The organism is Shewanella sp. ECSMB14102, assembly GCF_000813075.1.
GTDB lineage: Bacteria > Pseudomonadota > Gammaproteobacteria > Enterobacterales > Shewanellaceae > Shewanella > Shewanella indica.
On the sequence record NZ_JWGX01000005.1, the window covers coordinates 1 to 57224 of the forward strand.

The following is a 57224-nucleotide window of genomic DNA, read 5'->3' on the forward strand; positions in this document are numbered from 1 at the left end:
AGGGAGCAACTCAAGGAGATGTGGTACTGCACAGATGAAGCCGAAGCCATGGCTCAATGGAACCTCTGGTGGCAACAAGTCAGAGAGAGCGGTATCAGGCCGTTACTCCAATTTGGCCAGCGTCTTAAGAACTATCTTCATGGCATAGTTGCTTCAGCGGTTCATCCGTTGCACACCTGCCGACTAGAAGGGATGAACAACAAAATCAAACTGCTGAAGCGAATGGGCTATGGCTACCGGGATACCGAATACTTCTTTCTGAAAGTCAGAGAGGCGTTCCCCGGAGATCCGCGATGAACCAAATTTGAGGCACAAAAAAACCTCGCATTGCGAGGTTTAAATGATTGGTACAGGTGAGAAGACTTGAACTTCCACGCCCGTGAGGGCACCAGCACCTGAAGCTGGCGTGTCTACCAATTCCACCACACCTGCACTGTTTTCATTTCGACTCTTTCATGTGTTAATTGGTACAGGTGAGAAGACTTGAACTTCCACGCCCGTGAGGGCACCAGCACCTGAAGCTGGCGTGTCTACCAATTCCACCACACCTGCACAGTTAGAGTCTAACGTACAGCTAACTATTATTGCAAAGTGGTACAGGTGAGAAGACTTGAACTTCCACGCCCGTGAGGGCACCAGCACCTGAAGCTGGCGTGTCTACCAATTCCACCACACCTGCACTGTACTGCCTTGCAATTTTCTCAGTCGCCTGAGCACCTTAAAGTTGAAGGTGGTGCCCGAACCCGGAATCGAACCAGGGACACGCGGATTTTCAATCCGCTGCTCTACCAACTGAGCTATTCGGGCGACGGCGTGCATTAAAAGACTTTTACGGTTTTGAGTCAACTCTTTTCTGAGAAATATTTCAAAATAACGCGTGTTTGAGCAAGTTTTACTCGAAAAGGCGCATATTGCTTAGCTTTTGAACGAAAGCCGCGTCATTGCTGGGCTAGGGGTAAATTAGACCAATCGAAAACTCAGGCTGTAAAGCCGGGATTTCGAGGTTTAAGGGCAGGCTGGTTTTATCTTCTTCTGGAAACAAAACGCCCCACGGTAAAGTAGGGCGTTAAGGGATTAATTCTTGAGGAGGTCGTTCCCCGGATAGTTGGCACGCATGACAGTGAGTACGTGCTGTTTTAATTGTTCCTGACCCAGCTCACCATAAGCGGTGGCCATGATCTCGAGCGCGCGCTCTGTCGATGGCGTGCCGGGATAGGTTTCCATCACCGACTGAGCCCTGATGGCGGCAGCGCTCCAGGCATTCATCTTCAGATAGTATTCGGCCACTTTAACCGAATACAGCGCCAGACGATTCTTCAGGTGCTGCATTCTTTTCTGGGCGTCGGCCGCATACTTGCTGTTGGGATAGGTCTTGAGCAGGCGCTCGAAGTCCTTGAAGGCATCGAGGGCAAACTGAGGATCCCTGTCGCTTCTGTCTATATTGAGCATGTCATGGAACAGGTAGTTGTCGGCCTGCATATTCACCAGTCCACGCATATAGTAGACATAGTCTATATCCGGGTGGGTAGGGTTGAGGCGGATAAATCTGTCGATGTTGGCGACTGCCGACGGGGTATCATCCAACTTATAGTAGGCATAAATCAGATCCAACTGAACCTGAGTTTTGTGTGGGCCAAAGGGGAAGCGGGAATCCAATGCCTCCAGTGAACGCACAGCCTTGGTATAGTTACCCAGCTCCATAGAGGTGCGGGCCTGGGAGTAGAGAACGTCCGGAGACTGTTTGCTGGTAATTAAGTCGTCTTCCGGTTTGCTGCTACAGGCCACAATGGCCAGCGAAAAAAAGGCTATGGCAGCGCCTTTGGCAATATTATGCATACTTGAATTCGATTCTTGAGTAAGTTGTAGTTAAGAATTTTTCCATTTCACGATAAAATGGCCGATTCCGAGTGTACCAGAAAGTACACAGTTTTTGACCCCATTAACTGGGGACGGTTCCTATGACGCAAGAGATTAATCTAAAAAGCGAGATATCAGCAACCCAAACAGGTCTGAGATTGGATCAGGCTTTGGCCGAGTTGTTCCCCGATTACTCCCGTACCAGGATCAAGGAATGGATCCTCGATGGCAAAGTGTCCGTTGATGGTACTGTGGTAAACAAGCCCAGAGAGAAGGTGTTGGAATCTCAGGAGATAGAGGTTCACGCCACTCTGGAAGAAGAGGTGCACGCCGAGGCTCAGGCTATCGATCTGAATATCGTCTATGAAGATGACCATATATTGGTGATCAACAAGCAGGCGGGTTTAGTGGTGCATCCCGGTGCCGGTAACAGTGACGGCACTTTGATGAATGCCCTGCTGCATCATTGCCCCGAGATAGAACATGTGCCAAGGGCCGGTATTGTCCATCGTCTCGATAAGGACACCACAGGCCTGATGGTGGTGGCCAAGACGGTTGAGGCCCAGACTCATCTGGTGGCGGCGCTGCAGGCGCGCGACATTACCCGAGAGTATGAAGCCATAGTGCTGGGCACCATGACAGCAGGTGGTACAGTGGATGAGCCTATCGGGCGTCACCCTACCAAGCGTACTCATATGGCGGTGCACCACAGCGGTAAGCCGGCGGTGACCCACTATCGTGTGGCGGAAAAATTCCGCGCCCACACCCGCTTGCGCTTGAGGCTGGAAAGTGGCCGGACTCACCAGATCCGGGTGCATATGGCTCATATAGGTCACGTGTTGGTGGGCGATCCTGTCTATGGCGGTCGTCCCAAACCACCCAAGGCCGCCAGTGAAGCCTTTTTCGAAGTGCTGAAAAACTTCAAGCGTCAGGCGCTGCATGCGGTACGACTGGAGTTGGTGCACCCCATCACCTGTGAGCTGATGAGTTGGCAAGCACCTATCCCCGAGGATATGGTCGAGCTGACCAAGGCGCTGCGTAAAGACACCGAAGAGCATCCGCCGGAGTATCTGTAACATGTACGGCTGTCACTGGCCGCTGCCGGCCAATGTCAGAATCGCCATGACTCAGCGTCATGGTGGTGTCAGCCTGCCGCCGTTCGACAGTCTGAATCTGGGGCTGCATGTGGGAGACATTTCCGCATCTGTGCAGGCCAACCGTGCTCTGCTGGTAAAGCGGCTGGTTCTGCCCAGCGAGCCGGCATGGCTGGAGCAGGTGCATGGCACAGAGGTGGTCGACCTGGCGCGTGACTCCCAAAGGATTGCCGATGGCAGCTATAGCGATAGCAAGGCGCATGTGGCTGTGGTGATGACCGCCGACTGCCTGCCCGTGCTTCTGTGTGACAGTGCAGGCACCCAGGTGGCGGCGCTGCACGCCGGCTGGCGTGGCCTGTGTAATGGCGTCATCGAAGCGGGAATTGCCCGTTTTCGCCCCGGCTCTGAGCTTATCGCCTGTCTTGGGCCGGCAATAGGCAAAACGGCCTTCGAAGTGGGCGGTGAAGTACGTGCCGCTTTTTGCAATAAAGACCCCGAGGCCGACAACTGCTTTGTGGCCAAGGGGGATAAGTTTCTCGGCGATCTGCAGGGGCTTGCCAGGCTCAGATTGCAGCAGGCGGGTGTCCGGCAGATATATGCCTTGGATGCCTGTACCTATAGCAACAAAGATTATTTTTCCTACCGTCGCGACGGCCGTACCGGCCGCATGGCCTCGCTGATTTGGCTCACTGATTGAGTGGTTATTTGATTCGTCTGACTTGAAATTGGTTAAAGCATCCTCATATTTAAGCTAACAAAGTAATACCTTATTTTGAGAGTTTCAGGAGGCTGTATGCGACTCGATCGTATGACCAATAAATTTCAGCTTGCTATCTCGGATGCCCAATCTCTGGCTCTTGGCCGTGACCATCAGTTCATAGAACCTGTCCATCTGATGATGGCTTTGTTAAATCAGGATGGCGGTTCAATTCATCCGCTGTTGACCCAAGCCGGTATTCAGGTCAGCACTCTGCGTTCCCTGGTAAGCCAGGAACTGGAGCGCTTGCCTCAGGTTGAAGGCACTGGCGGTGATGTCCAGTTATCCCAGGCGCTGATACGTTTGCTGAATCTGTGTGACAAGCTGGCACAGAAGCGCAAAGACAAATATATCTCCAGTGAGCTGTTTATTCTGGCGGCACTGGAAGGTAATGACACCCTAGCACAGTGCCTCAAGCAGGCCGGTGCGACCAAAGAGCTGATGGAGAAAACCATCGAAGCCGTGCGTGGCGGCCAGAAGGTAGACGATCCCAATGCTGAGGATCAGCGCCAGGCGCTAAAAAAATACACCATAGATCTGACCGAGCGTGCCGAGCAAGGCAAACTGGATCCAGTTATTGGCCGTGACGATGAAATTCGCCGCACAGTGCAGGTGTTGCAGCGTCGCAGCAAGAACAACCCTGTGCTTATTGGTGAGCCCGGTGTGGGTAAGACCGCCATTGTCGAGGGGCTGGCGCAGCGTATCGTCAACGGCGAGGTGCCCGAAGGCATCAAAAACAAACGGGTATTGTCGCTGGATCTCGGTGCTTTGGTGGCCGGTGCCAAATACCGTGGTGAGTTTGAAGAAAGACTCAAGGCTGTGCTCAACGAGCTGGCTCAGGAAGAGGGGCAGGTGATCCTCTTTATCGACGAGCTGCATACTATGGTGGGCGCGGGTAAATCCGATGGCGCCATGGATGCGGGTAATATGCTCAAGCCGGCACTGGCCCGCGGTGAGCTACACTGCGTCGGTGCCACAACTTTGGACGAGTATCGTCAGTATATTGAAAAGGATGCGGCACTGGAGCGGCGCTTCCAGAAAGTCCTGGTGGATGAGCCCAGCGTCGAGGATACCATCGCCATTTTGCGTGGCCTGAAAGAGCGCTACGAGCTGCATCACCATGTGGAAATTACCGATCCGGCGATTGTGGCGGCGGCGACTATGTCTCACCGTTATGTGTCTGATCGTAAGTTGCCGGACAAGGCCATCGACCTTATCGACGAAGCCGCTTCCAGCATCCGGATGCAGATAGACTCCAAGCCGGAGCCGCTGGATCGCCTCGAGCGCCGTATCATTCAGCTTAAGCTGGAAGAGCAGGCGTTGGCGAAGGAAAACGATGAGGCCAGTCGTAAGCGTCTTGAACATCTGCGCAGCGAGCTGGTGGAGGTGGAGCAGAAAGCGGCTGAACTCAACGAAATTTGGCACACAGAAAAAGCCGCACTGGCGGGCACTCAGCATATCAAGGCTGATCTGGAGCAAGCCAGACTGGATATGGAAGTGGCACGCCGCGCCGGTGATTTGACCCGGATGTCAGAGCTGCAATACGGCCGCATCCCAGAGCTGGAGAAACAGCTGGATCTGGCGTCTCAGGCCGAGATGCAGGATATGACCTTGCTGCGTAACAAGGTCACGGATGTTGAAATTGCCGAGGTACTTTCCAAGGCGACCGGGATCCCGGTTTCCAAGATGCTCGAAGGTGAGCGGGAAAAACTGCTGCATATGGAAGATGCATTGCATGAGCGGGTGATAGGCCAGGATGAGGCGGTCGATGCCGTGGCCAACGCCATTCGTCGTAGCCGCGCGGGTCTGGCCGATCCTAACCGGCCCATAGGCTCCTTCCTGTTCCTTGGCCCAACCGGGGTAGGTAAGACCGAGCTGTGTAAGTCGCTGGCCAAGTTCCTGTTCGACACAGAGAGCGCCATGGTGCGGATAGATATGTCCGAATTTATGGAGAAACACTCTGTCTCCAGGTTGGTTGGGGCGCCTCCGGGCTATGTGGGTTATGAGGAAGGGGGTTACCTTACCGAAGCGGTGCGCCGCCGTCCCTACTCGGTGATCTTGCTCGATGAGGTGGAAAAGGCACACCCGGATGTGTTCAACATACTGCTGCAGGTACTGGATGATGGCCGCCTGACCGATGGTCAGGGTCGTACGGTCGACTTCCGTAACGCCGTGGTGATTATGACCTCGAACCTGGGTTCCGACATTATCCAGGAGCAGTTCAGCCACCAGAGTTACGATGAGATGAAGGCTCAGGTGATGAATGTGGTGCAGCACCACTTCCGACCCGAGTTCCTCAACCGGATCGATGAAACCGTGGTATTCCACCCGCTGGAGAGCGAGCATATCAAGAGTATTGCCGCGATTCAGGTCGAATCGCTGCGCCAACGTTTGCTGGAGAAAGAGTTCGAGCTGGAGATCACAGATGCCGCGCTGAGCTTTATTGCCAGAGCCGGGTTCGACCCTGTGTATGGCGCAAGGCCGCTGAAGCGGGCACTGCAGCAAGAGGTGGAAAACCCACTGGCGCAAAAGCTGCTTAGAGGCGAGTTATTGCCAGGTCAACCGATCAAGGTGGACTATCGCGACGACAATTTGGTGTTTGAGCAGTAATCACACCATAAATAACACACCATAAATCAAAAGGAGCGCTTTGAGCGCTCCTTTTTTTTACTTGGGCTAAACGACAAATTTAACTGATGGACTTTAAATCGTCGTCTTTAGTCTATCAGTGACTGCGGGCTACGGCGATTTTAGCCAGGCTTACCAGCGCCAGCTTGTAGTCGGACTCTGGCAGTACCGAAAGGGCCGCTACGGCCTTATCGGCTTCTTCATAGGCCCTTTGCTGGGTATATTCCAGTGCGCCACAGGTGTTGAGTGCATTGATGATCTCTTCGATATGCTCAGTGCCATCACCTTGTTCAATCGCCTGGCGGATCATCTGTCGCTGTGGCTCTGTACCGTGGGCGATGGCGTAGATCAGCGGCAAAGTGGGTTTACCTTCGGCGAGGTCGTCACCTATGTTCTTGCCCAGTTCTTCTGCGTCCGCTGTGTAGTCCAGCAGGTCATCAGTCAACTGGAAGGCGGTGCCCAGGTATTTGCCGTAGTCGGCCAGCGCCGTTTCCATTTCGCTGTCGCAACCGGCCAGCACACCGGCCAGACGGGTTGCAGCTTCAAACAGTTTGGCGGTCTTGCAATAAATAACCCGCATATAGCTGGCTTCAGTGGTATCCGGATCGTTGCAGTTCATCAACTGCAGCACTTCACCCTCGGCCAGTACGTTGGTGGTGTTGGCCAGAACCTGCAGTACTTTCATCGACTCCAACTCTGTCATCATCTGGAAAGAGCGGGTATAAAGAAAGTCGCCGACCAGCACGCTGGCGCTGTTGCCAAACAGGGCATTGGCTGTCTCCCGTCCACGGCGCAGAGTGGATTCATCCACCACATCGTCGTGGAGCAGTGAAGCGGTATGAATAAACTCTATGATAGCGGCCAGCTTCAGGTGTGCTTCACCACTATAGTCGAGTGATCTTGCTGCCAGAATCGACAGTAACGGCCGCATACGTTTGCCGCCACCGTTGATGATGTAGAACCCCAATTGATTGATCAGGGCAACATCAGATTCGAGTTGTTTGTAGATCAGTTGATTGACGGCTTGCATGTCGGCGTCAGCCAGCTGACGGATAGCAGTTAAATCCATAGTAGACTCTAGGTATGAAGGAACGCCGAATCGGCAGCTCCCGATAAGCTTAAGTATTGTAATAGACCGAAGTTTACCTAAAATTAATGAACAAGACAGTAGCAGAGGGAGCAATGTGCGAGTTAATCCGGTCTTTTTTTCTTGAGCTTCAATTAGGGCTTGCCTGTAAGGGATTATTCGCGTAAACTCCGCGCCCATTGTCATTAAAGTTTTTGTAGCACCCAGCCTCATAGAGATGAGCCGGCGTGTTAAGAATTTCGGAGTAAAATAGCTATGTACGCTGTTTTTCAAAGTGGTGGTAAGCAACACCGTGTTGCTGAAGGCCATACTGTTCGTTTGGAAAAAATTGAAGTTGCCACTGGTGAAACTATCGAATTCGATCAAGTTCTGCTGATCGCTGATGGTGAAAACGTCCAGGTGGGTACCCCTCTGGTAGCAGGCGGTAAAGTTGTGGCTACAGTTGTTAGCCATGGCCGTGGTGAAAAGGTAACTATCCAAAAGTTCAACCGTCGTAAGCACCACGAGAAGAAAATGGGCCACCGTCAGTGGTTCACTGAAGTTAAAATCACTGCTATCAACGCTTAATAGGAGTCTGACTCATGGCACACAAAAAAGCTGGCGGTTCTACTCGTAACGGCCGCGATTCAGAAAGCAAACGTCTTGGTGTAAAGCGCTTCGGCGGCGAATCAGTTCTGGCTGGTAACATCATTGTTCGTCAACGTGGTACTAAGTTCCACGCAGGTGTTAACGTAGGTATCGGTCGTGACCATACTCTGTTTGCCCTGACTGACGGCAAAGTTAAGTTTGAAGTTAAAGGTCCTAACAACCGTAAGTTCGTTAGCATCGAAGATTAATCTTCAAACCAGAATTGCTTTGAGCCCCGCCATTGGTGGGGCTTTTGTTTTGGGCGAGAGCCATAGTTTCTGTTTTTTGGCGCCTTGCAGGGTTAGGCAGTATAATTGCCTCATTCCGTGGTGCCAGGAGTATGTATGAAGTTTGTCGATGAGGCAGTGATCAGAGTTGAAGCTGGAGATGGTGGCAGTGGCTGCGTCAGCTTCAGACGTGAAAAGTACGTGCCGGATGGTGGTCCAGACGGTGGCGATGGTGGCGACGGCGGCAGCGTTTATCTGCAAGCGGATGAAAACCTCAACACCCTGATTGACTACCGTTTTGAGCGTTTCCATATGGCTGAGCGCGGTGAAAACGGCCGAGGCCGCGACTGTACCGGTAAAGGTGGTCAGGACTTGGTGCTTAAGGTGCCAGTGGGAACCCGGGCGGTTGATGAAGAAACCGATGAGGTGCTCGGTGATCTGACCCAGCATGGTCAGAAGCTGTTGGTGGCCAAAGGTGGTTTCCACGGTCTTGGTAATACTCGTTTCAAGAGCAGTGTTAACCGCGCCCCCAGACAAAAGACCTTGGGGACTCCCGGTGAAGTGCGCAGCTTGCGCCTTGAGCTGATGCTACTGGCGGATGTGGGTTTGCTTGGCATGCCAAATGCCGGTAAGTCGACCTTTATTCGGGCGGTTTCCCGCGCGACACCGAAAGTAGCCGATTATCCCTTTACCACCCTGGTGCCTAATCTCGGTGTGGTAAATCCTCGCCCAGGGCAGAGCTTTGTGGTGGCGGATATTCCAGGGTTGATTGAAGGTGCTGCCGAAGGTGCCGGTTTAGGTATTCGCTTCCTCAAACACCTTGAGCGTTGTCGTGTATTGCTGCATATCCTGGATATTGAGCCTATTGATGGTTCAAGTCCTGCAGAAGCGGCCAAGGCGATTGTCGCTGAGCTTGAGAAATACTCGCCCAAGCTGGCTTCCAAGCCACGTTGGCTGGTGTTCAACAAGACAGATCTGCTGCTGGAAGAAGAGCTTCAGGAAAGAGTCGACAGTATAGTCAAGGAGATGGGCTGGGAAGGGGATGTTTACACCATCTCGGCTTATACCCGTGAAGGCACCAAGGAACTGGCTGAAAAGCTCTATGACTTTATCAGTAGTCTACCGGCGGAAGAGCAACAGCAAGATCCTGACGCCGGTGTCGAGTTCAAGTGGGATAACTACCACCAGGATAGCCTGGAAGACCTCAACGAAGACTATGATGATGAGTTCGACGATGACTTCGACGACGATGATTACGATGTTGAGGTTATTTACCAAAGATAATATCTGAGCGAGTCTGAACACCTGTGTACGCTGATACCCAAAACGATATCACCCGGCAGGTTGTCCGGGTTGCTCAGCTATTGCTGGCCTATGGCGCTGAATCTGAACTGGTTGAAGAGATCAGTCAGCGTCTTGGCCGGGCACTTGGCTTGGCCAGTGTCGAGCTATCCATCTCATCCAATTCACTGGTGCTCACCAGCTTGGTTTCCGGTCGTTGTATTACCACTACCCGGCGCATTCGCGAGCACGGCATCAATATGACAGTGGTGTGCGAGCTGCAGCGTATTTGCCTGCTGGCCGAAAAAGGCCTCTATGGCCCCAATGAAGTCCGCAAACGCCTTGCCAGACTGCAACCCAAAACCTATCCCAAGTGGCTGCTTATCCCAATGATAGGTCTTTCCTGCGGCAGTTTTTGTCATCTTTTCGGTGGCGATCTGGCCGCATGCTTTATCACCTTCTTTGCCTCTGTGATCGGCATGTTTGTGCGCCTGGCTATGGCGCAACGTCACTTCAATGTGTTGGTGAATTTTGCCGTGACCGCCTTTGTCACCAGCTTGGTGGCTCAACTGGGGTATCTCTATCCTGTGACCCAAACCCCTGAGCTGACGATGGCGGCCTCTGTGCTGATGCTGGTTCCCGGCTTTCCGATGATCAACTCGATATCGGATATGGTTAAAGGCCATATGAATGTAGGGATCTCCCGCTGGGGGCAGGCGACCCTGATGACAGTTTCCTCAGTGATAGGTATTACCATCGCTATGCAGCTTGGGGGTATCTTCCTGTGATGGACACTCTGTTGTTACTGCTGAATGACGCCTTTTTCTCGGCGATTCCCGCCATGGGCTTTGCCATGCTGTTTAATGTTCCCAGGCGTTATCTGCTTTATTGTGCCCTGGCCGGGGCCATAGGCCACAGCTCTCGGACCTTGATGTTGCAGTTTGGCTTGCCGATAGAGTGGGCCACCTTTGCCGCTGCCGGCATCATAGGCATGGTAACCATCGCCTTTGCCAAGCGTCATCTGGCACCGCCGCTGTTGTATGCCGTGGCGGCAATTATCCCTATGATCCCGGGTTCCTATGCCTACAACACTGTGATTGCCTTGGTGCAATTGACCGCTCAGTCACAACTCAGTACCGAGCTATGGGAGCAGGTGGTTACCAATGGCCTGAAAACCGTGTTCATTCTCGGGGCTTTATCTGTCGGTCTGGCCATGCCCAGCCTGCTGTATTTCCGTACCCGCCCGGTAATTTAATCCAATAATAACAAGGAGCGTATATGCGCATCGCCATGATTGCCGCCATGGCCCATGACAGAGTCATAGGCAAAGATAACCAAATGCCCTGGCACCTGCCGGAAGATCTGCGCCATTTTAAGCAGATGACCCTGGGAAAGCCGGTGGTGATGGGACGTAAGACCTTTGAATCTATAGGTCGTCCTCTGCCCGGACGCCACAACATAGTGATCAGCCGCCAGAGCGATTATGCACCGGAAGGTGTGACCCGGGTTTCTTCCTTTAAAGAGGCTGTGGAAGCGGCAGGAAACTGCGAAGAACTGGTGGTGATAGGTGGTGGTCAGCTCTACCGGGAAATCCTGCCTCAGGCCGATAAGCTGTATCTGACAGAGATAGACTTGCAAGTGGAAGGGGACACTCGCTTTCCTGAATGGAACGATGGCAGCTGGCAGCAAGTTTACGAGGAAAGTGGTCGCGGTGTAAATGGATTGGGTTTTCGCTTTATTAATATGATTAGAAAATGTTAAATTTGAGCAGACTTTTGAACCCTGAAACGTGAGTGGCACCGGCCACGAAGCGATCCTTATGCCCAAGAGTCCCCGGCAGACAAGTCTGCCGGGGACTCTTGGCTTTAATAACAATTACAAAAAGGAGTGTCAGATGCGTCTGTTGCCCGTGGCCATTGCTGCACTGATTGCTGTATCTTCAGTGTCATCCCCTTCAACTGCTAAAGCCGAAGATCTGTTGGCTGCCAGTATCTGTGATTACGTCAAGTCCAACGACAAAAATCGCCTGCGTAAGAAATTGAAAGAAAATCGAGTGAAGCTGCGTAATATCTATTCAGGACTTTCCTGTGACGGCGAAAGCCTGCTGCGCACTGCCTATCACAGCAACGCCGAAGATACCGGCGAGTTTATCGCCAAGCGCTTGTCAAAAACCGAATTGGAAGTGGTGGAAGCTGACGGCAAGACCATAGTCGACTGGGCCGACGCCAATGGTTTTGGCGCCAGCATTATTACCCTGGCCATTAAAGAGCGCTTAGGCAGCTGAATCCGCTAAAGTGTCAACAACATAGGGATTTCGCAGGCGCTGTGGCCGGTATTGCCAAGGGGCTTGGGTAAGGTGGTAAAGCCCAGGCTGGCGTAGAGGCCGAGCGCTTGTGGCAACAGTTGGGTAGTTTCCAGATAGCAGGCCTTATATCCCTGCTGGCGGGCAAAGCTGAGACATTGCAGTGCCAAACGGCGGGAGAGCCCCAGGCCTCGTAGTGCGGGCATAAAGTACATTTTCTGCAACTCACACACGCCATCTTCGCCGGGTAAGGGGGCGATACCGGCACCGCCGAGCAGTTGCTGCTGTTTTTCAATTATCCAATATTGGCTTCCTGGCTGAGTATATTGGCGACTCAGGTGATCCAGGGTCGGGTCGGCTACACTATAACCCTTATCGGGTGTCAGGCCATATTCGGCCGATACTGCGCGTATCACGGCGGCTAACTCGGCATCGTCTGCCGCCTGCAGTGGCCGGATTATTACCCCTTGTTGACTCTTGGCCTTGGTAATCGCCTTATTGTAGCAGCGCAGGCTGGCTTCTAGTTGGGTCACCTCGCTTGGTGCCAGCTGGGCAAGAATGTCAGCAAATTGGTTATCCTGTTGGTTATCCAATTGTTGCAGCATCCTATGCCCGGCCGGAGTCAGGCTGACCTGCAGACAGCGATTGTCCCTGGGATTAGCCTTGGTTTGCACGAGTTGTTTCTTGACCAGATGACTGACGGCACGACTGGCATTGGATTTATCGATATTGAGCAGGTTTCCCAGCTCCTTGATACTGAGATCTTGCTGTCCCAGCTCCAGCAGTGTGTGTGCCTGCACCGGGGTCAGTGGCAGTTGCCCACAGGCGCCGGACAACATACCCAGTTGCCGTACCAAGTGACGTGACAGTTGTCTGAGTACAGGACTGACCTGGGCCAGTTCATCCTGAGATGGTTCCTGGTGAGAGCTCGGCTCTTTAACATCAGGCTTGGATGAGCCCAAACTTAACGGTTTTGTACTGAGGGACATCTAAGGAATTACCTCGCAAATGATAAAATGGTTGCGTAAAGCAACTAATTCTGAATTCAACTTAGCTCAGTCTGTATCTATTTGCAACAGCTGGGTTTGGTCATCGTCTCGCATTTACACAGGTCGCTTGGGAAAGATTGAAGTGGGGCGGTCAACAACACCGCCGTTATTAATAACAGCGGTTGCTGGTATCAGTAAAGCTCCGGGTAACGCAGTGGCGCCGATGCGAGCAGCAAGGCCGAGCGATAAATACTCTCGCGAGTAGCATGCCCCTGGGTCAAGAGCCCTATGGCGCCACCTGCCTGTTTGACATTGATGGTATTGAACAGCGAATCCATCACATCTCCCAGTTCTTCACCGGCCTTGAGCGCGGCATAAACCTTGGGCGGCAGGGGCAGGTGAGCACTGCGGCCGACGCAGAGGCGTTCTTTGGTGGCTATAACCACATAGGCAAAGGTGGCTGGCCCCTGGGGGAAATCATCCACCCCACCTTCCATTGCCAGATAGTAATCGGCATCTGCATTCGCCTTGCACCATTCCACCCTGTTGATGGCTCCCTGGCGGGTATCGGCATCTGTCATGGGTTGCTCCGCGACACCGGATGGCGCCTTCATGGCGTGGCAGTGGATCTCGGCGTCGGGATGCAGGGCGCGAACCGCATTCTCGGCGGCTTTGATTTTCACCGGGTTGGTAGAACCCACCACTATCTGCAACTGTTTTTGTTTCATATTTGTTTGTTTGATAGATCTTTAATGTAGACGGGTGTTTGAATCATTGTTTAAATGGTCGGAGGTGCGACCTTGAATTGGGCGTCATTGTGACGCGCCATAAATCACAACGCAAGGTGCACCGAGGGACACGACATAGGCGCCACGACAAACCCGCATGACTTTGGGGAGTTGTATTGTTCAAGGGGCTGGGCCTTGTCGGATAAATGGCATTAAAAAAGAGATAATTATAATGAAATTCAACAAACTCATGTACGCCATGGGGCTGGCAGGCACCCTGGTACTCGTTGGCTGTTCGGATGACGATAATGATCATAACCCGCCTCCGGTCGACAACACACTGCAGGCATTTGCACCGGATGGTAAGCTCTCGGTCAGCTTGCGTCGCACCAGTTTCGGTGTACCTCATATTCAAGCTGACAATTTGGAAAGCCTGGGATTCGGTAACGGCTATGTGCAGGCGCAGGACAATCTGTGCATCCTGGCCGATGGTTTTGTTAAGGCCAACTCAGAGCGTTCCATGTATTTCGGCCCCCATGCCAGCCTGGACTTCACCACAGGGATCCCGGCCCGGGAAGACAATGGCAATCTGATCTCCGACTTTGCCTACAAGGCGCTCAAGGTCAGAGCTCAAGCCGAGGCCAAATGGCCAGAATTCAGTGAAAACTCCCGGGCACTGATCAGCGGGTTTGTCGCCGGCTACAACCGGTATTTGAGCGATGTGGCCGAAGGCAAGCAACAGGCCGAGCCCTTCTGTGCCGGGCAACCCTGGGTCAAGCCTATTGAAGCTGAAGATGTGGTGACCTACCTGTTTTCAATCGCCCTGTTACCGGGGGCGGCCAACTTCCTGGATCTGATCTTTTACGCCAATCCGGGTGATGGTGATGAATATCTGCCGCGAATAGTCGGCCCGGCTCCGGCCTCTGCCGCCCAGACAGCTTTTGTCAATGACATCAACAGCAAGCTGATTGCCAGAGCCGCCAATATTTCAACCCCGGAGACCAACCCGGGTGAACTGGGCTCCAACGGTTGGGGCCTTGGCAAAGACAAGACAGAAAACGGCAAGGGCATGGTGCTGGGGAACCCGCACTTCCCGCATACGGGTAACCTGAGATTCTGGCAGTCCCATGCCACCATTCCCGGACACCTGGATGTGATGGGCGGCTCGCTGGTCGGCATGCCGGGCCCAATCAATATTGGTTTCAACAAAGATCTCGCCTGGACTCATACCTTCTCCACCGCCGAACATTTTGTGGTCTATAACCTGGAGCTGGTTTCCGGCGACCGGATGCAGTATCTGTTTGACGGTGAGCCTATGCCTATCAGCAAGGAAACCGTGCAGGTGCTGGTCAATGCCGGTCCGGCGGGTATGCTGGTAGCCGAAAAAAATATCTATACCACTCCCAAAGGACCTATAGTCGAAGCGCCTGCGACCCAGGCACCTTTTGGCTGGGATGATGGTCAGGCCTTTATGTTGCAGGATGCCAACATGGCGACCCTGGATCCCGTGGATCACTGGCTGGCGATGAATATGGCTGCCAACAAACAGGAGTTTGTGCAGGCATTTAAAGACTATGACGGCATGATCTTCAATAACACCATGTATGCCGACAGGGAAGGCAACGCCTTCTATATCGATGACTCTACCGTGCCGGGATTATCCGAGGCGGCTGTGGTATTGCTGAAGACTTCCCCTGAGATCAAGGCGGCCAAGGCGCAGGCGGGCTTTACCATATTGCCGGGCAATACCTCACTGTTCGCTTTCGCTGGCCCCACGCCTTTCGAGCGGGCACCCAAGTTGGAACGCACAGATTTTGTGCAAAACTCCAATAACTCCTTCTGGTCTACCAACCCGGCCGAGCCGCTGGAGTATTTTTCTCCCATGTATGGCCCGGAGCGTGGTCAACTGAGCATGAGAACCCGCATGGGACTCAAGCTGCTTGGTGATGCCGCCGGTAGTGATGGTAAGTTCAACCTGGATGAATTGGAGGCGGCAGTGCTCAACAACCGCAGCTATCTGGCCGAAATGGTTTTGGATGATCTGATTGCCCAGTGTGAAGCCAAGGGCAGTGAACCTGTAATGGTCGGTACCCTTGCCAAGGATATCAGCGCTGCCTGCGCGGCGCTCAAGGCCTGGAATGGTCATCAGGACAACGACAGTAAAGGCGGCGCTTTGCTTCGGGAGTTCGCCCATCTGTTCAATGACAAAACCATGTTGACCCAAGGCTTTGATTATCTGCAGCCGGCGACCACTCCCACAGGGCTGAGTTCTGACGGTTCGGCGCTCACCGCGCTGGCGCATGCCGCGCTCAACCTGGAAGCGGCCGGTTTTGCCGTCGATGCGCCTCTTGGCAGTGTGCAGTTTGTCGAGCGTTCATTGCCGGATGGCAGCGCCAGTGGCGTGCGTTTGCCCTGGCCCGGTAGTCATCATGCCGAGGGTGGTTTCAACGTATTTTCCACCAGAACCAGTGGTGACGACACTCTGATCCCACAGCACTCTTACGCTCCGGCAACCGATGTACTGAGCGGCAAAGCGCTGGATTCAGGTCTGAGCGCCAAAGGCTATCAGATTCGTTATGGCTCCAGTTGGATGATGGCGGTGAGCTTTACCGATGAGGGCCCGGAGGCGAGAGGGATACTGACCTACTCAGAGACCAGCAATATTCTGCGTCCCGAATTTGCCGATCAGACCGCGCTCTACTCCAGTGAGAAACGTTTCCGCCCCTTGCTGTTCAAAGAAGCGGATATTGATGCGGCAACCGTATCCAAGATAGAACTGACGCTCGAGCGTTAAGCACTATTCATTCTGCTTCAATGCCGCTCATCTCGATGAGCGGCATTTTTTTGCCTGCTGCCGGTTTGTTAATAAAATTACAATTTAGATGGTGATCGCTGTCGGGTTTTAATTCGGCCTTGCTGAGTTATGTCATATTTTTCTCACGAACGTGCTGGTGATCTCTGTTGTCTTTTTTCTCCGCAAACTTGATGCTTTACCGGCTGGCATTCAAGGTAGCACCTTTGTTTCCGCGGCTTTGCAGGGTGGAATTAATTTGTTGCCTAATTGAAATTTTATTACAGCAAAAGGCAGATCTGGATCCCAGTTATGACTCAGAGCCCAAATTCAGTGCCGTGAATGGCGGTTCAGATCAATTTCTTTGCCGGGCGATTGGCTATGCTTGCCGCCAATTTCAGCCGAAGTTAAGGTAATCCTTATGCAACAAGAGATCACAGGTACGCAGGTTCAAGACGCTGTACTGCCCCCCACGGCCCCGGAAAAGGGACAAGTGTCTGGCTCACTATCCTGGACGGCCCAGGACACTACTTGGATGTTGAGTCTGTTTGGCACTGCAGTGGGTGCCGGGATCCTGTTTTTGCCTATGAATGCCGGTCTCGGTGGTTTTTGGCCGCTGTTGTTGCTGACCATCTTGATAGGTCCCATGACCTATCTGTCTCACCGGGGCTTGTCTCGCTTTGTCTGTGCCTCGAAGATTGAAGGCAGTGATATCACTCAAGTGGTCGAGGAGTACTTCGGTGTTGGTGCCGGTCGCGCCATTACCTGGCTCTATTTTTTGGCCATCTATCCGATAGTGTTGATCTATGGCGTGAGTATCACCAATACGGTTGACAGTTTTATGGTGCATCAATTGGGGATGGCATCTTTACCGCGTTGGCTACTGTCCGGGGCTTTGATTGCCGGTATGATGGCTGTGATGGTAGCCGGTGAGCGGTTGATGCTCAAAGTGACCCAGTTCCTGGTCTATCCTCTGGTCGGCATCTTGCTGTTTATGTCGCTCTATCTCATTCCCGATTGGAAGATGGATGCTTTGATGCAGGTTCCATCGGCCGGAGAGTTTCTCGGTATTGTTTGGGTCACCATCCCTGTGTTGATCTTCTCTTTTAACCATTCTCCGGCTATTTCCCAGTTTGCGGTATCGCTAAAGCGGGAACATGGCGCCAATGCGGCCAAGAAGGCCGATATGATCTTGCGTAATACCGCCATGATGCTGCTGGGGTTTGTGATGTTGTTTGTGTTTTCCTGTGTTCTGGCCATGAGTCCGGCACAACTGGCACAAGCCAAGGCATCCAACCTGCCGATTTTGTCTTACCTGGCCAATATCCATGACAGTGCATTTATCAGTTATGTGGGGCCGGTTGTTGCGTTTGTGGCCATAGTATCCTCTTTCTTCGGCCACTATCTGGGAGCCACTGAAGGATTGAAGGGAATTGCCTCCAAACAGTTGCCGTTTGTTCGAGAGCGTTGCAGCGACAAGGGGCTGAATCGCGGTATTCAGCTGTTTATGTTCCTGACCGTTTGGGGCGCGGCGATTGCCAATCCCAGTATCCTGACGATGATTGAAGCTCTGGGCGGCCCAGTGATTGCGGCCATTCTCTATCTGATGCCTATGTATGCCGTTTACAAAGTACCGGCACTCAAGGCCTATCGCGGTCGCTTGAGCAACATCTTTGTGATAGTGGCCGGTTTGATGTCCATGACCGCCATTTTTTACTCCTTCTTCCAAGGCTAAGTTACTGGGGGGAGCATGTTCAGTACCTTTGATATTTTCAAGATAGGTGTGGGTCCTTCCAGTTCCCATACCGTAGGCCCTATGAAGGCGGCGCGGGATTTTGTCGAGCAGCTGCATCTTGACGGACGTTTGAGTCGCCTGACCCGGGTAAGTGTCGATGTCTATGGTTCACTGTCGCTGACCGGCAAGGGCCACCATACAGATATCGCCATCATCATGGGGTTGGCGGGCAATAGTCCGGAGACTGTGGACATAGATGCGATTCCGACATTTATCCAACAGGTGCAGGCCTGTGGTGAACTCGTGCTCGGACACGGGCACAAGGTGGCCTTTCCGGCCGATGTCGTAAAGTTTCACAGTGAGGCCCTGCCGCTGCATGAAAATGCCATGCGGCTCACCGCCTGGGCCGGTGAGCTGGTATTGAGCAGCAAGACCTACTATTCCATCGGCGGTGGTTTTGTGGTGGAAGAGGCCGACTTTGGCAAACAAGTTGTAAGTGAGCGGAGCTTACCTTATCCCTTTACCAATGCTGAAGAGTTGCTGGCGCTGTGCCGTGAACATGGCATGAGTATCAGTGCCTTGATGCTGGCCAATGAAAAGGCGTTGGCTCCGGAGGAGCGCATCTACCGTGGTCTTGGCAATATCTGGCACACAATGAAGCAAGCCATCGACAAGGGATGTCATACCGAAGGGATTCTGGCCGGGCCATTGAGAGTGCCAAGGCGGGCACCGGCACTGTTGCGGCAATTGCAAACCGGGGAGCGCCTTTCCAGCGATCCTATGGTCATAGTCGATTGGGTGAACCTGTTTGCCCTGGCGGTCAGTGAAGAAAATGCGGCCGGTGGCCGGGTAGTGACTTCGCCGACCAATGGTGCGGCCGGGATTATTCCAGCCGTGATGGCTTACTTCGACAAATTTATTCGTCCTTTGGGGCAGAAAGAGTACAGTCGCTTTTTGCTGACGGCCGCGGCCATAGGTGGACTTTACAAACGCAATGCCTCTATCTCGGGCGCCGAAGTAGGGTGTCAGGGGGAGGTCGGGGTTGCCTGCTCCATGGCGGCGGCCGGTTTGGCCGAGCTGATGGGGGCCAGCCCGGCCCAGGTGTGTATGGCGGCCGAAATCGGCATGGAGCACAATCTGGGGCTTACTTGCGATCCTGTCGCAGGGCAGGTTCAGGTGCCCTGTATTGAGCGTAACGCCATTGCCGCCGTGAAGGCGGTTAACTCGGCCCGAATGGCACTGCGCAGGAACTGTGAGCCCAGAGTCAGCCTGGATAAGGTGATAGCCACCATGTATGAAACCGGCAAGGATATGAGCGCCAAGTACCGGGAAACCAGCCAGGGTGGCCTGGCTATTAAGGTCACCAGTTTCTGCGCCTGAACTCAGGCGGGCTTTTCTTCATACATCAAGTAATGGCTCTGACTCATGCCCAGTGATTGGTATGTTTGCTGGGCGCGGGTGTTTTCCTGCTCCACATAGAGCCTGAAGCTTGCGGCGCCGCCTTGGTGCTCTGCCAGTGCCTTGACCTCCTGATACAGGGCGCGATATATGCCTTTGCGTCTGTGTTCAGGTTTGATATAGACACTCTGGATCCAGAAGTAGTCGGCGGCGCGCCAGTCGCTCCATTCATAGGTAACCATCAAGGAGCCTGCAATCTCTCCATCTATCTCCGCCACCAGATAAAAACCTTTGGCGGGGTTTTCCAATAGAGTGCTGACGCCGCGGCTCAGGGTGTCGCTGTTCAGTGACAGTCCTTCGGTTTCCTGTGCCATCGCCTGGTTGAAGGCCACCAGGGCCTCGGCGTCTCTTGGGGTACCTTTTCTTATAAGCATAATTATTCCTTTGAGTTCTGTTTGCTTTTGCGCCCGTAGGATTTGCGTGTGCGGGGCACAATTTATCAGCAGTTAGGTGCAGGCGCAAAGGGGACTGGATCAAAAGTGTCACTTCAAGTTTTACCCGGATTATCCAGCCTCAGCTCATGGTAACTCCACCCAGGAGCCGGGCAGCGTGATACAGATCATCCTTGCGACAGGGGCATTGTGCTAAACTCGCGCACCGGCCTTGATGTCTGATCTTGGCCATCTGCCAAGGAAATGGCCCCTCTCTTTTTCAAATATCAAGGTTTACACATGTCAAAACACGAACCTTCACGCATCGGCCGTCTGTGGTCACGCTGGTCGGGGCTGCCTTTGTGGCTGAAGATACTGATAGGTATGGTTCTGGGGATGAGTACAGGACTGATGCTGGGTAAAGACGCCATCTATCTCAAGCCGATAGGGACTTTGTTCGTCAACACTATCAAGATGCTGATAGTGCCATTGGTGTTCTGCTCGCTGATAGTGGGGGTGACCTCAATGCAGGATACCGCCAAGATGGGGCGGATAGGTTTTAAATCCTTTGCTTTCTATCTGGGTACCACTTCCATTGCCATCAGTTTGGGGTTGATTGTCGGTTCTGTCATACGTCCGGGATCCGGCTTGAGCATGACACCTGAAATCGGTACCGAAAAGGTTGCCCAGGCTCCCTCTTTGATGGAAACCCTGATTAACATAGTACCTACCAATCCAGTATCGGCTTTGGCCGAAGGGCAGATACTGCAGGTGATCGTATTCGCCGTGGCACTGGGGATCGCCCTGGTATTGATAGGGGAACATGGTAAGCCTGCGATTCGGGTATTCGAGAGCCTGGCAGAAGCTATGTACAAGCTGACCGATATGGTGATGAGTCTGGCGCCTTATGGGGTGTTTGGCTTGATGGCTTGGGTGGCTGGTGAATACGGTATGGAGATGTTGTTGCCGCTCATTAAGGTGATTGTTGCCGTTTATATCGGCTGTTTCCTGCATATTGTCGGTTTCTACAGCTTGGTCTTGAGTGTCTTTGCCCGTCTCAATCCATTGCATTTCTTTAAGGGGATAAGCAATGCGATGGCCGTCGCCTTCACCACGTCAAGCTCGGCGGGGAGCTTGCCGGCCAGTATGAAGTGTGCCAGTGAGTACCTGGGGGTGAACAAGAAGATTTCCAGTTTTGTGCTGCCGCTGGGTACCACTATCAACATGGATGGCACCGCACTCTACCAAGGGGTGACCGCGCTGTTTGTGGCTCAGGCCTTTGGCATAGACCTCACCTGGGTGGACTACATCACCATTATTCTGACTGCGACGCTGGCTTCTATAGGTACTGCGGGGGTGCCCGGCGCCGGTTTGGTGATGTTGACGCTGGTGCTGACCACAGTAGGTTTGCCGCTGGAAGGGGTGGCGATTATTGCCGGTATCGACCGTATTCTGGATATGGCCCGCACTGTGGTTAACGTCTCCGGTGACTTGGTGGCTACCACAGTGATTGCCAAGTCGGAAAATGAACTGGATATTGAACACTACAATGCCGATATGCAGCAGAGTGCTCTGATAGCTGAACAGAATGCCGTTGACACTATAGAGCATGGCCGTAATTGATATGAGTTACATAAATGAAAAAACCGCCTGAAGGCGGTTTTTTTATGACTGAAGGGAAAAATCAGAGGCTGCTGAGTTGCAGCAGAACCTGGCCGTCAACACCCTTGAGCAAGAGCTTGCCATTGCTCATTTCACCTTGGGTCACCTGAGGCATGGCCTGCATTACCAGTTGTTCTTGGGCCATCAGTGCATCGACACAAGCTTTCATTGTACTGCCGGCGGGTGAGAGCTTTAACTTCAGGCCTTCCTGGGAATAGGTGCCGAAGAAGTTATTGCAGCTGTTGTTACCGGACAATTTGCCGTCCTTGGTAAAAACCAGCTGGGCGGGACTGTAATCTATAGTCGGTTGTCCCATAATGCTTTCTACTTGCCAGCTGCCTTCCAGTGGCAGAAACTGACCTTGGGTATCCGGGGTGGTTTGGCAGGCAGCCAGACCAAATAGCAGTGCAGCAGCTACGAGAGTTTTCTTAATCATGGTCATTTTTCCATTAGTCTATAAAGCCTTTATAGTGTGACAAGAATAACGCGGATTAAAAAGGGGGAGAAGGGTGATATCCAATGCTAACTCAGTGATAGGCCTTCTAAAGTTGTTACATTGGATCGGAGTGTTAATGCTGCTTGTCGGTGTTGGGCTTTATATGTTGACTACTATGGCGCTTGAGGTCAGCGGAATGTTGATTATTGCCTCGCTGATAGGCTTGGGGTTGGTATTTATGTCGCCATATCCTGTGGTTATCTTTATCCAATGGGCCAAGGCACAGGATCAAAAAACGCAATAAACGCTTAAGTTCAAAATTAGCATGAACGGCCATGGCGCAAGCGGTTTTCCCGGATTAACTTGAGGCCTTGTATTGCAGTAGATCTTGCTTTGCCAGTTCCAACATAGGTGAAAGTTCGAAGTGGGAGTCAGGTGCAAAGAAGCTTTTCCCAACCAGCAGTTGTAGGCCGCAATCGCTGCGACTAACTCGTTTTTTTAAGCGGCTGGTGAGAATATCCAAATGCGCTTGGTTGTCTACAAATGCCAGGATAATGAATTGGCTCTTATTCAACCTGGTGCAGATATCTGCTTCACGCATGTTCTCCAGTATCACCCTTGCCAGCATTTTCAGGGCCTTATCTTGTTGCAGCCCGGCAATACGGTTTGAGTTAAGTTCCTTGCCTTCCAACAGTAAAAGTCCGGCATGGGAGCCCAAACGGCGACTAAGACTCAGCTGCCTTGATGCCAGCAGATTAAAGCCCCTGGGATTGAGCATACCTGTGAGTTCATCTTGTAAAGACAGAGACGCCATCTGTTCCATCAGTTGCAACTGTCCAAGCTCACTCTTGAGTAGCTCAAGCATAGGCTCGAGCAAAGACTGCAACTGCTCTATCGCTACCTTGGGTTTGCCATTTAGGATCAGTAATTCGCCAAACAGCTTGCCATCGGACCAATGAAGTGGGTACTTGATGGTCTCGGCCGGGTGAGCTGCAAAGTGTTGCAGTATAGAGGCAATATCTTCAAATTCAGTTGGGATTTCAGCCACCGAACTGTGGCTCAGGACCTGCAGCTTGGTGTCTGGCATATGCTGTAGTAACAGCACAGTTTGGGCGTGAAATATTTCTCTGACAGTGGCTAAACGGTTTTGCCAATGGCTAAGCTTCAAAGGGTCGTTGGGGTGGTCTCTTAAGCTGCTGGTTTTTTCCGTCAGTTGCGCATGCATATAGTTATCGTATTTTTGATGGCAGGGATTGCCTCAGGATACCTAACCGTTTGCGTTAATAAAATGCAAATAATCAGTTATTGGATCTGAGTCTTTTTAATGCTTGTTCTGTGCTTTGAATCAAGGCTTTTCTGCTTCTTTCTTCTGTTTGGATGACTTGAGCCCTGCTCTGGCACTTTCCAGCATGGGGGCCAACTTGGCTGCTGAGTCCGGGCTGAAAAAGCAACTGCTGGAGTCCAACTGCAATGGAGCCGAAAACTGGTTCATCTGCCGCTCAAGGCGCTTGATGATATGTTCCAGATCCCGCTCCAGATCGACAAACACCAGCAGGACATATTGGCTGTCGTTGTAGTGGGCGGCAATATCCGCGGTTCTTATGGTACTGAGGATCAGGTTACCGAGTTCCTTATGATGACGTGCCAGCGTTTCGGCATCCATATTCGCCCCGGGTATCAACTCGAAAAAAATAATGCCTGAATGAGCACCGAAGCGGCGACCGAGATTGAGCTGTCTTGGCGCCATCATAATGAAACCATAACGGTTGAGTATGCCTGTTTCCCGGTCTCGCATGGATAGCGATTCGATTCTATGGCTTTGGCATAGGAGCGCCAAGTCTTGCTGCAGCAGAATTTGAAACGGTTCCAGCATATAAGGGCTTATGTGTTGCTGCTCGTTGGCATGGGCATTGATGACACACAGGCAACCGAACACCGAGCCATCGGGCCAGAGCACGGGCCGGGATAGAATCCCAAGGACATTGCTGAACTCTTTTGGATTGTCATTATAGGTGGAGCGGGTGAGATCCAGATTAACGCCCTCGGGTGGGCTATCGACCATACGCAGGAATACACTTTCGTCTGCAGAGAATACCTTACCGGGTGGGAACCTGTGGCTGGCATCGGCGGCGCTGACAATGACTTCAAATCCCTGTTCTGTCTTTTGCAGCACAAAGACTTTGTCGGCCTGGTAGTAACGTTTCATTAGCTCACATTGATGCATCCAGCGAATAAGGTTGAGTCTGTGGCTTTCATTTTCCAATAGGCTCTTGCCTGGGTCTATGGTATCCGGGAGCATGTCTCTTCCTGAGTGATGTGGCTTAAGTTCAACTTTAAGTGTGGAAGCAGTATAGGAATTTCGCAAATCGAGTGCGGCTTAAACCTGCTTTGGCTATAATGCGGCTTCTTTTCTTGCTGAGTCTTTTTAATGCCGCAAACCATGCAATACCGCCAGGCCGAGGCGGCCGATATTGAGACGATTGCCAGTCTGGAGCAGCGCTTCGGCCAGGATGAATTGAGTGCCAGAGAGCGCACTCAAGGCATGCAAGGGCAGGGCTTTTCTGCCAAGGAGCTTGAACCTCTGGTGGCTTCCGGCCTGGTGTGGTTGGCGTTGGACGCGACTAAGGTAGCCGGTTATCTGATAACCGGCAGTTGGGATAAACTCAAGCATTCGCCTTTGTGTCAGGCCCTCTGTCGGCAACTGGCCCAGAATCGCTTTGACCTGGAATTGAATTGGCAGCAGACTTTGCATTACGGTCCGGTTTGGGTGCATCCTGATTATCGTGGCAAGGGCGTGTTTGATAAGCTTTATGGCGCCGCCAGAGCCAACATCAGTGCGCCTTGGCTGGCACTGATCGCCGAGGATAACGAGGCGTCTATACGTGCCCATAGCCGGGATGGCCGCATGCGCACCCTGGATTTTGTCACCCTTTGTGGCCGGGATTTCTATCTGCTGCTGGGTTAACAGGCGCTTTGACGCGGGAGAGTAAGATGCAAAACACGCCAGAAACCCTACTGCAATCCTGTGAGTCGCTAAGGCTTTCTGCCTGGGATAATGTCAGATACCTGGTGTCTGTTTTGGCGCTGCAGGGTCAGCAGGCAAAGGCTTTTGAAGCCAAAATCGATGGCAAGCCGCATTATCTGCTGCAAGCCTTGGGCGTCTGTTTCGACTGTGGGCGCAGCAATAGCTATCAGGTGCAGATCCGCCAGTTGACTGATACCGAATTCACTCCAATGAAAGTGTTGGATATCACGCCGCTATCGGCCGAGCAGTTGGGTTACCTCTGTATGGAAACGGCCCATTTCGATCACTGCTACTGAGATATCGCCCGATAAATAGATATAAAAAAACCGCCCTGAGGCGGTTTTTCTGCAAGCTGAGTCTATTACAGACCTGCGTCGGTACGCAGGGCTTCAGCCTTGTTGGTTTGCTCCCATGGGAACTCGTCACGGCCGAAGTGACCGTAAGCGGCGGTGCCTTGATAGATGGGGCGCGCCAGATCCAGCATCTCGGTCAGGCCGTATGGACGCAGATCGAAGTGCTGACGTACCAACTGGATAAGCAATTCTTGCGAGACTTTGCCTGTGCCGAAGGTTTCCACACTGATGGAGGTCGGTTCGGCCACACCAATGGCGTAAGACACCTGGATTTCACAGCGGTCAGCCAGACCGGCAGCCACTATGTTTTTGGCAACGTAACGGGCAGCGTAAGCGGCGCTACGGTCAACCTTGGATGGGTCTTTACCTGAGAAGGCACCACCACCGTGACGGGCCATGCCGCCATAGGTATCAACGATGATCTTGCGACCGGTCAAACCACAGTCACCCATAGGGCCACCGATAACAAAACGGCCGGTTGGGTTGATGAAGTACTTGGTGTCCTTGTTCAGCCACTGGGCAGGCAATACTGGCTTGATGATGGTTTCCATCACGCCTTCCACCAGATCCGCCTGGCTGACGCTTTCGCAATGCTGGGTAGAAAGTACCACGGCATCGATACCGACAATCTTGTTGTCTTCGTAGGCGAAAGTCACCTGAGACTTGGCATCGGGACGCAACCAAGGCAGAGCGCCGCTCTTGCGGACTTCTGACTGGCGCTTAACCAACTGGTGAGCGTAGGTGATAGGAGCTGGCATCAGCACGTCGGTCTCATTGCTGGCGTAACCAAACATCAGACCCTGGTCACCGGCACCCTGTTCTTTGGGATCGGCACGGTCTACACCCTGGTTGATATCGGGGGACTGCTTGCCGATGGCGTTCAGTACCGCACAGCTGTCGGCATCAAAACCCATATCCGAGTGGGTATAACCTATTTCGCGAACGGTTTTACGGGTCAGTTCTTCAATATCGACCCAGGCTGAGGTGGTGACTTCACCGGCCACCAGTACCATACCTGTCTTGACCAGGGTTTCACAGGCTACACGGGCCTTGGGATCCTGAGCCAGAATCGCGTCGAGTACCGCATCAGAAATCTGATCGGCGATTTTATCTGGATGTCCTTCTGAGACTGACTCAGAGGTAAACAAGTGTTTTGCCATAATTCGGAAAATCTCGTCTGTGGAATTCAAACGTGTAGAAGCATCTACATCTAGACGGCCATTTTAGTGGAATTCGACTTGGATGACACCCCTTGTCGCAAATATTTGTGCGCCATGGCGCAGGAATCGGCTCAAATGACTAAGAGCTTTTTCCACTGTTTTCAGCTATTTTGCTGAAATGTATCAGATTCATCTGTATCTGGGTGAGGAGTTTTCCTATGGCGCTTTAACCCAGGTAGCCGCATTGAAAGCGAACAGCGGACAGGCAAGTTGACAGCTTTGTGAGCGGCAAGCTTCGCAAATGAGGCGCAAATGTAAACACAAAGCAAAGCCTGGGCTGCTTTTGGCGTTGTGAGTGGGTGAATTTTATTTGCGTCCTTCTGCCCGGTAGGGGAAAATATGGCTCCAATTTGCCCAAGACCTCTAAGATCAAGCAGGAGAGAGCATGTCTTCCCGTAAAGAACTCGCTAACGCTATCCGTGTTTTAAGTATGGACGCTGTCCAAAAGGCCAATTCCGGCCACCCCGGTGCTCCCATGGGGATGGCTGATATCGCCGAAGTCCTGTGGCGGGATCACCTCAAGCACAACCCTGTGAACCCTCAATGGGCCGACCGCGACCGCTTTGTGTTGTCAAACGGCCATGGTTCCATGCTGCATTACTCACTGCTGCATCTGGCGGGTTATGATCTGGGCATTGAAGATCTCAAGCAGTTCCGTCAACTGCACTCACGCACTCCGGGCCATCCTGAATATGGTTATGCTCCCGGCATCGAAACCACCACAGGGCCTTTGGGCCAAGGCATTACCAATGCTGTAGGTATGGCGATTGCGGAAAAGGCTCTGGCGGCTCAGTTTAACCGTGACGGTCACGATATTGTCGATCATCACACTTATGTCTTCATGGGTGACGGTTGCCTGATGGAAGGTATCTCCCATGAGGCCTGCTCACTGGCCGGTACCCTGGGTCTTGGCAAACTGATCGCCTTCTGGGATGACAACGGTATCTCCATCGATGGTCATGTTGAAGGCTGGTTCAGCGATGATACTCCCAAGCGCTTTGAAGCCTATGGCTGGCACGTGGTTGCCGGTGTCGATGGTCACGACCCACAAGCTATTAACGCCGCCATTGAAGCCGCCAAGGCTGATCCGCGTCCATCGCTGATCTGCTGCAAGACCGTAATAGGTTACGGTTCTCCCAACAAGTCCGGTTCTCATGATTGCCACGGTGCGCCGCTGGGTGATGCTGAAATTGCCGCCACCCGTGAATTCCTGGGCTGGAAGCATGAGCCATTCGTGATCCCATCTGAAATCTATGCTGCCTGGGATGCCAAGGAAGCCGGTAAGGCCGCCGAAAGCAGCTGGAACGACAAGTTCGCTGCCTATGAAGCCGCTCACCCCGCGCTGGCCGCCGAGCTCAAGCGTCGCCTCAACGGTGAACTGCCTGCCAACTTTGACGCCGATGCCAAAGCCTACATAGAGCAGCTGCAGGCCAATCCTGCCAATATCGCTTCCCGTAAGGCCTCGCAAAATGCACTGGAAGCCTTCGGTAAAATGTTGCCTGAATTCTTAGGGGGCAGTGCCGACCTGGCGCCTTCCAACCTGACCATGTACTCAGGTTCCAAGCCTATTTCGGCCGAAGATGCCAGCGGCAACTACCTGCACTATGGTGTGCGTGAGTTTGGTATGACCGCCATCATCAACGGTATTGCCCTGCACGGTGGGTTTGTACCTTACGGTGCCACCTTCCTGATGTTTATGGAATATGCCCGTAACGCCATGCGGATGGCCGCGCTGATGAAGGTGCAGAATATTCAAGTCTATACCCACGACTCCATTGGGCTGGGTGAAGACGGCCCGACTCACCAGCCGGTTGAGCAGATTGCCTCTTTGCGTATGACTCCCAACATGAGCACCTGGCGCCCATGTGACCAGGTAGAATCTGCTATCGCCTGGAAATACGCCATTGAGCGCAAAGACGGCCCAACTTCGCTGATCTTCTCGCGTCAGAACCTGACCCAGATGCCACGCAGCGCCGAGCAACTGAATGATGTGGCCAAGGGCGGTTATGTGCTGGTGGATTGCGAAGGCGCGCCTGAGCTGATCATCATTGCCACCGGCAGCGAAGTCGAGTTGGCGGTTAAGGCCCAGGTTGAGCTGGCCGCTACTGGCGCCAAGGTGCGCGTGGTTTCCATGCCATCTACCGACGTATTTGACCAGCAAACCGCGGCTTATAAAGAAGCTGTACTGCCAGCCAATGTCACAAAACGACTGGCCGTGGAAGCGGGCATAGCCGATTACTGGTATAAATATGTCGGCCTGAACGGTCGCATTATTGGCATGACCAGCTTCGGTGAGTCGGCGCCTGCCAATCAGTTGTTTGAGATGTTCGGTTTCACTGTCGATAAAGTGGTTGAAGCCGGTAAGGCTCTGCTCGCCTGAGCCGCGCCTGCCTGATTGGAAATGACTGTGCGGCAACCAGGCAATGGAATGCCGCACAGGAAGTGCAACGGCCTGTCGGGAAGTCAGGCCGTTACCCAATCAGCATCCCTCATTAGAGGAACAGGATCTCCATGATCAGAGTCGCAATCAATGGTTATGGCCGCATCGGCCGTTCAATTCTCCGTGCCTTATACGAATCGGGTAAAAGGCAGCAAATTCAGATCGTTGCTATCAATGAACTGGCTAAGCCCGAGGCCATAGTCCACCTCACCAACTATGACACCACCCATGGTCGCTTCCATAGCCGCGCGAGCCTTGCCGATGGCATGATGCAACTGGGGGATGACAGCATTACCCTGTTGGCCGAGCCGGAGGCGGACAAACTGCCCTGGGGCGAGCTGGATATCGACTTGGTGTTCGAAGCTACCGGCGCCCTCTCTGATAGACAGAGCTGTGAGGCTCATATCCAGGCCGGTGCCCGCCAGGTATTGATAAGTCACCCCTCTTCGGCGGATGTTGACGCCACCATAGTCTATGGTGTCAACCAGGAACTGTTGGCCGCCGAACACACAGTGGTGTCCAACGCATCCTGTACCACCAACTGTATTGTCCCTGTCATCGATGTGCTGGACCGGCACTTTGGGGTCAAGAGCGGTGCCATTACCACTATCCACTCGGCGATGAATGATCAACAGGTGATAGATGCCTATCACGACGATCTGCGCCGTACCCGCGCCGCCGGGCAATCAATTATTCCGGTAGATACCAAGCTTGCCCGCGGCATAGAGCGTATCCTGCCGCAGATGAAGGATAAGTTTGAGGCTATCTCTGTGCGGGTGCCCACTATTAATGTTACCGCTATAGATGTGTCTGTGACCCTCAACGACAGAGTGGATATTGCCAAGGTAAACCAAGTGTTGGAGCAGGCGACCCACGGCCGGCTCGAGGGGATTCTGGGCTATACTGATGAGCCTCTGGTATCATGCGATTTTAATCATGATCCGCGCTCCAGCGTGGTCGATGGTACCCAGACCCGGGTCAGTGATGGCCAACTGGTGAAGCTGTTGCTTTGGTGCGACAACGAATGGGGTTTTGCCAACCGTATGTTGGATACGGCACTGGCGATGATCAAGGCCCGCAGCGCCTGAGAGACTGCGACAGATTATTTCAGGGGGCAGGGAAGCTGCCGCCCTTAGTGAAACAGATTTGTTTTTGATTAAGAAGGAAGCGTAAAAATGGCAATTATCAAGATGTCAGAGCTGGATCTTCAGGGCAAGCGTGTGCTGATCCGTGAAGATCTCAACGTGCCGGTGGTCGATGGTGTCGTCACCAGCGACGCGCGTCTGCGGGCGTCACTGCCCACCATCAAACTGGCACTGGAAAAAGGGGCTGCCGTGATGGTGATGTCCCACCTGGGACGACCAACCGAAGGCGAATATAATGAGGAGTTTTCCCTCAAGCCTGTGGTTGACTATCTGGCCAAGGCGCTGGATTGCCCGGTGCGCCTGGAAAAAGACTATCTTGAAGGCGTCGAAGTTGCCCAAGGCGAAGTCGTGGTGTTTGAAAACGTCCGCTTCAACAAGGGTGAGAAGAAAAACGACGAGGCGCTTTCCAAGCAGCTGGCGGCCCTGTGTGATGTCTATGTGATGGATGCCTTCGGTACTGCTCACCGCGCCCAGGCCTCGACTCACGGAGTCGGCATGTTTGCCCCGATAGCCTGCGCCGGCCCATTGTTGGCAGCCGAGCTGGATGCCCTGGGTAAGGCGATGGATAACCCGGCACGTCCCTTGGTGGCGATTGTCGGAGGCTCCAAGGTGTCAACCAAGCTGACAGTGCTTGAGTCTCTATCCGGCATAGTGGATCAACTGGTGGTGGGTGGTGGTATCGCCAACACCTTTATAGCCGCCGCCGGCCATCCTGTGGGCAAGTCACTCTATGAAGCCGACCTTATCGATGAAGCCAAGCGCCTGGTGGCCAATGCCCAGAGCCGTGGCGGCGATATCCCTGTGCCTACCGATGTAGTGGTTGGCAAGGAGTTCAGCCCTGCAGCCGTGGCTACCTTGAAGCCAGTGGCCGAGGTTGCCGACGATGAGATGATTTTTGATATAGGCCCGGACAGCGCCGAAGCCTTGGCAGCTATCCTGCAAAAAGCCGGTACTATAGTCTGGAACGGCCCGGTAGGGGTGTTTGAGTTTGACCAGTTCGGCGAAGGCACCAAGCGTATCGCCCAGGCGATCGCCGAGTCACCGGCCTTCTCCATCGCTGGTGGCGGTGATACTCTTGCCGCCGTGGATAAATACGGTATCGCCGACAAGGTGTCATACATCTCTACCGGCGGCGGCGCCTTCCTCGAGTTCCTCGAAGGTAAAGAGTTACCGGCAGTGGCTATGCTCAAGGCCCGCGGTAACTAAGCAAAGTCAAAAGAATTATAAAGAAACCGCTCCCGGCTTTGCCGGGAGCATCAAGTTAAATCCAAGCGATAGCGACCTCGGTGAAGTAATTCACCCTATTATTGGAGTAAAAAAATGGCCCTTATTTCCCTACGCCAACTGCTGGACCACGCCGCCGAACATGGATACGGCGTCCCGGCGTTCAACGTCAACAACCTGGAGCAGATGCGTGCTATCATGCAGGCCGCCGAAGCCACTGATAGCCCTGTGATCGTGCAGGCTTCAGCCGGTGCCCGTAAGTATGCCCGTCCTCAGTTCCTCAAATATCTGATGGCGGCCGCCCTCGAGCAGTATCCGGATATCCCTGTGTGTATTCACCAGGATCACGGTACCCACCCTGACGTGTGTCAGCGTTCCATCCAGCTCGGCATGAGCTCTGTGATGATGGACGGTTCCTTGATGTCTGACGGCAAGACTCCTGCCTCTTATGAGTACAACGTCGATGTCACCCGCAAGACAGTGGCGTTCGCCCATGCCTGTGGTGTTTCTGTTGAAGGTGAAATCGGTTGTCTGGGTAGCCTGGAAACCGGTATGGCCGGTGAAGAAGACGGTATCGGCGCCGAAGGCACCCTGAGCCATGAGCAGATGTTGACCAGCCCGGAAGAGGCTGCCCGCTTCGTGGCCGACACTCACGTGGATGCCCTGGCCATCGCCATAGGTACCAGCCACGGTGCTTACAAGTTCAGCCGCAAGCCTACCGGCGATGTGCTGCGTATCGACCGCATCAAAGAGATCCACGCCCGTATCCCCAACACTCACCTGGTCATGCACGGTTCTTCTTCTGTACCTCAGGAGTGGCTGCAGATCATCAACCAGTATGGTGGCGCGATCCCTGAAACTTACGGCGTGCCGCTGGAAGAGATTGTTGAAGGCATCAAGCACGGTGTACGTAAGGTTAACATCGATACAGATTTGCGTCTGGCATCAACCGGTGCGGTACGTAAGTTCCTGGCCGAAAACCCAACTGAGTTTGATCCACGCAAATTCCTTAAGGCCTCTATGGAAGCTATGGCCGACATCTGTACCGTGCGCTACGAAGCCTTCGGTTGTGCCGGTATGGGCTCCAAGATCAAGCCACTGTCACTGCAGGCCATGTACAAGCGTTATCAGACCGGCGAACTGGACCCACAGATCAATCTGTAATCCCGTTCTCTGTATTGAAAGCCCGCATTCGCGGGCTTTTTTACTTTTAGCTTCCAGAGTGTAAATCCGAGGTGGGCGCTAGTTGTTGCGCCTTGGCTGTTACGACACACTTGGGTGATAGGGCTGAGGTTGGCGGAGTGTTTTCCGGATGGCTCTTGAGTCATCACAACGCCTTTTTGATAAGCTTGGCTAGGCTGGCTATCGATTGCTCCAATTTTGGCCCGCCAGGCAGTGAGGCATTGATGCGAAAACAGTGGCTGAACTCCCGGTGCGCCGAGAACATCTGTCCCGGCGCCAGGCTTATTCCTTGCCAGAGTGCCTGGCGATAAAGCTCTGTGGTGTCCCGCCCCTCGGGTAACTCTACCCAGAGAAAATAGCCGCCATCGCCATAATGCACTCTGACACTGTCGGGTAAGCGGCTCTTCAATGCCTGCCAGGTGGCAAACTTTCGCTGCTCCAGGGTGCGCCTCAATTGTCGCAGGTGGGTCTCATAACTGCGGGTCGACAGGTAATGGGCCAGTGCCAATTGCACCGGGGTGCTGGTGGCCAGGGTGCTCATCAGTTGCAGTTTTTGAATACTGAGCGCCATCTTGCCGGCGGCTACCCAACCGACGCGAAAACCGCCCACCAGAGACTTGGAGAAGGAGCCGCAGTGCAGGGTTCTATTGTCCGGGTCGAAGGCCTTGGCCGGCAGGGGCTTCTCCTTGCCAAAATAGAGTTCACTGTAGACATCGTCTTCAATCAAAAAGCAGTCGTGTTCCTGCAAGAGTTTCAGCAAACGACGCTTCTTGTCATCGCTCATACTGCAGCCAAGGGGATTTTGAAAGTTGGTCATCAACCAGCAGGCCTTGACCCTGTGAGTTTGCAGCGCCTGGGCCAGAGACTGTAGATCTATTCCTTCCTGGGGATGGGTGCGAATGGCGAGCGCCTTGAGGCCGAGGCGCTCCAGCGACTGCAGCGCGCCGTAAAAGGCGGGGTTTTCTATCACCACCCAATCCCCGGGACGGGTAACCGCCTGCAGGCTCAGGTTCAATGCCTCCAGTGCCCCCGCGGTGATCACTATTTCATCCGGCGAGATGCTCATTCCCTGCGCCGCGTAGCGCTGGGCTATGATATGCCTGAGCGCCGGGTTCCCGGGTGGCAGATTGTCCAGAGCGCTGGCGGAATCCAGGGTCCTGGCGCTTGAAATCAAGGCCCGGTTCAACTGTTTGTGGGGCGACAGCCCGGGGTCCGGGTAGGCGGAGCCAAACCCCGTGATCCCCGGATCGCGACTGGCCTGCAACACCTCAAAGATAAAGGCGTTGATATCCACCGACTCGGCGCGGGTCACAGCACTGGACTGATGCAGACCTTGAGGCTTGGGGGCAGCCACTTTCGGGGCGACAAAGTAACCTGAGCGGGGGCGGGAGATTATCCAACCCTGGCTCTCCAACACCTGATAGGCATGCATCACTGTCATCAAACTCATCTGGCTCTGCTGAGTCTGCTCCCTGAGTGAAGGTAAGCGGTCACCCACCTGCCAGACACCGCTCTGTATCTGCTGCCTCAATTGCTGGATCAGGGTTTCATATTTGGCCATGGTTTACTCTGCTTTATTGCCCGTGTCCAGCATAACAATTATTCAATCTGTTATATATAAAATCGTATTTTCTGTATCTATTATAGTTTTGTCTCAGTCCTTAAGATGCCTGCCAGGTTTATTGACCCTTTGAGGTGGTTCATGTTTGGACTGGATGCACTCGAAATGGCACGCATACAGTTTGCCTTCACGGTTTCTTTTCACATTATCTTCCCGGCCATCACCATTGGCCTGGCAAGTTATCTCGCGGTACTGGAAGGGCTTTGGCTCAAAAAGCGTAATCCGCTATACAAGCAGTTGTATCATTTTTGGTCCAAGGTATTTGCGGTCAACTTTGGTATGGGGGTGGTTTCCGGCTTGGTGATGGCTTACCAGTTCGGCACCAACTGGAGCGGTTTTTCCGAGTTTGCCGGCAGTATTACCGGCCCTCTTTTGACCTATGAAGTGTTGACCGCCTTCTTCCTAGAAGCCGGATTTTTGGGGGTGATGCTGTTTGGCTGGAAGAAAGTCGGCGATCAGCTGCACTTCTTTTCCACCTGCATGGTTGCCCTCGGCACCCTAATGTCCATGTTCTGGATCTTGGCCTCCAACAGTTGGATGCACACGCCCCAGGGCTTTGTCATTGAAGTCGGTCAAGTAGTACCGACAGACTGGTTGGCGGTTATCTTCAACCCTTCCTTTATTCCGCGTCTTTCGCATATGGCGGTGGCCGCCTTTATCTGCTGCGCCTTGATGGTGGCGGCATCGGGCGCCTGGCACTTGCTTAAAGGCAACGACAACCCGGCGGTGCGCAAGATGTTCTCCATGGCGCTGTGGATGATCCTCGCCTGTGCACCTTTGCAGGCCTTGCTTGGGGATATTCACGGGCTCAATACCCTGGAGCATCAACCGGCTAAAGTCGCCGCCATGGAAGGCCACTGGGACAACAGCTCGGGTGAGCCGACACCGCTTATCCTGTTTGGCTGGCCCAATATGGAGACAGAAACCACTGACTATGCCCTCAAGATCCCGGCGCTGGCCAGTTTGATCTTGATGCACGACAGCCAGGCCCAGGTGCCGGCGCTGAAGGAATTTGCCGTGGAAGACAGGCCCAATGTCCCTATCGTCTTTTGGTCATTTCGGGTCATGGTCGGACTGGGCATGTTGATGCTGCTGCTCGGTGTCGTCAGCCTTTGGCTAAGACACAGTGGTGGCCTGTACCAGCGCCGCTGGTTTCTGCGCTTCAGTCTGTTCATGGGACCATCGGGACTCATAGCGCTGTTGGCCGGTTGGATAACCACGGAAGTGGGGCGGCAACCCTGGATCATTCATGGGGTAATGCGCACCCAGGATGCGGTCTCCGCCCATGGCGAGCTGCATATGAGCCTGAGCCTGCTGGGGTTCTTTGTAGTCTACAGCCTGGTGTTTGGTTTGGGGTATCTCTATCTGCTCAATCTTATCCGTCAGGGGCCCAAGGTCGAGGAAGCCTTATCCGAAAGCCCGGCGTTGGTCGGGCGAATTTCACAGTTTCACAGCGACGAGCTGCATTAAGGAGAGCTGAGTATGGGTATCGATCTGGCTGTTATCTGGTTTGTGATTATTATTTTCGCCACCTTGATGTACATAGTCATGGATGGTTTCGACCTGGGAGTGGGGATACTGCTGCCCTTGGTTGAAGACAGGGATGACAAAGATATCATGGTGAACTCAGTGGCGCCCGTGTGGGACGGCAATGAAACCTGGCTGGTATTGGGCGGGGCCGCATTGTTCGGTGCCTTTCCGCTGGCTTATGCGGTGATTATCGATGCCTTGGCGATTCCGCTGACCTTTATGCTGGTGGCGCTTATCTTTCGAGGCTTGGCGTTTGAGTTTCGCTTCAAGGCATTTGAAGGCCACAGAAAAGCCTGGGACAGGGCGTTTGCCATCGGCTCTGTGGCTGCGACCTTCTTTCAGGGGGTGGTGCTGGGGGCTGTGATATCCGGTTTCCCCGTCATAGATCGCAGCTTTGCCGGCTCGCAGCTCGACTGGCTGGCGCCTTTCCCGCTTTTATGCGGTGTCGGCCTGGTGGTCGCTTACGGGCTCCTTGGCAGCAGTTGGCTGATCATGAAGACCCAGGGGCATCTGCAGCAACAGATGTTTCTGCTGAGCCGCTCTTTGCTCATAGGCTTGTTGGTGGCCATAGTGCTGGTCAGTATCTGGACGCCTTTGGCACATCCCCAAATCGCCGAGCGTTGGTTTTCACTGCCGAACCTTATTTTCCTCTCACCCGTGCCTTTGTTGACGGCGCTGCTGGGATGGAATCTGTACCTGGGGCTGCAAAGGCAAGATACTTACCAACCCTTTGTGATGACGCTGCTGTTGGTGTTACTGGGGTTCTGCGGTCTTGGGATCAGCATCTGGCCCTACATTATTCCACCGGGAATCAGCATTTGGCAGGCCTCGTCACCGCCCCAGAGCCAAGGTTTTATGCTGGTGGGGGCCCTGTTCATTATCCCGATTATTTTGGTCTATACCTGCTGGACCTATTATGTGTTCCGCGGCAAGGTGAGCGCCGATGATGCCTATCATTAATGCTTTGAGGGGCCGGGCCATCCGGCTGTTGGCCCCCGCTAAGGCTTGGCTCGATAGCCGTCCAGGCTGCTGGATGCTGCTGCTTTGGTGCTTGAGTGTTCTTTCTTTGCTGAGTGTCTCTTCGCTATTGCGACTACTGATGTCTGCGGCCGGGTTGCGGGCATGATTGGGGGCCATTGTTATCAAGATAGTGTACGCAATCAGGTTTTTCGGCTGAAAAATGCGAGCTGTTTCGTATTTTTCGCTGTAGATGTTAAGATGGCGCCCGTTTTTTTAGGGATTGCTTTGAACGGAGATGCACAAGAATGAAAAAACTGCTTAGCGCTGCAGCCATTCTGCTGGTCGCACCATTTGCTCACGCAGGGGCCGACTTTGTCGAAGGTGATAAAACATTTGCCGGTGAGGCGGAGTTGGGTGCTACCCTGACCACAGGTAACACTGATACCTCTTCGGTGAAGGGTCGCCTGGCGATGAAACACGAACTGGGTAACTGGGAAAACCAGTATCTGCTCGAAGGTCTGTATAAGGAAGATTCTGAAGAAGTTACCGCCAAGCGTTACTTTGGTGGCGTTCAGGGCAACTACCGTCTGGATGAGCGCAGTTATCTGTTTGCCAACACCAGTTACGAAGCCGATCCCTTTACAGGTTATGATTATAAATTCAACAGCGCAGCCGGTTACGGCTACCGGGTTTTCCAGGGCAGCAAGAGTTTCCTGGATGCCGAGATAGGTCCTGGTTACCAGTATCAGCGTCTGGACAGTGAGCAGCGGGCTATTCTGGGTTACAACTCAGATGCCAGCTGGGTGGCTCACGGAGTGATTAACTATGAGCTTGAGATCAGCAAGACCTCCAAATTCCGCCAGATGTTTGTTGCTGACTATGGTGACAAGCTCGACGCGCGTTCCGAGACTTCGTTGACCGCTAATATCATAGGTGCATTGGCGATGAAGTTCGCCGTGGTCGTGCGTTATAACAGCGATCCGCTGGATGACAAAAAGAGCACAGATACCGAAACCAACATGACACTGCTGTACTCCTTCTAAAAAGTCGTGATATAAAAAAGTGTGAACCAGATAAAAGCGCCTGCGGGCGCTTTTGTGATCTATGGTGTTTTTTTGCCAGTCCTTGGTAACCTTTCTTCAGTTGTCTGCCGCTTAAGGCTTGGGCTTGCTCACTTAAATTACAGAAATTTGCGTTTTATCAAGATTTGATTTCCTGTCTCTGTGCTAGGTTTTAGTTAATTTCCTACCGAGAGATCATTGAAATGAAGTTGATGCGTTTGCATGGGGGCTGCGCAGCCTTAGGAGGAATTTTGTCCGGACTGTTTTCGCCTGCGGTCCTGGCTAGCACGGAAGCCGTAAATAATCTGAACCTGACCGACTCAACTGTGGGGTATCTGGCACTGACTCTATTTACCATCGCCTATTTGCTGGTGATGGGGGAGGAGAAACTGCACCTGAGGAAGTCCAAGCCTGTATTGGTCGCCGCCGGTCTTATCTGGGGCATGATAGGTTATATCTATACCCAAAACGGTATGTCGGAAGTGGCCGAGGCAGCTTTTAAGCATAACCTGCTCGAATATGCCGAATTGTTGCTGTTTTTGCTGGTAGCAATGACCTATATCAACGCGATGGAAGAGCGGCGGTTGTTTGATGCTTTACGTTGTTGGATGGTCGGCAAGGGCTTCAGTTTATACCAGATATTTTGGCTTACCGGCTTATTGGCCTTCTTTATCTCACCTATCGCCGATAACCTGACCACGGCATTATTGATGTGCGCCGTGGTAATGAAAATGGGCGCCGATAATCGCCGTTTTATCACCCTGTCCTGTATCAACATAGTGGTGGCGGCCAACGCCGGTGGTGCCTTCAGTCCCTTTGGGGATATCACCACTTTGATGGTGTGGCAAAAGGGCATGGTGCACTTTTCCGAGTTCTTTAAGCTGTTCCTGCCATCACTGGTGAACTTCCTGGTGCCGGCGCTGATCATGAGCCTGTTTATTTCCAGGGAAAAATCCGATGCCCTGGTTGAAAAAGTTTATACCAAGACAGGCGCCAAGCGGATAGTACTGCTGTTCCTGTTTACTATTTCTATGGCTGTTTGTGCTCATTCATTGTTGGGGCTGCCACCTGTGATGGGCATGATGACAGGCCTTGGACTACTGCAGTGCTTTGGCTTCTACCTGAGGAAGAATTTCCCCAAAGCATTGGCAAGGGCGCAGGAGAAGGCGCGCCTGATGCAGGATGAAAAGCGTCTGGAGCAACTGGGTAACGTGGTGCCTTTCGATGTCTTCAGCCGTATTGCCAGAGCCGAATGGGATACTTTGCTGTTCTTCTATGGCGTGGTGCTCTGTGTCGGCGGCTTGGGCTTTATGGGCTATCTGAGTATGGTGTCTCACGCCATGTACACCCAGTGGGATCCCACTTATGCCAATATCGCCATTGGGGTGTTGTCTTCCATCATAGACAACATTCCTGTGATGTTTGCCGTACTGACCATGAATCCGGATATGGCTCTGGGGCAATGGTTGCTGGTAACCCTGACTGCCGGAGTCGGGGGCAGTTTGCTGTCTATCGGCAGTGCTGCAGGGGTCGCTCTGATGGGGCAAGCGAGGGGCATTTATACTTTTGGGGCTCACCTCAAGTGGACGCCTGTTATCGCCCTAGGTTATATCGCCAGTATTCTGATACATCTCTGGCTTAACAGTTCTACATTTTAGAAAAGCATGTATCATATTGTTAATTAACAAAGTTTTAATCGTGAGAAAAGTCTGAGAGAAGGTTCACGCTTTTCTTAAAAGCCTGAAAACACCCATGCAGATCACTCTGGATGGGTGTTTTTTTTCCTTATACTGCCGCCATTCATTTGCTGCTGAGCAATGCCATGCAGATAGGTTGCTGTTGGTTTGATGCCGATACCGGCACGCTCAAACATACTGGGTCCGGTAAGATTTGGGTCTTGTCTGAAATAGAGCAATGTGTGTTGAGTGTTTTGTTGAGCCATCAGGGCAAGGTGGTTTCCAGAATGCAATTGCTGCAGGAGGCGGGCATTCCCGTCAACCAAGAGCATTTATTGGAACAAGCGGTGGCCCGTATCCGCCAATACCTGGGGCCTGATTACTGTGGCCTGTTGGAGCCCATCGACCGGCAAGGTTTTTTACTGCACAGCAAAACTCGAAAAAGTAAACCAATCTCTCTGTTTTTAAAGGGAAAGGCACCCTGGTATCATTTTTTTTGGATGTTACTGCTGAGTGGGTTGGTATTGTTTTTTCTATCGTCCAGAGTCGGACCGCTGCGCTATCTGGAAACGCCGGATGAAGTGATAAAACTCGCGCACCCTTCGGGCAATACTACCTTCCTGCGTCTCTATGGCGAACCCAAGGCATTGGCGACATTGAAAGATCTGACTCAGAACATTGAAGGCTGGCTGGCTCCTTGCCCTGATAGCTGGCGTACGATTTCCATTTCCCTCAGTGATGACAGTAAGGTATTGAGTATGGTGCTCAAGGGAGAAAGTGACCAAGGGGAGTACTTTAAAGCTTACAAGTTGACCATGTCTCAGATGAATGATTGTGCCCCCGAGCATACTTGGTTGAAGGAGGCGTTGCGCTGTGACTGAATCGACTCTGCCGTGGCGCTTACGCCAAAACCGGAGCTGGATATTGCTGTTGTTACTGCTGTTATTTGTTGTGGGTATCCTGGCGGTTGACACCTTGATTTCCAAGTATCTAAACCCAAGCTTTAATTGTGAAGCGAGTTTAATTAACCCCGGCAAAGCCGGGGGACCAAGGGGAGGGGAGAAACTCAGGCTTGGGATAACCACAGAAAATGGGCAGACCAGACTGAAGGTCAGCTATCGCTATGATAATGAGCCGTGGGCGGGTATTGAGCTGGCAGGTACTATAGAAGGCGTTGAGCTTGGTTCACTAAGCTATATGATGAGTCTGGAACCCTATCAGGATAAACTGCTATTAGGTGAAGAAGAACTCCCTCCATACTTGATGGCAATGCGGGAGGCTATCAATAAGGCTTTGGCTCAGTCGGGTAAATTGGAGCTCAGGTTGCATGTTCTGGAGATGGATATTTTGGCCGACTATTCACTTATTCAACTGAGTCCAGGCAATCATCTTTGGGCCTGTCGTATGACTGAGTTTGAGGAGGAGGAGGAGTCCCAAATGCCGTTGCTCTCATTGATCAGCGGCATTTGGGATTGGTGACCTTTAGTTTACGTCTGTAGTGGGAGAATAGAGCGTCACTTCATTGCTGATTTCAGTTCCGAACACCTCTATGGCTACCTTGTAACGGCTAACCGCGCCAGTAGCAGCATTAGCGTCCCAGTCGAGCCCTGATGGACTGAAACTGTAGCTGCCGGCACTTTCCAGAGCCTGCAGCGGCTCGGCGCACTCGGTTGTCGGGTCGCAGCTGTAACCATAGGTTACATGCCAGCGTTTCCAGGCTTTGGGCTTGGTGGAAGCTTGCTCTTCTGCCGGATAGCCAAAGTAGGTGATTTGGTACTTGGCGGCATTGGTGAGCGCTTTGCCTTCGGCGTTTTGCAGGGCAAAGGTGACCTGGCCTGAATCTGGGTCGAAGCTGTTGAGAGTCAACTCAATACTACTTGCTTCGGCGATATCCTGACTGGGTTTTTCCACAGGTGGTGGCGGAGGCGTGATCTCACCGCCACCATTATTGTTGTCATCATCGCTGCCACAGCCTCCCAATAGCAGGGCCGAGCCGAGCAGCAGGCTCAGATAGCTGATTTTCATTGGATAATCCTCAGTTAAAGTGCCCGGTATGACAGGTGGTACATTCCATGTCTGTCTTGACGCTGGCGGCAGGTCCCATAGTACTTGTGGAGCCATGACAGCTCTGACAGCTCTGGGCTTCTGAGCTGGGTTTACTTTCAGGCAGGGCGCCCAAGTCTTCACCCTTGTAGGCTCGGTTCAAGAGTTCCACTAAGTGATAGGCAATAGAGGCCGACAAACGATAGCAACGTTCACCTTTTTCAGAGAAGGTCTTGCCTGAGGCCTTGGACCAGTTACTGATAGAGGAGTGACACAATACGCTGTTGGCTACCGAGGATTTGACCACCAGGGCAGTCTTTTCGGCGGTGGAGCCAATACCGGCAACGAACTCATCGCTGGACAAAGGCAGTTCGGTATTTTCGTAGTAACGGAACAAGGAACCTATGACGGCGGAGTTTTGGCCATTAATGTCATCGAGAATATTAACCAACATACCTACTGCATTGAGGTTACCGCAAAGCGTGCCTTGGCCGGTAACACCGGCAAAACCGTAGCCGGCCAGCGCCGTTGGAATAGTGGCAAACTTGTCGGCATCGACACTGGCAGACCGAGCCAGCATGGTCACAGTGGCGTGAAATACCTGATGCATACAGCCACCGCCGGTTTCATAAGCCAGTTTGGCTGTCTCCATAGGATCCAATGGAGCATATTTGAGTTTTTCACCCAACTCCAGGCGGTAGTTTCCTGACTCATCCGTGGCAGCAAAGGCGCAAGTGGCCGTAAGGCTGGCTCCGGCTGCTGCGGCGCTAATTCCGATAATCTGGCCCAGGGCCTGACGTCTGTTAATGCTCATATTTATCACCCTTTGTTGTCTTTGTTTTTCCCGACCGGGTCGGTTGTATTCAGATTAGGGGGATAAGATATGAAGGTTGTGATTTAGCGCGCATGAATATTGAGTTGTCAAAGACTGGAGTTTTAACCTTTTAAGGTGATTAGAGTGGCTATTCTTAATCCTTTTTGAGGATTAAGGGTTGGGCAGAATCACCTTATTTGTTTTATTCATGTTAATTAATGGCTGGTTTATCAATCTTCAGGCCTGTTTTCAAAGCCTTCAACCATGGGAACTGGTTCACAAAACGCTACTTGCTTCCCTCTTGCTTGCTTCCTTGCCTGAGTTGGATCACTTTTTAAACTTTTTCCTGTGTCAGGGTTATGAGGATCACAGTAGTGATTAGATTTCTTGCATACACTCATGTTCATATAAAACAGGAGGAAGATGATGCAGATAGGCGACTGCTGGTTTGATGAAGCCAGCGGTGAGTTACAACACAAAGGCAGGGGAGACAGTTGGCATCTCCCTCGGGCGGAGTTGCAGGTGCTGAAACTCCTGCTTGCCAATCAGGGACGTTTGGTCTCCCGTATCGAGTTGCGCGCCGGTGATGACAATCATCCCCCTTTGAGTGATTCGTCTGTAGCCCGTGCTGTCTGTATGTTGCGTGCCTTTCTGGGGCCCGAATATGAGTCTTTGATTGAAACGGTCAAGGGGCAGGGGTATCTGCTACGCTCATCTGTGGCCCGTAAACCCGCGGGAGTGCTGGAGTCCAGGTTGAATGCCGGTCCCAAGCAACTGCTGGTGGGCTTGGTACTGATACTCATGCTTGGTCTCAGTGTCTTCTATCTGTATCGTTTACCCAGAGTGGTACCCACTATCCCACTGAACAAGCAGGAATTGACACTGCTATCTGGTCAGAGAATGGAGCTGTTTTTCTACTCCAATTCCCGTACCAACAATCAGTTGTTGACCGAACAGGGCAAGGTGCTGACCTCGGCATTGGCTCAGTGTAAGAGCAGCCCTTGGCGCAAATTATATGTCTCTCTTTCCCATGACAAACAAGTCCTTAACCTCACATTGAGAGGCGAGTATTTGGGACAGTCCGTGGTACGCAATCTCAAAATAAGCGATGGACGTCAGGTCAAGGCATTTGTCAGTGTACCTTGGCTTAAGGAGGTTGATCTCTGTGGCTAGACGTTGGCTTTGGGTGATAAATTTGCTGATCCTGATCTTTTTGCTCGGCTGTTTGCTGGTGATCTATCGTTTCAGTCAAACAGCGCCCGCTTTGGCGCTTAATTGCAGCTCTGAACTCTACGACCGGCAGTTGAACGAGGGCGAAGATGCGCAGCACTACCTGCTGCTGGATCTGCAGACCAAAGGCAAGCGAGCTCTGGTCAACTATCGCTACTTCAACATGGATGGCACCCCGGCCGGCAGCATTTTGATGCAGGGGCAACTGGCTTCGGAAGAGGCGGGGCGTTATCAAATCCTGGTTACAGATAAACAGGAGCTTTCCGGCAAGGGCGCAAGGCCCGCCCATATGCAATACCTTTCTTATGTTTCCAGCTTCAACCTCAGTAATGAAGGCCTGCATCACCTGGCACTGGAGATCCTTGATGCCGATGAAGCCAAAGACTATGCTATTGTGTTGTTCCAACCGAGTAACACAGTATGTGGCTGCCGCCTGATCCATTGACGGCTGAATTTTTGCTGACGATTTCACCATTTCCTTTCAGTTAACGCCTGTGCGCTATCCCATTCCCGTGTTGCTTGGGCTATAGTCTGGTTCTTTCATCAATTCATTGATAGTTTTCCATTATTGTGTCCAAACTACGTATCAAGCAGGAAGAAAATCTATCCATCAAATTCAGTCATCTGATGGGTGTTGGGGAGCAGCGCAAGCTGGATCTCTACTTTTCCCTGCCCAAGGAGATGGGCATAGGGCCGCAGAGCCTGAATGAAGAGGAATACTACTTCAGCGCCATTCTCGGACGGCGTTCTTACTACTCGGATGGTCTGCATCTGCCCCTGGTACAATCCAGGTTTGTAAGCCAGAAGAAGCGTACCGTCGAAGAGTTTCGCCTCTATCTGAACCTGTTTGCCTACCAGTTTGTGGTGGCGATGGAGAACGATGCCAAAGAGATTTCGCGGCAATCCGAGCCGGAAAACTTCTATCCTTTGCTGGAGGAGTTAACCGAGCAGACAGCGATTTTGCTGAAGAAGTTTCGCCGTAATGAACCGGCCGATGCCAGATGGAAACACTATTTTGAGAATGCCGATAACTACTTATCCTGGTTTTGTGAACAGCAGTTGTTGAAGCTGTTGGCCCATGGTCCCAGAAACAGTGACTTTAGCCATGTGTCGGATAAGGTGATCACCCTCTGCCGGGTAGAAAATCACTATCGGGCCGAGCGACTCTATAACTCGGCGCAAACCCTGCAAGATCCCAATCGTATTGCCAACAAGATGTTGCTGCTCAGGCGGCTTATTCAGCAAGGGGTGGTGCTCAAAGAGGAGATTAAACCTCTGAACACTGGGCTTAAAAAGTTAACCACAGGGTTGGCTACCGCGCTGGTGATGCTGGTGGTATCAGCCTTGATCATCAAGGCTCAGGGGATATTCAGCGGCGTGACTCTGGTATTGGTGTTGGTGTTGGCGCTGATTTACGGCGCGCGGGAGATCTTTAAAGATGATGTCCGCAATGCTTTGTGGCGCTATATCCAACGGGGACGCCCCCGTTGGAGTCGGATATTGAGGGATACAACCAACCAGAAGTTTATTGCCAAGCAGCTGATTTGGCTTGAGTTTATGCGTAGTCGGGATCTCCCTGATGATGTCAAAGAGATCCTCCGGCGGCGCCATAGCCAAAATAAGGTTGACGCTGAAATTCTTCACTACGGCATTCAAACTAAGGTGGCAGATACCGAGTTTCTCTCCGGTTATAACACATTGCAGGAGCAGGTGGTGTTCAGCTTAGTGCCCTTTGCCCGCTATCTGGAACGGGGTAAGGCCAAAATTTACAGCGAAACCGATGGCAGGATAACTAACGAGTCGGTGGAGCGGCGTTATCAGATAAATCTGGTCGCCGTACTCAAAGAGGGCAAGCAGGCGCCGCGCTATGCCAGATACAAGATCACCATGAACCGCTCACAGATAGTGGATGTCAGCCCCAGCGATATTCCTGATTCACTGCCGGGAATTGAGGATCTGCCCTATGATTCCGAGGTCAAGGCCAATGGCGAGTTCAGGCGCAGTAAGGAAGATCGCGTCGAATCCAAGACTGTGGAGGAAGAAGAGCATCAGGCGAATCTGGCTGCCGTGACGCAGGCTGCCGATCTTCTGTCTGAGTTGCAACCCGGCGTCGAGAAGGAAGATAAAGCCATCTCCTCCCGGGCAAGCGAACCTAAGAATGGTGAAGGCAGTCAACCCTGACGGCCTTAACGGTGAAACTGCTCAGGAACGTCCCACAGAGGAAAAGGCCAATCCCAGCCCCAGGCTGACCAATAAGCCGCCTATGGCGCGTTCAACCAAGGGGCGACAACGGGCCACTATAAATGTCCTCTATCGACGTGGGTGAGAGCTGATTTGTCTGAGAGAGTATGAGGAGTGAGTGTTGCCACAAACAATATTGTTTTGGGTTGATACAGTTAACCAGGCGCTTGGTTTTGCCAATAATTTAGAGTCGTAAAAAATACACAGCTGTTTAGTCAAGGTTGTACTGCATCTTTAAGCGCAGCGATTTGTGCATGGCTGAGCTCCCTAACTTCCCCTTCGGCGAGCTGGTCGAGTGTTAACTCCATTATCCGGGTACGGCAGAGGTCTGTGACTCTGTAGCCCAAATGCCGACACATACGGCGAATTTGCCGCTTCTTGCCCTGAGTCAGAATAATTTCAAAACTGTTTGCCGAAATCGGTGTGACTTGTGATGCCCGCACCTGGCCATAACCGTAATCCATAGGCGCTCTCAAGGCATGGATAAACGCGTCAGTAAATGCTCGCTCCAGAGTGACCCGGTAGTGTTTGCTGTGGCAAAAATCCGGATGCATCAGTTGCTGGGTCAGCTCGCCGTCGTTGCTGAGCAGCAATAGGCCGCGGGAATCTTTATCCAGTCTTCCGGCCGGATACAGGCGTTTATCCTGAGGCAATAGATGCAATAGACTGCTCGGGTCATCCTTGATTAGGCGGCAATCTATGCCGACGGGTTTATTGAATAGCAGATAAGTGTAAGCTGCCGGGGCGGCGACGGGCTCGCCCAGATAAAACAGCTTTTCGAGGCAATGGCGCTGCCCGGTGGCGAGGGTGACTCTGTCTGTGTGTTTAGCGAGTTTGTCACCCAGAAAAATCTCTCCGGCTTCGATGCGCCTGGCGGCTTCGCGCCTTGAACATAGGCCGGTTTGCGCCAGATAGTGAGCGAGGCGGATTGTGGCTTGTTGAGATGCTCTTGCGTGGGTCATTGCAGGCCTTTATTGCCAGGGTTACATCAGTCGTTTGTCGGCTGCGACCAGTGCCACAGCCGATAAACCGTGGCCGATAGGCTGAGGCCGGCAAACACAGTGGCAATGGAGTGCAACCACATAAACCATACCGAAAGGCAGAGGGTTTGCGCCGGGCAAGAGGCATAATTCATCGATGGCCATTGCAACTGAGATAACAAGCCAATACCGGATACTATTCCCAGCAGGCTAAACAGGCACAGCGGCAGGTTACACAGTGCTCGATGGGAAACAAAGCAGTAGCAGCAAAGAGTAAACATCACCAAGGTATTGGCAATAAAGAAGATGGCCGCCAACTGGTGAGCAAAGAGTTCATTATAGGGAAACACACCAAGCGCCGCTATCCCCACCCCCACAGCTATCCCCGACCTTGACAGTAAGTTGGCCGCCGCGCTGTGCTTTTGCCACCAGAGGCCTCCCATGGCCAAGGTGAAGCAAGCACCGCCGAGCAGTAGCGAGATGTTGTAGACATAGGCCAGTGGCGAGCTTAAATAGTCACCCAGTCTGTCCATGCGCATGTTGAAAATAGCACTGCCCATACTGTCATAAGCGGCCCAAAAGGAAGAAATCATACCCAGTGCCGCTATGCTAACGCCTACCAGAGACATCATAAATGCCAGGCGCTGCGGATCTTGTTTGTGATATTGCTCGTAAGGGGGCATGCAGTGGCTCGTTTGAATATCAGTATTCAATAATGCTTGCCAAACGGCAGCGACAAAAAACCGGTCGCAGGGACCGGTTTGGTTTTTGTATTTGTTAGTTTAACTGCGGGGGCGCAGTATCACAATCACTACAGCGACCAATGCCAGGATCATACAGTACCAAGTGTTGGCAACCGCTTCCAGGGGAGAGATCTTGAAGTGGGAAGCTATCAGCAAGGCCTGGGCACCGTAGGGAATAAGTCCCTGAATAATACAGGCGAAAATATCCAGAACACTGGCGGCGCGTTTCGGGGCCACGCCATGTTTGGCGGCCAGGTCTTTGGCGATATCACCACTGACCACAATAGAGACGGTATTGTTGGCCACACAGGAGTTGGTTAAGGCGACAATTCCTGCCATACCCAGTTCGGCGGCACGACAGGAGGCTTCGCCTTTGGCGCGGGAGAAACGGGCGATCAGTTTTTCAATCTGTTGGCTGACAAAGCTCAGACCACCTTGCTGCTGCATCAGGGCTGCCAAACCACCAACCAGCATGGAGAGGATAAAAATCTCCTGCATATTGCCAAAGCCTTTATAGATGTCTTGGCCGAAGGTCAGCAACGAATAGTCCTGAGTGAGAAATCCCGTGGTCCCGGCCAGCAAAATGCCGATGGCCAGTACCACAAATACGTTTAACCCGGCGACGGCCAGCACCAGAATACTCAAGTAAGGCAACACCTTAACAAAGTCGACCTCCTGCGGTGGCAGTTCGGCTTGACCGGAAGATAGGAAACCGAATAGCAGCAGGGTCACGATCGCCGCCGGAATGGCAAAGATCAGGTTTTCGCGGAACTTGTCTCTCATTTCGCAGCCCTGAGTGCGGGTGGCGGCAATAGTGGTATCCGAGATAATAGACAGGTTGTCACCAAACAGGGCGCCGGACATCACAGAGCCGGCCATCAGTGGCAGTTCAATCCCTGCCTGATCGGCAACCCCGAGTGCGATAGGGGCTACAGCGGCAATCGTGCCCATGGAGGTGCCCATGGCGGTGGCGATAAAGGCGGCGATAATGAAAAAACCGGGCAGCAACAGATTGGCCGGGATCAGTTTAAGCCCCAGGGCAACTGTGGCATCGACCCCTCCAGTGGCACTGGCTACGGCGGCAAAAGCACCGGCTAACAGGTAGATGAGGCACATGGCGATGATGTTGTTGTGGCCTATCCCCGCCATAAAGGTGTTCATGGTCTGGTTGAGCTTTTGCTTGGACAGCAAAATGGCCAGTACAATCGCCGGTAATATCGCTATCGGACTTGGCAACTGATAGAAGGCAAAATCTACCCCTTGGCTTTGGAAATAGACCCCGGCACCGATAAACAGCGCCAGAAACAGAAATAGTGGCAGCAGCGCCACAAATGAGGCCGGAGCTTTAACGGCTGGAGAAGTGTTGTTCTGGGTCAAAATCTACTCTCTGTAAATCACGTTTGGCCGGGGATTCCCTCCGTAGCAGCCAAACTCGCTGAATTGCATTGTCTTAACGGCATCATCTCCTGACAAATTAGGCGAAAGAATAGGGGATAGCCAGTCGTCTGTCAATTTAGACGTCTAGATGTTTTTACTTCTATGTTGGTTTTGTGCACTGTGCGGCTTAAATCCCGGTCGCTTGTGGAATTACCCAAGGCCTTTGGTTCACTCAAGTGTTTAGCTGTTGTTGGCGTAATTCTCTGTAGCGGGGTAATTCGCGACGCAACTGCTGCGCTCTGGCAAGAGTTTGGGGATTAAGTCTTTTGCCTGGGCATAACTCTTTGAGCAGTTGAGTGAGCAGCCTGGCGTTATCAAACCTGACATCCAGGCTGTACTCCTTACCGGCATAGGTATTCCCCACCAACTCTCGACCTCTCAGATAGGTGCATAACAGATGGCAAAACTGCTGGATCTGCACATCACTGGCCAAGATCTCCTGCTGCTCTTTTGCTTGAGCCAGAAGTTGGAGCGGGGTTTCCCAATAATCCATGGCCAGTCGATTTAGGTTACGCAGATAAGTGGCACTGGCCTTGTTGAAGATCAACCTGTTGCAGGAGATGGTGGAGATGGAACTGCGTAGGCAGTAGGTCTCGGTAAATTGGATCTCATTGAGAATATAGGCGATAAATTTCTCTAATCCTGAGTAACCCTCCAGATTGAGCCACCAACGTAGCCCAAGTACCTGGTCAAAGGCGCGACAGGTGAGAGCCACCAGAATATCTTCCTTGGTCTTGAAGATGCTGTAGAACAGAGTCGTGGATATGCCCAATCCTTTGGTGATATCTGATACTTTCAGAGACAATAATCCTTCTTTGGCAATAACAGACTCTGCCAAATCCAAAATAGCTTCCCGTATACGGTTATGCTCGGGCTTATCCATTTTAAAATACTCAAAAAAGTGTTGGTTTATTATAAGTTGGAGAATAAAAGTTTTTGAGTGTTAATTAGCTCTTTGTGATCTCGCTCATCAAAAAATAAAATTTTATTTTTTGATGATCCTTATTAAACCTTTTAACAAAAAGACAAAATAAACATTTTCATGTGATTTAGTTCACCTATTCAATTCTGCTTCTGTAAATAATTAACTTGAGTCGGGAAGGAAGGATTGAATATGAACACGAAATTGTTATGCCCTTTAATTATCTCTGCCTGCCTTGGTGGCCATTGTCAGGCGGCTATGTTGGCTGTTGAAGCCGGGATGATGGATTGGCAATCCAAAGCATCGGATTATTTTGGCGAGGCCAAAGACAATAACCCATTTATCACTCTGAAAGGTGCCGTTGGTAATGAGTATGGGGATATTTATGGCCATGTAAAGTGGGAAGACCCGGATGATGGAGCCTACTACGGCACAGAGATTAATGTGATAGGTCAGATTAACTTAGGGGAGACAGATTGGAATCTCTATGGCCAAGTGTTTGACAAGAGTAAACCCAGTTGGGGCGAAACCAACACCATGTTGGGACTGAGCTGGGACAAAAGTTATGACGATACTTATCTACAAGTTGCCCTGGCAGGACATTTTGTCGATGCCACTTATAAGAGCTTTGACGCTAACTTTGAAGGTGGTTTCAACGGTGGGTATGTTTATTTTCTGGCAAGCCATAAGCTAAATCTATTTAAGCAAGACTTTAAGTTGACCTGGTGGCAAGAACACTTTTTTAATCGCGAAGATGATTATTTGATTTTATCTGGTGATGGAAAAGATTTTGGTTTTAATGGAGCTTTATCTGTTAATTGGTCTTTTAGCAAAAATCTGAGTTTTATCCTGAGTTATCGGTATGCGGAAAATAACTTAGGAAAACAAGGATATCACGACGCTATTTTTTATTCCCTGCAATATCAACTTTAATTGGAAGGTGACAAGATGAAAATGAAGAGACTGTGTTACTTAATGTTGGCGGCATCCAGTCTGACATTAACGGGTTTCTCAACCCAGGTGATTGCCGGCGGCGATCTGCCGGGTACCAGTTCCAGTGCCATACCTCAGGGGCAGTTGGGATTTGTCTATGTAGATCCTTACAAGTTCAGCCCTTTGGTGGCGGTGATCGATCTCGGTGGCAAGTCCATCAGTGACGTCAAGGTCACAGTAAAAGGCAAGGGAAAGAAAGGGATTGATATTCAGTACCCTGTGGGATTGACTCAGCTCAACACCCACAGTGGTATTCCGGTATTTGGCCTCTATCCCGATTATCTGAACCGGGTTGAGGTCAGCTACAAACTGGCCGGTAAGTCAGTGACCGAGGAATACAAGATCCGCACCAGCGCACTGCCTCACCTGCATATTGACGGCAATGCCCGCACCCAGTACGAGTATGAGCCGGTCAAAGTCGCCAAAGGCTTTGAAAATAGATTCTATCTGGTTGATGGGCAGGTGATACCACCCAATATCCGTGACCACTGGGACTGGATCCCGACCCAGAACATCATAGATACCAACGGCGATGTGCGTTGGCATCTGAACAGCGATGTTATCTATGACCGTCCGGGCGGCTCCATGTCCTTCAAGCAGACCCGTGATGGCAAGCTGATCTTTGGTCAGGGTTTGATGTTTGAACTGCATCAAGGGTTCCAGGTGCCTTACTACGCCAAGTATGACTTTATCGGCAAGCCTATCTTCAAGCGCGAACTTCCACGGGGCTTTAATGGCTTCTCCCATGAGATCACCGAAATGCCCAATGGTCACCTGCTGTTGAGGGTGGGTAAGCGTGATTATGTCACGCCGGATGGCCTCAAGGTCGACACAGTGCGCGACCATGTGATTGAAGTGGATCAGAACGGTGATGTCGTTAAGGTTTGGGACTTCAACAAGATACTCGACCCTATGCGTGACACTGTGCTCAAGTCATTGGATATGGGGGCGGTTTGCCTGAACGTGGATGTCTCCAAGGCCGGTGAAACCAAGACTGCCGAAGAGCTGGCCAGCGAACCTTATGGCGATGTTGCCGGGGTCGGAACCGGTCGCAACTGGCTGCATATCAACTCCATAGGTTATGACCCGGCGGATGACAGCATCATTGTCAGCTCACGCCACCAGTCTGCGGTGATCAAGGTTGGCCGTGATAACAAGGTCAAGTGGATCCTCGGCACTCCCGAAGGTTGGAAAGGAGAACTGGCCGCCAAGGTACTGAAACCCGTGGATGCCAAAGGTAGGGCACTCAAGTGTGACGCCAAGGGTTGCGAAGGCAGCTTTGACTGGACCTGGACTCAGCACACGGCTTGGCCGGTACCGGACAGGGGCACAGTCACAGTGTTTGACAACGGCGATGGCCGCGGTCTGGAACAACCTGCGCTGCCGACCATGAAGTATTCCCGTGGCGTCGAGTACAAAGTCAACATGGGCAAGATGACGGTGCAGCAGACCTGGGAGTACGGCAAAGAGCGGGGGTACGAGTGGTATAGCCCAATCACTTCCATTACAGAGTGGCAAGCGGATCACAAGACTATGTTTATGGCCTCGGCTTCTGCCGGATTGCTGGAAGGGGATAAGGCTCCCGAGCATTGGATCACCGAAGTGGATCCCAAGACCAACGAGGTCAAGGTCGAAATCAAGGTGAAGACCCTGATGAAACATGAGCCTGGCTATCGCTCTACCGTGGTTCACCCCGAAAGCATGTTCAATCGTTGATTATTTTTTGGCGGCAGCTGGGCTGCCGCCTGTTTGGAGTCCGTATCATGATGAAGAAAAGTCTGTTGGCACTGAGTGCCCTGTTGTTGTCCTGCTCTGTTTCCGCTGCCAAATATAATGAAGGCGAACACTATCAACTGTTGGGGGCCGCCAGCTTTGATGCTCCCAATCAAGTGGTGAAGGTGTATTCGGTCAACTGCCCCTTCTGCTACAAGTACGACAAGGCAGTGATCCCCGGCATGGTGAAAAATCTGCCCAAGGGGGTGACCTTCGATGATTATCACATCACCACCAAGCCGCCATTCGGCATGGAGAAAGCCCTGGTGCTGGCTTATGCCCAAACCCAATCCGAGCAGGCTTTCAAGACAGTCAAGATGGCACTGTACAAGAAGTATCATGACGACAAGGCCCGCTTTGCCTCCGCCGATGAAGTCATCGACTTTGGCCTCAAGGCCGCAGGCCTGGATCGCGCCGGTTTTGAAGCGGCCAAGAATAGCCCTGAGGTGCAACAACTCTTGAGCAAATGGGACAGAGGCGTGGAAGTCGCCAAGATCCAGGGGATCCCGGCACTGGTGGTCAATGGCAAGTACTTGATCAACACCAAGTCTATTCGCAGCATGCAGATGCTCGATGAATTGGTGGCCGAACTGGCCGCCAAGTAAGGAGTAACGGATGAATAAATTGAGTATGCTGTTTCGGGAGTTTACCCAGGCACCCGTTCCCACTCTGGCCCGCTGGCAACAGGGGCGAATACTCTGGAGCATAATGCTGGGCGCAGCGGTATTTTTGCTCGCTTCCGCTATGGGCTATTTTCAAGTGTTTCTGGAGATGGACCCCTGCGAGCTGTGTGTCTACATACGCTTCAGCCAATGCTGCATAGTACTGGCCGGTGCCATCATTTTGATCAATCCGAAGAACCATGTGCTCAAGGCCTTGGGTGTTGCCCTGGCCCTCTACGGCGTGATCCAGGGAATGGCCTGGTCGATTCAACTGATGAATATCCACGACGCCGCGCACCTGGTAGTAGATGAATCGATGGACTTCTTTGCCGAGGCAGGTTCGGCGGCAGGTTCAGCCTGCTCCACCGAGCCGCACTTCCCTCTGGGCTTGCCGCTGGATAAGTGGCTGCCATTTGAGTTCGCTCCTACCGGCGGCTGCGGTGAAGATGACTGGTCACTGTTTGGCATGAATATGGCGCACTATTGCATCATAGCCTACTCAGTGTTTGCCATCGGCCTTGGCGGCGCAATAGTGGGTTGGCTGGCGAGCTTCAAGGCCAAGCCATAACAGACAGCTAATCGCGCCTGGCAAGAACCACCCTCAGGGGTGGTTTCTTTTTATTTGGACATCTGGACGTCTGTTTGTTAATTTGATTGCTCACTCATTCAGTCAGCATTATCTGTCATCAAGGAGCGCGAGATGAAACTGGAATCCCTGGCGTTGCACCATGGTTATGAATCGGAAGCCACCACCAAGTCGGCGGCGGTGCCCATCTATCAGACGACGTCCTATACTTTCGACGATACTCAACACGGCGCCGATCTGTTTGACCTTAAGGTGCCCGGCAATATTTACAGTCGCATCATGAACCCCACCAACGCCGTGCTCGAAGCCAGAATGGCGGCCATCGAAGGTGGCATTGGCGCGCTGGCGCTGGCCTCGGGAATGGCGGCCATCACTTATGCGCTGCAGGTGCTGACGGAAGTGGGCGACAACATAGTCAGCAGCAGCCAGCTCTACGGCGGCACCTATAACCTGTTCGCTCACACTCTGCCGCGCCAGGGGGTAGAGGTGCGCATGGCCTCGTTCGATGACTTCGATACCCTGGAGTCGCTTATTGATGAGCGCACCAAGGCGGTGTTTTGTGAATCCATAGGCAACCCCGCTGGCAATATTGTCGATATCGCGCGTCTGGCAGAAATTGCCCACAAACATGGTGTGCCCTTGGTGGTGGATAACACAGTGGCGACCCCTGTGCTGTGCCGCCCCTTCGAACATGGCGCCGATATTGTTGTCCACTCGCTGACCAAGTATGTCGGTGGCCACGGTACTACAGTGGGCGGGGTGATTATCGATTCGGGCAAGTTTGATTGGGTCGCCAATAAACACAGATTTGCTGTGCTCAATCAGCCGGACCCCTCTTACCATGGGGTGGTGTATACCGAAGCCTTCGGCGCGGCGGCTTATATCGGCCGTTGCCGGGTGGTGCCGCTGCGTAATACCGGCGCGGCTTTATCACCACACAGCGCCTTTTTACTGTTGCAGGGGCTGGAGACCTTGAGCCTGAGGATGGAGCGCCACTGCAGTAATGCCGAAGCGCTGGCAAGTTACCTGCAGTCCCATCCGCTGGTGAACTGGGTCAATTATGGCGCCCTGGCAGACAGCCCTTATAAGGCCAATTGCGACAAAATCACCTCGGGTAAGGCGTCCGGCATTATTAGCTTTGGTATCAAGGGGGGCAAAGAGGCCGGTGGGCGCTTTATCGATGCGCTGCAGATGATCCTGCGTCTGGTGAATATAGGCGATGCCAAGTCACTGGCCTGTCATCCAGCCACCACGACCCACAGGCAGCTCAACGCCGAGGAGTTGGCTCGCGCCGGGGTGAGTGAAGATCTGCTCCGGATCTCTGTGGGAATTGAGCATATAGACGACATCATCAGCGATGTGGCCCAGGCGCTGGAAGCGTCCCAGGCTTGATGATGTCATCAAAAAGCCCCGCCAAGCGGGGCTAATACTTATCTGGCGTCCATCTCGGACTTCAATCCACGTATTTCAGCTTCTTTAGCGCTGATCTTGGCGGCTGTTTTAGCCTCTTCCTCGGCCAGTTCTCGTTGATATTTGGTGACCTTATCGATTTTGCCCTTGCGCTCGGCCTCGGCGATATCGGCGTTCAGTTTGGCGCGTTCTTCGGCCAGTTCTTCACCTAACTCGCGAATCTCATTCTGCTTGTCACGGATCTTGTTTGCCAATTCATCGCGTGAATCTTGCTGCTTTTGGATTTCACCGGCCTCAGTGCAGTGGGCACGGACTTCGGCCAGCGCCGTTTCCAGCCCCCGTACTCTGTGGCTGTTGTTATGCTCTTTGGCATCAAAGATCTGCTTTTCGATTGCGGCTTCTTTTTTGGCGCAATGACCACCGGCCAGGGCGGGGAGCGAAAACAGAGCCAGGGAAAATAGGGTTATTTGGGTCAGTTTCATAAATTACCAAGAATGGAGTAAAAGGTCGTTAGCAAAACTTCAGTCAGACTTATTCCCAAGGCGCCCGCAGGCGCCTTTGAGTTGGTTTATTGTGACAGCAGCCGGGCTCTGGATTTCTGGTAGAAGTAAGCCACCCCGAGCAGCAAGGCGCCAATCAGCATAAAGACGATGATCTTTTGCAGCAGATCGGCGGCGGCCATATCCAGCAGCAATACCTTGAGGCAACTGATGGCAAACAGACCTGCGGCCAGTTTGAGCATAATCTGGCAGCCGGGACGCAGGCTGAGGAACATCAGCCAGCAGCCGTGGGACACCATGAGCACTGTGCTTAGGGTGGCATCGAATCCGGTTGGCATCTGGTAGGCCAGTTGCAGATAGGCCAGCAGCAACAGGGCATGCCAGGCGATAAACACCATATTGGTCGGCAACTGCTGACGATAGCGTCTCATGGCCAATGGCCGTTTACGGATAAACAGCGCCAGCAAGGCCAGGTTGCAAGCTTGTGCCAGCGCCATCAGCCAAGGTTCAGAGGGCCGGGTCAGGGCATCGAGCTGCAACGACTGCAGGCTGTCGAGCCAGGTAATCCAGGGCAGCAGCAAGGCGATAAAGAAGCTGGCAAAGGCAAAGGGGTAACCCGGGCGCAGGGCCTTGAGCGGTTTGCGGCTGAGCAGGATAAAGAAGTAGCCGCTCAGCACCACACTGCTCAGTGCCAGAGTGTGGCTGAACAAGACCTCCAGGCTGTGACTCACCACTGCCAGCAGCAGGGCGCCATAGAAGGGTGACAACTGCCAGCCGAGTCGGCAGGGGCCTTGCCAGAGCCTTGGCAAGAATGGATAGCGCCACAGCAGCAGACCGGAATAGAGACTGCCCAGCAGCAGTGCGATAAGCCCGGGCCATTGTCCTGCCAGGCAGGCAACAGCAGTTTGGGCTATAGCCAGCACCAGCAGCACATCCGCTTCGCGTTTCAGTATCGGCTGCCTGAACTTGCGGGCCAATACTAAGCTGACAAAGCAGGATAACCACAAGGCCGGGGCTAGCCAATCTTCAAAGCGAAGGGCAATTTTGGGCAGCCACAGCAGTGGCAATAGCACCAGGCAGGCCAGGCGAGCGTACCAGGCCAAACGCTTAAGCTCGCCCTTGGGATGGAAGCGCCGGTATGCATACCAGGCCAGTAATAAGCAGAGGAACAACTCTACCCTGGCGATTTGCGCATACAGCGGCTGAGCGCGGAAACTCAGGCTATGCACATCCACAACGGCGAAGATGACCTGAGCCGCCAGCGGTAACAACAAGGCCCAGGCCAAGGCCTCGCTGACCCTGAGTTGTTGCCTGCGCGCGAGTAGCAGCAAGGTCAGACTCAATCCGGGAATTATCACCAGGAAGTAGTTTTCACTTATCAGCCAGGCGCTAACCAGGGCTAAAGACACCAGCAGCACGTTGG

General features: G+C 52.7%; 55 protein-coding genes and 4 tRNA genes (1 of these 59 running past the window's edge). 37 read left to right on the top strand and 22 right to left on the bottom strand.

The genetic code is table 11. The features are described from left to right. Positions 1-297 (top strand): transposase (locus RC73_RS01850; RefSeq protein ID WP_039033046.1); only part of this gene is annotated, 297 nt, incomplete at its 5' end. A gap of 48 nt (positions 298-345) precedes the next feature. Here the strand turns inward: RC73_RS01850 and RC73_RS01855 are convergent. From RC73_RS01855 to RC73_RS01875, 5 genes are all read right to left on the bottom strand, one after another. Then, a tRNA-Leu gene (locus RC73_RS01855) sits at positions 346-432 on the bottom strand. 33 nt (positions 433-465) lie between these two features. Further along, positions 466-552 (bottom strand) — tRNA-Leu (locus tag RC73_RS01860). A gap of 40 nt (positions 553-592) precedes the next feature. Beyond that, a tRNA-Leu gene (locus RC73_RS01865) sits at positions 593-679 on the bottom strand. A 52-nt stretch (positions 680-731) separates the two neighbouring features. Further along, positions 732-807, bottom strand: a tRNA-Phe gene (locus tag RC73_RS01870). A 267-nt stretch (positions 808-1074) separates the two neighbouring features. Further along, positions 1075-1836 (bottom strand): outer membrane protein assembly factor BamD, encoded by a 762-nt coding sequence (locus RC73_RS01875; RefSeq protein ID WP_039033047.1) that lies wholly within the window; start codon positions 1834-1836, stop codon positions 1075-1077. Positions 1837-1958: 122 nt separating this feature from the next. Here RC73_RS01875 and rluD point away from each other — a divergent pair, with 122 nt between their 5' ends. From rluD to clpB, 3 genes are all read left to right on the top strand, one after another. Continuing rightward, the gene (gene rluD / locus RC73_RS01880; protein WP_039033048.1) at positions 1959-2933 is read left to right on the top strand and encodes a 23S rRNA pseudouridine(1911/1915/1917) synthase RluD; all 975 of its coding nucleotides are present in this window, start codon (positions 1959-1961) and stop codon (positions 2931-2933) included. 1 nt (position 2934) lies between these two features. Continuing rightward, entirely contained in the window at positions 2935-3648 is a 714-nt protein-coding gene (gene pgeF, locus RC73_RS01885) for a peptidoglycan editing factor PgeF (RefSeq protein WP_039033049.1), read from the top strand. A 96-nt stretch (positions 3649-3744) separates the two neighbouring features. Continuing rightward, on the top strand, positions 3745-6318 hold the full coding sequence (gene clpB / locus RC73_RS01890; protein WP_039033050.1) for an ATP-dependent chaperone ClpB: 2574 nt from the start codon (positions 3745-3747) through the stop codon (positions 6316-6318). 115 nt (positions 6319-6433) lie between these two features. On the opposite strand, the gene ispB is transcribed toward clpB, so the two are convergent. After that, positions 6434-7405, bottom strand: a complete 972-nt coding sequence (gene ispB / locus RC73_RS01895) for an octaprenyl diphosphate synthase (protein WP_039033051.1) — start codon at positions 7403-7405, stop codon at positions 6434-6436. Between the two features lie 273 nt (positions 7406-7678). On the opposite strand from ispB, the gene rplU reads away from it, so the two are divergent. The 7 genes from rplU to RC73_RS01930 all read left to right on the top strand — a co-directional run bounded on the left by rplU (position 7679) and on the right by RC73_RS01930 (position 11842). Further along, on the top strand, positions 7679-7990 hold the full coding sequence (gene rplU, locus RC73_RS01900; protein WP_025012063.1) for a 50S ribosomal protein L21: 312 nt from the start codon (positions 7679-7681) through the stop codon (positions 7988-7990). A 14-nt stretch (positions 7991-8004) separates the two neighbouring features. Then, entirely contained in the window at positions 8005-8259 is a 255-nt protein-coding gene (gene rpmA / locus RC73_RS01905; protein ID WP_011760936.1) for a 50S ribosomal protein L27, read from the top strand. Between the two features lie 135 nt (positions 8260-8394). Then, a complete protein-coding gene (cgtA, locus tag RC73_RS01910) occupies positions 8395-9561 on the top strand; it encodes an Obg family GTPase CgtA (protein WP_039033052.1) in 1167 nt (388 codons plus the stop codon). Between the two features lie 23 nt (positions 9562-9584). Further along, a complete protein-coding gene (locus RC73_RS01915; protein ID WP_039033053.1) occupies positions 9585-10346 on the top strand; it encodes a threonine/serine exporter family protein in 762 nt (253 codons plus the stop codon). Continuing rightward, positions 10346-10813 carry a threonine/serine exporter family protein gene (locus RC73_RS01920; RefSeq protein ID WP_174840187.1) on the top strand — a complete coding sequence of 156 codons (468 nt, stop codon included), beginning with the start codon at positions 10346-10348 and terminating at the stop codon, positions 10811-10813. Before RC73_RS01915 ends, RC73_RS01920 begins: the two co-directional genes overlap by 1 nt. Positions 10814-10836: 23 nt before the next feature. After that, positions 10837-11319, top strand: coding sequence for a type 3 dihydrofolate reductase (folA, locus tag RC73_RS01925; RefSeq protein ID WP_039033054.1), 483 nt, complete (start codon positions 10837-10839; stop codon positions 11317-11319). Positions 11320-11452: 133 nt separating this feature from the next. Continuing rightward, positions 11453-11842: a DUF3718 domain-containing protein gene (locus tag RC73_RS01930; protein WP_039033055.1), complete on the top strand. Its 390-nt coding sequence runs from the start codon at positions 11453-11455 to the stop codon at positions 11840-11842. Positions 11843-11847: 5 nt separating this feature from the next. Here RC73_RS01930 and RC73_RS20000 read toward each other — a convergent pair whose 3' ends face one another. Both RC73_RS20000 and yjjX read right to left on the bottom strand, forming a co-directional pair. Next, complete coding sequence (locus RC73_RS20000; protein WP_082014221.1) at positions 11848-12849, bottom strand: bifunctional helix-turn-helix transcriptional regulator/GNAT family N-acetyltransferase; 1002 nt, start codon at positions 12847-12849, stop codon at positions 11848-11850. Positions 12850-13040: 191 nt separating this feature from the next. Then, positions 13041-13577, bottom strand: a complete 537-nt coding sequence (gene yjjX / locus RC73_RS01940; protein ID WP_039033056.1) for an inosine/xanthosine triphosphatase — start codon at positions 13575-13577, stop codon at positions 13041-13043. 232 nt (positions 13578-13809) lie between these two features. Between yjjX and RC73_RS01945 the strand changes: the two genes are divergently transcribed. From RC73_RS01945 to RC73_RS01955, 3 genes are all read left to right on the top strand, one after another. Beyond that, entirely contained in the window at positions 13810-16371 is a 2562-nt protein-coding gene (locus RC73_RS01945) for an acylase (protein ID WP_039033057.1), read from the top strand. A gap of 418 nt (positions 16372-16789) precedes the next feature. Beyond that, entirely contained in the window at positions 16790-18103 is a 1314-nt protein-coding gene (locus RC73_RS01950) for an aromatic amino acid transport family protein (protein ID WP_039033058.1), read from the top strand. 15 nt (positions 18104-18118) lie between these two features. Further along, a complete protein-coding gene (locus tag RC73_RS01955) occupies positions 18119-19483 on the top strand; it encodes an L-serine ammonia-lyase (RefSeq protein ID WP_039033059.1) in 1365 nt (454 codons plus the stop codon). Positions 19484-19485: 2 nt separating this feature from the next. Here the strand turns inward: RC73_RS01955 and RC73_RS01960 are convergent, their stop codons facing one another. Continuing rightward, positions 19486-19935: a GNAT family N-acetyltransferase gene (locus tag RC73_RS01960; protein WP_039033060.1), complete on the bottom strand. Its 450-nt coding sequence runs from the start codon at positions 19933-19935 to the stop codon at positions 19486-19488. Between the two features lie 297 nt (positions 19936-20232). Here RC73_RS01960 and RC73_RS01965 point away from each other — a divergent pair, with 297 nt between their 5' ends. Next, entirely contained in the window at positions 20233-21555 is a 1323-nt protein-coding gene (locus tag RC73_RS01965) for a dicarboxylate/amino acid:cation symporter (protein ID WP_039033182.1), read from the top strand. Positions 21556-21616: 61 nt separating this feature from the next. On the opposite strand, the gene RC73_RS01970 is transcribed toward RC73_RS01965, so the two are convergent. Further along, positions 21617-22030, bottom strand: a complete 414-nt coding sequence (locus RC73_RS01970) for an META domain-containing protein (protein ID WP_039033061.1) — start codon at positions 22028-22030, stop codon at positions 21617-21619. A gap of 136 nt (positions 22031-22166) precedes the next feature. Between RC73_RS01970 and RC73_RS01975 the strand changes: the two genes are divergently transcribed. Then, a complete protein-coding gene (locus RC73_RS01975) occupies positions 22167-22334 on the top strand; it encodes a hypothetical protein (protein WP_226684119.1) in 168 nt (55 codons plus the stop codon). Between the two features lie 54 nt (positions 22335-22388). On the opposite strand, the gene RC73_RS01980 is transcribed toward RC73_RS01975, so the two are convergent. Further along, positions 22389-23255 (bottom strand): diguanylate cyclase domain-containing protein, encoded by an 867-nt coding sequence (locus RC73_RS01980; RefSeq protein ID WP_052247928.1) that lies wholly within the window; start codon positions 23253-23255, stop codon positions 22389-22391. A 120-nt stretch (positions 23256-23375) separates the two neighbouring features. After that, entirely contained in the window at positions 23376-24329 is a 954-nt protein-coding gene (locus RC73_RS01985) for a GGDEF domain-containing protein (RefSeq protein ID WP_039033063.1), read from the bottom strand. Positions 24330-24458: 129 nt separating this feature from the next. Between RC73_RS01985 and RC73_RS01990 the strand changes: the two genes are divergently transcribed. Beyond that, the gene (locus tag RC73_RS01990; protein WP_143078352.1) at positions 24459-24995 is read left to right on the top strand and encodes a GNAT family N-acetyltransferase; all 537 of its coding nucleotides are present in this window, start codon (positions 24459-24461) and stop codon (positions 24993-24995) included. 26 nt (positions 24996-25021) lie between these two features. Continuing rightward, positions 25022-25351, top strand: a complete 330-nt coding sequence (locus tag RC73_RS01995; RefSeq protein ID WP_039033065.1) for a hypothetical protein — start codon at positions 25022-25024, stop codon at positions 25349-25351. A 65-nt stretch (positions 25352-25416) separates the two neighbouring features. On the opposite strand, the gene metK is transcribed toward RC73_RS01995, so the two are convergent. Next, positions 25417-26568 (bottom strand): methionine adenosyltransferase, encoded by a 1152-nt coding sequence (gene metK / locus RC73_RS02000; RefSeq protein WP_039033066.1) that lies wholly within the window; start codon positions 26566-26568, stop codon positions 25417-25419. A 445-nt stretch (positions 26569-27013) separates the two neighbouring features. On the opposite strand from metK, the gene tkt reads away from it, so the two are divergent. The 4 genes from tkt to fba all read left to right on the top strand — a co-directional run bounded on the left by tkt (position 27014) and on the right by fba (position 32601). Beyond that, positions 27014-29008, top strand: coding sequence for a transketolase (gene tkt / locus RC73_RS02005; RefSeq protein ID WP_039033067.1), 1995 nt, complete (start codon positions 27014-27016; stop codon positions 29006-29008). A 131-nt stretch (positions 29009-29139) separates the two neighbouring features. Beyond that, on the top strand, positions 29140-30156 hold the full coding sequence (gene epd / locus RC73_RS02010; RefSeq protein ID WP_039033068.1) for an erythrose-4-phosphate dehydrogenase: 1017 nt from the start codon (positions 29140-29142) through the stop codon (positions 30154-30156). Between the two features lie 87 nt (positions 30157-30243). After that, on the top strand, positions 30244-31419 hold the full coding sequence (locus tag RC73_RS02015) for a phosphoglycerate kinase (protein WP_039033069.1): 1176 nt from the start codon (positions 30244-30246) through the stop codon (positions 31417-31419). Positions 31420-31533: 114 nt separating this feature from the next. Beyond that, entirely contained in the window at positions 31534-32601 is a 1068-nt protein-coding gene (fba, locus tag RC73_RS02020) for a class II fructose-bisphosphate aldolase (protein ID WP_039033070.1), read from the top strand. 163 nt (positions 32602-32764) lie between these two features. Here the strand turns inward: fba and RC73_RS02025 are convergent, their stop codons facing one another. Then, the gene (locus RC73_RS02025; RefSeq protein WP_039033071.1) at positions 32765-34180 is read right to left on the bottom strand and encodes an aminotransferase-like domain-containing protein; all 1416 of its coding nucleotides are present in this window, start codon (positions 34178-34180) and stop codon (positions 32765-32767) included. Between the two features lie 141 nt (positions 34181-34321). Here RC73_RS02025 and RC73_RS02030 point away from each other — a divergent pair, with 141 nt between their 5' ends. From RC73_RS02030 to RC73_RS02060, 7 genes are all read left to right on the top strand, one after another. Further along, positions 34322-35710: a cytochrome ubiquinol oxidase subunit I gene (locus RC73_RS02030; RefSeq protein ID WP_039033072.1), complete on the top strand. Its 1389-nt coding sequence runs from the start codon at positions 34322-34324 to the stop codon at positions 35708-35710. Between the two features lie 12 nt (positions 35711-35722). Further along, complete coding sequence (gene cydB, locus RC73_RS02035; protein WP_039033073.1) at positions 35723-36730, top strand: cytochrome d ubiquinol oxidase subunit II; 1008 nt, start codon at positions 35723-35725, stop codon at positions 36728-36730. A gap of 73 nt (positions 36731-36803) precedes the next feature. Then, positions 36804-36896, top strand: a complete 93-nt coding sequence (locus tag RC73_RS21065; protein ID WP_226684478.1) for a DUF2474 family protein — start codon at positions 36804-36806, stop codon at positions 36894-36896. 139 nt (positions 36897-37035) lie between these two features. Then, positions 37036-37773 carry a DUF481 domain-containing protein gene (locus tag RC73_RS02045; RefSeq protein WP_039033075.1) on the top strand — a complete coding sequence of 246 codons (738 nt, stop codon included), beginning with the start codon at positions 37036-37038 and terminating at the stop codon, positions 37771-37773. A gap of 221 nt (positions 37774-37994) precedes the next feature. Continuing rightward, on the top strand, positions 37995-39449 hold the full coding sequence (gene nhaD / locus RC73_RS02050; protein ID WP_039033076.1) for a sodium:proton antiporter NhaD: 1455 nt from the start codon (positions 37995-37997) through the stop codon (positions 39447-39449). A gap of 110 nt (positions 39450-39559) precedes the next feature. Continuing rightward, positions 39560-40348 carry a winged helix-turn-helix domain-containing protein gene (locus RC73_RS19770; protein ID WP_052247929.1) on the top strand — a complete coding sequence of 263 codons (789 nt, stop codon included), beginning with the start codon at positions 39560-39562 and terminating at the stop codon, positions 40346-40348. Then, a complete protein-coding gene (locus RC73_RS02060) occupies positions 40341-40946 on the top strand; it encodes a hypothetical protein (protein ID WP_039033077.1) in 606 nt (201 codons plus the stop codon). The genes RC73_RS19770 and RC73_RS02060 overlap by 8 nt, the downstream gene beginning before the upstream one ends. 3 nt (positions 40947-40949) lie before the next feature. Here the strand turns inward: RC73_RS02060 and RC73_RS02065 are convergent, their stop codons facing one another. Beyond that, positions 40950-41492, bottom strand: a complete 543-nt coding sequence (locus RC73_RS02065; protein ID WP_039033078.1) for a hypothetical protein — start codon at positions 41490-41492, stop codon at positions 40950-40952. Between the two features lie 10 nt (positions 41493-41502). Further along, positions 41503-42324, bottom strand: coding sequence for a hypothetical protein (locus tag RC73_RS02070; RefSeq protein ID WP_039033079.1), 822 nt, complete (start codon positions 42322-42324; stop codon positions 41503-41505). 426 nt (positions 42325-42750) lie between these two features. Here RC73_RS02070 and RC73_RS02080 point away from each other — a divergent pair, with 426 nt between their 5' ends. The 3 genes from RC73_RS02080 (at position 42751) to RC73_RS02090 (ending at position 45735) form a co-directional block, all read left to right on the top strand. After that, on the top strand, positions 42751-43497 hold the full coding sequence (locus RC73_RS02080) for a winged helix-turn-helix domain-containing protein (protein WP_039033081.1): 747 nt from the start codon (positions 42751-42753) through the stop codon (positions 43495-43497). Continuing rightward, positions 43490-43999 (top strand): hypothetical protein, encoded by a 510-nt coding sequence (locus tag RC73_RS02085; protein WP_039033082.1) that lies wholly within the window; start codon positions 43490-43492, stop codon positions 43997-43999. Before RC73_RS02080 ends, RC73_RS02085 begins: the two co-directional genes overlap by 8 nt. Before the next feature lie 125 nt (positions 44000-44124). After that, on the top strand, positions 44125-45735 hold the full coding sequence (locus tag RC73_RS02090; protein WP_234500972.1) for a hypothetical protein: 1611 nt from the start codon (positions 44125-44127) through the stop codon (positions 45733-45735). A gap of 275 nt (positions 45736-46010) precedes the next feature. On the opposite strand, the gene RC73_RS02095 is transcribed toward RC73_RS02090, so the two are convergent. The 4 genes from RC73_RS02095 to RC73_RS02110 form a co-directional block, all read right to left on the bottom strand. Continuing rightward, on the bottom strand, positions 46011-46724 hold the full coding sequence (locus RC73_RS02095; protein ID WP_039033186.1) for an RNA pseudouridine synthase: 714 nt from the start codon (positions 46722-46724) through the stop codon (positions 46011-46013). 59 nt (positions 46725-46783) lie between these two features. Continuing rightward, entirely contained in the window at positions 46784-47458 is a 675-nt protein-coding gene (locus RC73_RS02100; protein WP_052247930.1) for a hypothetical protein, read from the bottom strand. A gap of 99 nt (positions 47459-47557) precedes the next feature. After that, positions 47558-48895, bottom strand: coding sequence for a Na+/H+ antiporter NhaC family protein (locus RC73_RS02105; protein ID WP_039033083.1), 1338 nt, complete (start codon positions 48893-48895; stop codon positions 47558-47560). Positions 48896-49127: 232 nt separating this feature from the next. After that, positions 49128-49838, bottom strand: coding sequence for a TetR/AcrR family transcriptional regulator (locus tag RC73_RS02110; RefSeq protein WP_039033084.1), 711 nt, complete (start codon positions 49836-49838; stop codon positions 49128-49130). Between the two features lie 231 nt (positions 49839-50069). On the opposite strand from RC73_RS02110, the gene RC73_RS02115 reads away from it, so the two are divergent. The 5 genes from RC73_RS02115 (at position 50070) to RC73_RS02135 (ending at position 55283) form a co-directional block, all read left to right on the top strand. Next, positions 50070-50810 (top strand): hypothetical protein, encoded by a 741-nt coding sequence (locus RC73_RS02115; protein WP_039033085.1) that lies wholly within the window; start codon positions 50070-50072, stop codon positions 50808-50810. A gap of 15 nt (positions 50811-50825) precedes the next feature. Continuing rightward, complete coding sequence (locus RC73_RS02120; protein WP_039033086.1) at positions 50826-52586, top strand: aryl-sulfate sulfotransferase; 1761 nt, start codon at positions 50826-50828, stop codon at positions 52584-52586. A 47-nt stretch (positions 52587-52633) separates the two neighbouring features. Continuing rightward, positions 52634-53248 (top strand): thiol:disulfide interchange protein DsbA/DsbL, encoded by a 615-nt coding sequence (locus RC73_RS02125; RefSeq protein ID WP_226684395.1) that lies wholly within the window; start codon positions 52634-52636, stop codon positions 53246-53248. A gap of 10 nt (positions 53249-53258) precedes the next feature. After that, on the top strand, positions 53259-53873 hold the full coding sequence (locus RC73_RS02130) for a disulfide bond formation protein B (protein WP_039033087.1): 615 nt from the start codon (positions 53259-53261) through the stop codon (positions 53871-53873). A 132-nt stretch (positions 53874-54005) separates the two neighbouring features. Continuing rightward, on the top strand, positions 54006-55283 hold the full coding sequence (locus RC73_RS02135; RefSeq protein ID WP_039033088.1) for an O-acetylhomoserine aminocarboxypropyltransferase/cysteine synthase family protein: 1278 nt from the start codon (positions 54006-54008) through the stop codon (positions 55281-55283). A gap of 38 nt (positions 55284-55321) precedes the next feature. Here the strand turns inward: RC73_RS02135 and RC73_RS02140 are convergent, their stop codons facing one another. After that, entirely contained in the window at positions 55322-55783 is a 462-nt protein-coding gene (locus RC73_RS02140; protein WP_052247931.1) for a DUF1090 domain-containing protein, read from the bottom strand. Positions 55784-55869: 86 nt separating this feature from the next. Continuing rightward, positions 55870-57224: the final stretch of a DUF2339 domain-containing protein gene (locus RC73_RS02145; RefSeq protein WP_039033089.1), read on the bottom strand. The gene runs 1720 nt beyond the window's last position; 1355 of the gene's 3075 nt are visible here — the last part of the coding sequence; its start codon lies beyond the right edge, outside the window — the gene reads right to left on this strand; it ends in the stop codon at positions 55870-55872.

Coding starts and splice junctions, on each gene's coding strand:
- RC73_RS01875 (WP_039033047.1), bottom strand. CDS start 1,836: ATGCATAATATTGCCAAAGGCGCTGCCATAGCCTTTTTTTCGCTGGCC.
- rluD (WP_039033048.1), top strand. CDS start 1,959: ATGACGCAAGAGATTAATCTAAAAAGCGAGATATCAGCAACCCAAACA.
- pgeF (WP_039033049.1), top strand. CDS start 2,935: ATGTACGGCTGTCACTGGCCGCTGCCGGCCAATGTCAGAATCGCCATG.
- clpB (WP_039033050.1), top strand. CDS start 3,745: ATGCGACTCGATCGTATGACCAATAAATTTCAGCTTGCTATCTCGGAT.
- ispB (WP_039033051.1), bottom strand. CDS start 7,405: ATGGATTTAACTGCTATCCGTCAGCTGGCTGACGCCGACATGCAAGCC.
- rplU (WP_025012063.1), top strand. CDS start 7,679: ATGTACGCTGTTTTTCAAAGTGGTGGTAAGCAACACCGTGTTGCTGAA.
- rpmA (WP_011760936.1), top strand. CDS start 8,005: ATGGCACACAAAAAAGCTGGCGGTTCTACTCGTAACGGCCGCGATTCA.
- cgtA (WP_039033052.1), top strand. CDS start 8,395: ATGAAGTTTGTCGATGAGGCAGTGATCAGAGTTGAAGCTGGAGATGGT.
- RC73_RS01920 (WP_174840187.1), top strand. CDS start 10,346: ATGGACACTCTGTTGTTACTGCTGAATGACGCCTTTTTCTCGGCGATT.
- folA (WP_039033054.1), top strand. CDS start 10,837: ATGCGCATCGCCATGATTGCCGCCATGGCCCATGACAGAGTCATAGGC.
- RC73_RS01930 (WP_039033055.1), top strand. CDS start 11,453: ATGCGTCTGTTGCCCGTGGCCATTGCTGCACTGATTGCTGTATCTTCA.
- RC73_RS20000 (WP_082014221.1), bottom strand. CDS start 12,849: ATGTCCCTCAGTACAAAACCGTTAAGTTTGGGCTCATCCAAGCCTGAT.
- yjjX (WP_039033056.1), bottom strand. CDS start 13,577: ATGAAACAAAAACAGTTGCAGATAGTGGTGGGTTCTACCAACCCGGTG.
- RC73_RS01945 (WP_039033057.1), top strand. CDS start 13,810: ATGAAATTCAACAAACTCATGTACGCCATGGGGCTGGCAGGCACCCTG.
- RC73_RS01950 (WP_039033058.1), top strand. CDS start 16,790: ATGCAACAAGAGATCACAGGTACGCAGGTTCAAGACGCTGTACTGCCC.
- RC73_RS01955 (WP_039033059.1), top strand. CDS start 18,119: ATGTTCAGTACCTTTGATATTTTCAAGATAGGTGTGGGTCCTTCCAGT.
- RC73_RS01960 (WP_039033060.1), bottom strand. CDS start 19,935: ATGCTTATAAGAAAAGGTACCCCAAGAGACGCCGAGGCCCTGGTGGCC.
- RC73_RS01965 (WP_039033182.1), top strand. CDS start 20,233: ATGTCAAAACACGAACCTTCACGCATCGGCCGTCTGTGGTCACGCTGG.
- RC73_RS01970 (WP_039033061.1), bottom strand. CDS start 22,030: ATGATTAAGAAAACTCTCGTAGCTGCTGCACTGCTATTTGGTCTGGCT.
- RC73_RS01975 (WP_226684119.1), top strand. CDS start 22,167: ATGCTGCTTGTCGGTGTTGGGCTTTATATGTTGACTACTATGGCGCTT.
- RC73_RS01980 (WP_052247928.1), bottom strand. CDS start 23,255: ATGCATGCGCAACTGACGGAAAAAACCAGCAGCTTAAGAGACCACCCC.
- RC73_RS01985 (WP_039033063.1), bottom strand. CDS start 24,329: ATGCTCCCGGATACCATAGACCCAGGCAAGAGCCTATTGGAAAATGAA.
- RC73_RS01990 (WP_143078352.1), top strand. CDS start 24,459: ATGCCGCAAACCATGCAATACCGCCAGGCCGAGGCGGCCGATATTGAG.
- RC73_RS01995 (WP_039033065.1), top strand. CDS start 25,022: ATGCAAAACACGCCAGAAACCCTACTGCAATCCTGTGAGTCGCTAAGG.
- metK (WP_039033066.1), bottom strand. CDS start 26,568: ATGGCAAAACACTTGTTTACCTCTGAGTCAGTCTCAGAAGGACATCCA.
- tkt (WP_039033067.1), top strand. CDS start 27,014: ATGTCTTCCCGTAAAGAACTCGCTAACGCTATCCGTGTTTTAAGTATG.
- epd (WP_039033068.1), top strand. CDS start 29,140: ATGATCAGAGTCGCAATCAATGGTTATGGCCGCATCGGCCGTTCAATT.
- RC73_RS02015 (WP_039033069.1), top strand. CDS start 30,244: ATGGCAATTATCAAGATGTCAGAGCTGGATCTTCAGGGCAAGCGTGTG.
- fba (WP_039033070.1), top strand. CDS start 31,534: ATGGCCCTTATTTCCCTACGCCAACTGCTGGACCACGCCGCCGAACAT.
- RC73_RS02025 (WP_039033071.1), bottom strand. CDS start 34,180: ATGGCCAAATATGAAACCCTGATCCAGCAATTGAGGCAGCAGATACAG.
- RC73_RS02030 (WP_039033072.1), top strand. CDS start 34,322: ATGTTTGGACTGGATGCACTCGAAATGGCACGCATACAGTTTGCCTTC.
- cydB (WP_039033073.1), top strand. CDS start 35,723: ATGGGTATCGATCTGGCTGTTATCTGGTTTGTGATTATTATTTTCGCC.
- RC73_RS21065 (WP_226684478.1), top strand. CDS start 36,804: ATGCTGCTGCTTTGGTGCTTGAGTGTTCTTTCTTTGCTGAGTGTCTCT.
- RC73_RS02045 (WP_039033075.1), top strand. CDS start 37,036: ATGAAAAAACTGCTTAGCGCTGCAGCCATTCTGCTGGTCGCACCATTT.
- nhaD (WP_039033076.1), top strand. CDS start 37,995: ATGAAGTTGATGCGTTTGCATGGGGGCTGCGCAGCCTTAGGAGGAATT.
- RC73_RS19770 (WP_052247929.1), top strand. CDS start 39,560: ATGGGTGTTTTTTTTCCTTATACTGCCGCCATTCATTTGCTGCTGAGC.
- RC73_RS02065 (WP_039033078.1), bottom strand. CDS start 41,492: ATGAAAATCAGCTATCTGAGCCTGCTGCTCGGCTCGGCCCTGCTATTG.
- RC73_RS02070 (WP_039033079.1), bottom strand. CDS start 42,324: ATGAGCATTAACAGACGTCAGGCCCTGGGCCAGATTATCGGAATTAGC.
- RC73_RS02080 (WP_039033081.1), top strand. CDS start 42,751: ATGCAGATAGGCGACTGCTGGTTTGATGAAGCCAGCGGTGAGTTACAA.
- RC73_RS02100 (WP_052247930.1), bottom strand. CDS start 47,458: ATGCCCCCTTACGAGCAATATCACAAACAAGATCCGCAGCGCCTGGCA.
- RC73_RS02110 (WP_039033084.1), bottom strand. CDS start 49,838: ATGGATAAGCCCGAGCATAACCGTATACGGGAAGCTATTTTGGATTTG.
- RC73_RS02115 (WP_039033085.1), top strand. CDS start 50,070: ATGAACACGAAATTGTTATGCCCTTTAATTATCTCTGCCTGCCTTGGT.
- RC73_RS02120 (WP_039033086.1), top strand. CDS start 50,826: ATGAAAATGAAGAGACTGTGTTACTTAATGTTGGCGGCATCCAGTCTG.
- RC73_RS02125 (WP_226684395.1), top strand. CDS start 52,634: ATGATGAAGAAAAGTCTGTTGGCACTGAGTGCCCTGTTGTTGTCCTGC.
- RC73_RS02130 (WP_039033087.1), top strand. CDS start 53,259: ATGAATAAATTGAGTATGCTGTTTCGGGAGTTTACCCAGGCACCCGTT.
- RC73_RS02135 (WP_039033088.1), top strand. CDS start 54,006: ATGAAACTGGAATCCCTGGCGTTGCACCATGGTTATGAATCGGAAGCC.
- RC73_RS02140 (WP_052247931.1), bottom strand. CDS start 55,783: ATGAAACTGACCCAAATAACCCTATTTTCCCTGGCTCTGTTTTCGCTC.